This window comes from Eubacteriaceae bacterium ES3, from assembly GCA_030586155.1.
Lineage (GTDB): Bacteria > Bacillota > Clostridia > Eubacteriales > Eubacteriaceae > Acetobacterium.
In genome coordinates this window covers 1497553-1555223 of record CP130741.1, presented here as the reverse complement: position 1 = coordinate 1555223, position 57671 = coordinate 1497553, and the positions used below count along the sequence as shown (strand labels likewise).

The following is a 57671-nucleotide window of genomic DNA, read 5'->3' as shown; positions in this document are numbered from 1 at the left end:
AATGAAGAAATCAAAGAAGTCGTGGATGATACTGTGCCTGAAGCAGTTGATACTTATATTTCGGAACATTACGGCCAATGGGTCTGTGTAGAAGAATATCCTGACGTGATGGAAGACAATACCCTGTATTTAAAATACGTTTCTGAGTGAGGTCCTGATGGGAATACGCTATAACAACCGTGAAATTGAAAGCCTATATGCCAATGTTCATAATATTATTGAAGCCATGATTAATGGGCGGATTGTCTGGCCAGAAGAAGAATATCACTGGCAGCCAAATGCGGATATGATCTGGGCCAGAAGCCAGTGGGAAGCATTGTCAGGCGGTCAAACCGGTTATCTCAGAATGCACTATTCTACAGATCTGATTAGTGACATATTTTTCGATGTAGGAACGGTCGTTACTTCGGATGGTTCTACATATGAGCTTAATTGGGATAATGTACCTGCTGATCATATTTGGGATTATTCAAATAGCCGTCAAAGTGAAGTATATCCCGAGAAAAAAGTTGTCTGGACGATGTTTTTTCCAGCCGAATCATATGTGTATCTTCATGAACTTGAAACCGGTGAAAGTTATTTTTGCTTTGATGGGATTGATTTCGAGTGGACAAGCTTGATATGGACTGATATTGCCTATTTTGATTTGTTAAACGGTGCAACACCGTATTTTGATTCGAGCTTAGATGCATATCCGAGAGGATTTTTTCTTGGTTGTGAAAAACTCCAAGCTATTCCCAAAGAATTTAATTTTAAGCTAAGCGCCTATCGAATAGAAGCTATTTTTTCAGGATGTTATTCATTGATTTCTGTTCCTTATCTAGATTTAGAAAATGCTTATTTGGGAATAGGAATGTTTGATTCCACAAGTAAACTAAGAGAACTCAATTTAGTCAATATAAATGTAGCAATTGATTTGACTCCCTGCCCAAACTTAACAAAAGCCAGTTTAATAAATGTCCTCCATGGATTAATGGATCGAACCGGACAGGAAACACTGCAAATCGGATTTGGAGCAACTAATCTTTTAAAACTTACACAGAGTGATTTGAATATAGCTACAATTAAAAACTGGAAAGTTGTAGAAACTGTTACTGAATGGCCGGAATGGCCGGAATATTAAATGGATAATGGAGGTTGATGAAAATGAAAATATATAAAATCTCAGTCAAAGATAAAGCACTTTTTTATGATGCCATTCGTATCAGTCAGCATGATCATCAGGTTCAGTGTCTCGAGTTTTCGATCCCTTTAGTAAACGATGGACTCAATGTTGAAGACTTTAATATCCATGTCGAGACTCAGATTGGCAGCCATACTGACCGGATTCTGATGCAGCCAGAAATCTCAGATAATGTGATCATTTTTAATTGGCTTTTAACTGCTACGGTTACTCAATTTTCAGGACGCTTGGCATTTGAAATCCAGTTGGAAGGTAAAACAGATCCTGACATTTCAGTCTGGCAAAGTGCAAAGGGCTTGATTCAAATAACACAATCCATTAATGGCGAATCACAAGAACTTATCGGTCCGTCCTTGCTGACCCAATGGGAACAGCAGATGGTAAGCCTTTCTGAAACTGCAGAACAAGCTAGTAAAGAAGCACTCCAAATTGTAGAGCGCGCCGATGCTGGAGAATTTGTGGGTGAAAAGGGCGATGCTGGTCCACGGGGGGTACCTGGTGAGCCTGGTCCTCAAGGGAATCCTGGAATTCAGGGATTAACAGGCGCTACCGGGCCACCAGGAGCTGCTGGTGTACAAGGTCCTAAAGGCGATCAGGGAGAGACCGGTATTCAAGGCTCCATAGGTCCAAAAGGTGACAAAGGTGACAACGGTGATCAAGGAGATCCCGGTATCCAAGGGACTGCGGGTGAAAAAGGTGAACAGGGGATTCAGGGACCACAGGGTCTAACCGGAGAAACTGGTCCGCAAGGTGTACCGGGGATTCAAGGCCCAAAAGGGGATCAAGGCGAGCCTGGTGTTCAAGGTCCTGTTGGTGAAAAAGGTGACCAAGGAATTCAAGGACTAACCGGTGAAACTGGTCCGCAGGGTGAAACAGGCTTACAAGGTCCAAAAGGAGATCAAGGAGATCCGGGTGTTCAAGGTCCTACTGGTGAAAAAGGTGATCAGGGAATTCAAGGCTTAACTGGTGAGACTGGACCACAAGGTGAAACCGGATTACAGGGGCCGAAAGGAGATCAAGGCGATCCTGGGATTCAAGGCCCTGCTGGTGAAAAAGGCGAGCAAGGACTTCAGGGATTGACTGGTGATACAGGTCCGCAAGGTGAAGCTGGCCTTCAGGGGCCGAAAGGAGATCAAGGCGATCCTGGGATTCAAGGCCCTGCCGGTGAACAAGGTGTGCAAGGCGAACAGGGTCTTCAAGGATTAACAGGAGAAGCTGGCCCGCAGGGTGAAACAGGTTTGCAAGGACTGAAAGGAGATCAAGGTGATACCGGACCAGCAGGTTATTCGCCGGTCAAAGGTGTCGACTATTTCACTGAGGAGGACAAGGCTGAATGGTTTGACCCACTTGGCACCAGACTTTCTACAGTTGAATCGGGTCTTGAAACTATGACAAGTCAAATTGGAACACTCAACGACCAACTGGAGGAGGCATTGAATGGCGAGTAATACCTTAAGTCAAAATATTAATCAGGTAATTACTGATCTTTCAAATATTAAAACATCACTAATTGGAAAAGGCCAGTCCATTCCTGTTGGAACACCTGTAAGCAGCTATTCTGGAATCATTGACAGCTTACAGATCGGTACCAATGCCAGCGCTGAATTTAATATGCATTTTGGTGATACTGCGCCGGAAGATCTGACAAAGCTGTGGGTTAAAACTTCTCTTCCACCCAATATTATTATTAATACCGATATCAGTACCGTTTTAAATGAAGCAACACTGGTTAATCCTGTAGCCACAGCAGATAGTGTGATTTGCAGTGGACGGAATTTAAGTGCAGAAAGAATTGATGAAAAAGTCTATCTTTTCGGTGGATATGATGAGAGTCCAGAAATTCTAATCTATGATTTGATTACGTGTCTGACGACTTCAACCGGTGTCAATATGCCAACTGATAGAATTTATCAGCACGCGACTGGGCGAATAGATAATGAAATTTATCTGATCGGTGGCCGGAATTCTTCTGGTGTTACCAATAAAATTTATTGTTTTGATGTGATCGCAAACACTTTAAGCGATATCGGATTAACCGTAACGCTTAATAAAGGATACGGTTACCACGGTTTTGGCTATGCTGCTGTTGGGACAAAAATCTATTTCTTTGGAGGCTATCAGACCACAAGTTCCTCCTCAATAGTTGATACTGCCTTTTGCTTTGATATGGAAACCAGAGTGTTTTCTGATATTACGGACTGGCCATATGGAGACAGCGCCTTAATGTCCTGCGTTGTGATCGGAACAGATATTTTTATCTGTGGCGGCTATGGCACGACTTCTACCAAAATTGTTAAATATGATACATTAACTGGGGCCTATCTGACTGTAGCAACAATGCCTGCAAGCATTATTTATTGTCAGGCGGTCAGTATTGGAACAGATATTTATGTATTTTATGAATATGGCATTTATAAATTTGATTCGGTCACAAGCGAAGTGACAACCATTACGACAGCGAGTGTTCAGCGATATCGACAAGGTTTTATGCTTTCATATGGGTCAGATGTTTTTTCATTTGGCGGAAACTACCTGACCAATCAGGTCCTTAAAATGGCTTGTGATATCGAACTTGAGCAGAACCATCTGCAGATTGCAAGTCTACGCTCTGGTCAAAGGATTGAGTTATTTAATCAAAATGGGATTGAGCTCAAAATGCCAGTATCAGATGTGTTTAAAGGTGATTCGAACAATTTGGCTCAAAAAGTAGAAGCCTACTATTATGATAATGACCAGTGGAATTTAATATAAGAACCTTAGGGTTCTTTTTTAAATATAGAAAATAATTTTAAGGAGAACGAAAATGGAATATTTAGAAAAGATGAAAGTTGTTGTCGTGCTGGCCTTTACTGCCTTATCCGGTTGGCTTGGAATTCTTGCTATCCCGGTTTTGTTGTTGTTTGTCCTCGCATCATTTGATTATGTAACCGGATTGATGGCAGCAAAGTATCGGGGAGACAAGGTTTCTAGTTATAAAGGATTTCGAGGAATCATGAAAAAGGTTTGTTTATTTTATCTGATTGCTGTTGGTGCGATTCTAGATTATACGCTTCTTTATGCCAGTCAGTATATTGGTGTCGATGCACACGTTAATTTTGTCATCGCATCCTTTGTGGCTGTCTGGCTCATTTGCAATGAAATCATCAGCATTCTAGAAAATATGAAAGATATGAATGTCAAATTCCCGGCCTTTCTAGAAAAACTGACCCAGAATATTCGTACTCAGATGGAGAATGAAACTGGTGCCAAAACAATTGATGAAAATGAAGACGGTGAAGATAATACAAAGTAATATCGTTTTAGGAGGTTGTGATAACTAAATCACTGCCTTCTTTTTTTATTGGAGGCTTATGATGACAAATGAACAAAAGGACCAAATTCATGAACTACGTATTCTAGGAATGAGTTATTCAAAGATTGCAAATGATCTTAATCTTTCTGAGAATACTGTTAAATCTTATTGTCGGCGACATAATTTAGGAAAAGAGATGCTCAAAAAGGCTACGGGCGTTCTGGAAGAAAAAGACATCTGCAAACAGTGTGGTAAACCATTCAAACAGGAATCCAAAGGCAGGCATAAAAAGTTTTGCTCTGAAAGCTGTCGACGACTCTGGTGGAAAACCAATGAGTCACAGATCAAGAGCAAATCCTATTATTCTCAGGTTTGTCAAGAATGCGGAAAAACCTTTAAAAGCTATGGAAACACTAAACGTAAATTTTGCAGTCATGACTGTTATATCAAACATCGATTTGGAGAAAGGCCAGGTAATTAATGACAAAGGATCAATTGGCACAAGAAAAGAATTATCACATTTCAATGAGTATTTCAAAAGCATTGTTGTCCCAAGGACTGCTTACCGATGATGAATTCAAACAGATAAAAGAGTTGTTATTAGAAAAATATTGTCCCATCATTTCCAGCTTATAATGGCTTAATAACTTGATTTGTATCAACATTCGAGGTAACATCACAGCTGGGAAGGAGTGGAATAATGCGAAAAATTATTAAAATTGAACCATCGGTGTTAAAGCTGCCAGACAAAAAACGGGTAGCTGCTTATGCCAGAGTCAGTAGCGGAAAAGATGCAATGCTTCATTCATTGTCTGCTCAGATCAGTCACTACAGTGAATTCATACAAAACCATCCAGGCTGGGAGTACGTCGGTGTTTATGCAGATGAAGCCGCAACTGGAACCAAGGATAAGCGAGCAGAATTTCAAAAGCTTTTAGCTGATTGCAGGAATCATAAGATTGACCTGATCATTACCAAGTCAATCTCACGATTCGCCAGAAATACACTGACCCTTTTGGAAGTAGTCCGGGAGCTCACAAGCCTTGGCATTGAAGTTTATTTTGAAAAAGAAAATATTTATAGTTTAAGCGGGGATGGAGAGTTAATGCTCACTATCCTCGCTTCTTTTGCGCAGGCGGAAAGTCTACAGGTTAGCGAGAACTGCAAATGGCGCATCAGAAAGGGCTTTCAAGAAGGCGAATTGGTTAATCTTCGATTCATGTATGGTTACCGGATTAGTAAGAATGGCATTGAGATTAATGAAGAACAGGCTGAAATAGTACGCATGATTTATGATGACTACCTGAGTGGTATGGGCTTCAATCTGATTGCTAAGAAACTCAGAGAAATGGATGTTGAAAAACTTAGAGGTGGAATATGGACACCTGAGAGAGTTGGTGAAATATTAAAAAACGAGAAATTTTCTGGAAACTCGCTTGCCCAGAAAAAATATGTTTCAGACCACTTATCTAAAAAACTCGTCACCAATTGGGGGCAGCTACCAAAGTATTATGCTGAAAATACTCATCCAGCTATTATTGATCAAGAGACATTTGATAAAGCCCAAGAGATCCTTGCAAGCAGAAGAAAGTCTTCTGGGAAAAAGAAACGCCCCGTTTATCCCTTTACTCAAAAGATTATCTGCGATAAATGCGGCAAACATTACAACCGGAAAGTAACGCATGGCTACACCTATTGGAATTGCCGGACTTATTTGCACTTTGGAAAATCAGTATGCCATACCATTCAGATTCCAGAAGAGATTCTCATGGAGGTTTCTGCAGAAGTTTTGGGATTGGAAAATTTCGATGAGGTCGTCTTTAGCGAAAAGATTAAAGAAATACGAGTCCCTGAAGACTTCAAACTACTCTTTGTCTTTCATGATAACCAGATTTTAGAAAAAACCTGGAGTCATAAATCCAGAAAAGAAAGCTGGGATGAGAAGAAAAAACAGGAAGCCAGAGAACGACAAAGACTGATAATGGAAAGGGGGATGGCAAATTGAATGGTACAAGAAATGTAAGATCAGTAACGGTTATTCCGGCAACACCTGAGTTATTCAATCAGATTGAAGAAGTGACTTCCCGAAAAAAGCAGGTGGCTGCATACGCCAGAGTATCAACTAATCTAGAAGAACAACAAAGCAGTTTTGAAGCTCAACTTGATTATTACACGAAGTATATCAAAGGTAAGGAAGAGTGGGAATTTGTAGAAGTCTATACGGATGAGGGTATTTCAGCAACCAGTACCAAAAGACGAGATGGCTTCAACCGCATGATAAAAGATGCGCTGGAAGGAAAGATCGATTTGATTGTTACTAAATCAGTTTCACGGTTTGCCAGAAACACGGTTGACACGCTGACAAATGTTCGATTACTGAAAGAAAAAAACATCGAAATATACTTCGAGAAAGAAAATATTTATACCCTCGACAGCAAAGGGGAGCTATTAATCGCGATCATGTCAAGCTTGGCTCAAGACGAAAGCCGCTCAATTTCAGAAAACGTGACATGGGGGAAACGAAAGAGCTTTTCAGACGGAAATATTTCCCTACCTTACAAGAGTTTCCTAGGATATGTTAAAGGGGAGAATGGACTTCCGCAAATAGTTGAAGAAGAAGCAACGACCATTCGACTTATTTATAAGCTCTTTCTGGAAGGCTACACCCCTTCAGCTATTGCCAAACAGTTGATGGCATTAAAAATCCTTACTCCAACTAGAAGAGAAAAATGGTCAGTTTCAACGGTGATTAGCATTCTTAAAAACGAGAAGTACAAAGGCGATGCAATTTTGCAAAAACGCTACACGACAGACTTCTTGACTAAAAAAACGAAAACAAATGAAGGTGAAGTTCCCCAATATTATGTCGAAAACAGCCACCCTGCGATCATCCCCCCAGAAACATTTGGCCTGGTGCAGGAGGAATTTGACAGAAGAAAATCAAAAGGCGGTTATACGAGCAGCATGAGTTGCTTCTCCACTCGAATTATTTGTGGCGATTGTGGCAGCGCATATGGCAGTAAAGTCTGGCACGCTGGCAGTAAATATCAGCGTATTGTTTGGCAGTGCAATCACAAATTTAAACAAACGGTCAAATGTAGTACACCGCACTTGTACGATGAAACCATTAAAAAAATGTTCGTAGAAGTTATGAATCACCTCATCAAGAATAAAGCCGAGATTTTTGAGAATTACCGCCTTTTGATTGAGAAGCTAACCGATTCTCAGGACTTAAAAGAAGAACTGAAGCAAGTTGATGAAGAATGTAGCTCCATCGAAATGATGGTTGATGCCTTTGTCAACGAAAACACCCGGATTGCGATGGACCAAGATGAGTACCAGCGCCGCTATAACGCTTATGCTGAAAGTTATGATAAACTTCGCAATCGCCATATGGCATTATCCGAGGAAATCAGAAAACGGAAAGCCCGAAAAAGCCAGATTCATGCTTTTCTGGATATCCTAGAAAATCAAGAAGAACTACTCACAGAGTTTGATGAAACCCTCTGGCGACGGACGATTTTAGAGATGGTCGTTCTCTCCAATGAAGAAGTGAACTTCCGGTTTAAAGATGGCACGGAGATAAAATGGCCGATGAAAGGAAAATGCCATGGCTGAAACCCGAGAAGTTAAAACAATTACCAAAAGAAAGGGGATTGCTCATCACCAGCTCAAACGGGTCTGTGCCTATATTCGGGTATCGACCGGTCATGATCTGCAGCTGAATTCATTGGAGAACCAGGAGCAGTATTTCAAACGTCTAATCACTTCACTTCCGGATTACCAGTTTTGTGGTATCTATTCGGATGCTGGGGTATCCGGTGCCAAGAATGATCGACCAGGATTTAATGCCATGATGCAAGCGGCAAGAAATCAGGAAATTGATTTGATCATTACAAAAACTATTTCCCGGTTTGCCAGAAATACCATGTTTTTGCTTGAAACAATCCGTGAATTAAAACAACTTAACGTTGGTGTTGTTTTTGAAGAAAACCATATTAATACCCTTCATGCAGAAGGGGAGCTGATGCTGACTGTTCTCGGATCGCTTGCTGAAGCTGAGCGTAAATCGGTAAGCCAGAATATCAAGTGGTCCATTCAAAAGAACTACCAGGCTGGAAAAACGTTACATAATCCGGACCGTGTTTTTGGCTACACGACCGATAAAAATAGAAATCCAGTTATACAAGAAAATGAAGCTGATATTGTCAGATTGATTTTCAAAAGGTATCTGTCGGGAATTTCAGGTTATCAGATTGCAACAGATTTTAATGAAGAAAAAGTACCGATTGAATATAAACGAGTTTGGACTTCAGAAAGAATCCTTCGAGTGATTTCGAATGAAAAGTATATGGGGGATTGTCTTTTACAAAAATCATTTGTTGACGAAAAAGGCAGACAGCTGCGAAATAAAGGACAGCAAAATAAATATTATGTACATGATTGTTTTCCGCCCATCATCGACCAGGCAGACTGGCTAAAAGCGCAGGAATTAAGAAAAACTCGATCAAAAAAGACCTATCCATTTACAGGTAGGTTCATATGCCCTTATTGTCACCAGACTTTGATACGCGTCACGGGTTATGATAAACAAATCTTTTGGATTTGTAAAACCTATTTACAACAAGGAAAATCCGTATGTAAAGGCGTTCGGCCAAAGGAGAAGATTCTAATAGAACTTTTGGAAGACCAGAATTTATTAAATACTGAAATGCAAATAATTGTAGAGGAGCAGTCTCATGGAAAAAACCATCACCCAAAAACCAAGAAAGATTTTTCGCTTAGACCCATCAACAAAGAGAAATGAAGAAGTTGAATCTTGTGCAGATGGAGAACAAAAGAAGCTTCACGTCGCCGCTTATTGTCGGGTTTCCAGCGGAAGCAATGAACAGGCCACCAGTTATGCAGCTCAGGTTGATTATTATAATCGACTGCTGCAGGAAAATGAGGATTATATCTTTTCAGGGATTTATGCAGATGAAGGCATCTCGGGCACCAGTCTTAAGAAAAGAGAAGCCTTCAACCAAATGATGGCAGATGCCAGGGAGCACAAGTTCGAAATGATTATTACTAAGTCGGTTTCCCGGTTTGGACGAAATACTCTGGACTGTCTTAACAGCATCCGGGAACTGAGTGAGTTGGGGATTGATGTGTATTTTGAAAAAGAAAATATTCACACTAGCCAAAGTGAAGGTGAGGTATTACTGACTTTGATTTTAGCGGTTGCTCAAAATGAAAGCCAGACGCAATCGGACAATGTGAAGTGGGGGATTCATAAGCAGTATGAGCGGGGCAATATTAAAAGTATTCCCAGTGGAAAGTTTCTGGGTTACGACAAAGATGAAGACGGTAATCTGGTCATTAATCAAGAACAGGCGGTCATTGTCTGGCGCATTTATCAGGAATTTCTGGATGGCTATGGCTGTTATCAAATCGCAAAAAGACTAACCGAAGAAAAGGTCCCGATGGCTTATGGTGGAAAGGGCTGGTGTCCCAGTCATGTTAAAAAAGTATTGGTCAATGAGAAGTATAAAGGCGACACTCAGTTTCAAAAAACATACAATACTTGCTGTTTGACCAAGAAACGAGCCAAGAATCAAGGCGAATTACCAAAACCTTACGTTGAAGATACCCATCCAGCGATCATTGAAAAGCCAATCTGGGACCTAGTCCAGCTAGAATTTGTACGGCAGGAACAATACTGCCAGGATCATCATATCACAAATGGTCGATACCACAACGAGAGTGATCGATTTGGAGTGTTATCATAAAAGTGCAGTCCCAAATTGCAAGGAAATGAGGTAAAATAGAAATAAAAAGGACTGACTAATAATGAAAAAAATATATAGTGCTGAAGAACGCTATGAAGCGTTGAAACTGGCAAATGAGATTGGCAACAAAGCGGCAGCAGAGCGATTAGGTATAAAAATCGATACATTATACACATGGATCAGCAAAGCTAAAAGTGGAAAGGTTGGTTTTTGTGATGATCCAGGGAATATCCCTCCAACAGATCCCAATCGTTTAAAGCAGCTCGAAAAAGAGCTACGGGAAGCAAAAGAAGAGATTGAGATTCTTCAGGATGCGCTTGGTTTTTTTGTCAAGCGCCGAAAGAAATAGCAAAACAGCAGCGGATGTCATATATTACCGACCGCCGGGACCGTTGGCCGGTTGCCCTGCTCTGTCGTACGCTTGGTGTCAGCGAATCAGGTTACTATAAATTTCTGCGATCAAATAGTAAACCAGATAAGCATGCGAATCTTTTGGCGCAAATCTATGAATTAATTCAGGAAGACGAAGAAAACGCCAATTATGGTGTTCGACGTATTTATGATTATCTTCGATTAAATCGGGACTATCATGGGAGTTTAAGGACGATCTACCGGATCTGTAAAGAAAATAATCTGATGATCTGCATGAAGCGTAAACCCAATGGGATCACGAAAGCCGATGCCGAAGCGCAAAAGTCTGAAAACCTCATCAAACAGGATTTCACAGCGGAAGCGCCGAATCAAAAATGGCTTACGGATATCACGGAAATCCCCTGTAAAGATGGAAAACTTTATCTGGCACCCATTTTTGATTGTTATGACGGCAGTATCCGGGGCTTCAGGATGGATGACAACATGCGGGCAGACCTTTGTGTTGAAGCGTTTCAGAAGGCCTGCAGAGATGATGGTGCCGAAGGAATGATCCTTCATTCCGATCGAGGCACGCAGTTTAACAGCCAACGCTTTCGAAATGTATTGAAAAAAGCAAATGCCATCCAGAGTATGAGTGGCACCGGGCGTTGTTATGATAATGCCCGGATGGAAAGTTTTTTCGCAACGCTGAAAAAAGAGAAGCTCTATAAAATTAATACCAAAAGTATGCCCATGGTTGAAGTCAAAACGGTTGTTTACCGCTATATCCATTATTATAATCGACGACGAATTTACAGCACAAATAATGGGTATCCACCGCTGGTTTATCGGGGGCTTTTTATCGACAATCAACAGCTCGCTGCATAGCATTTAAAATTGTGAAGGCTGTTCCCGACGATGAGGGCTGGTTATCCCATAGGGACTCGGATAATTCCTTGCAGGTTTTGACTGAACTATTATTGACAATTCCAATTTCCATTTGCCGGCAGAATCATTTGTGGAACCTGCGGCAGTACCTTTATGATACTGACTGATAATGAAGGTAAGAAATACTGGCGGTGTAAAACCTTTCAAGGGAAAAAGGGGACGTTGATTGAAGGTATGGAATACACGCCACCATCACCTAAGCCCCGGGTCAACACTCCTAGAAATATTAGATTAAGGAAAACGCCTGTACCAAGAGAAATGTATTGTACCGATATCAAAGTTAAAGCAGATTTTATCGAGAAGTTGTTCATAAACGCCTGGAATCACCGGGTGGACCATCCAGAAGAAATCAAACCAAGTGATGATGCGTTGAAAGATTATCGGGCAGGGGAGATAAAGCATTTGATGTCGGAGTATGGCAAGATTGATGAAATCAAGACGGAACTCGTCAGACAGACATTGGACCACATCTACGTTGGTAGAAACGGTGAGGTTGATGTGATTTTTTTGTGTGGGGTGAGGGGGTGAAAAATTATTTTGCCGGTATATTCAAGCATTAATACTGGCGCTTTTGTACAATTGTAGTAAAAAAACTATTATAATAGCCATAAAAGCAGATGAAAATATACAGAATAATCTTCTATACAAACTACATTATCTTACTGCAAAGCCCATAGGAGTTTTTATATCCCGAACAGACCGATGCTCCAAAGTTTCTGTATATCGAATGAAATCGTCAACTCTAAGAGTCATCAATTCAGAGTTAGTCAATTCCAGACCATTTTGTTGCATATCAAATAGTCGTCGTTCCTGATATAGCGTAACTTCTTGAAGCAGATTTTCAACAAGACGTCCGTTTGCAAACTGCATTTTCTTGTTTTTTGACAGCTTTTTGAAGATATCTGTAAGAAGAGGGAAACACTGATGTTCAATACAAAGGTTATTTTTTTTAGCTTGCAGTTTGAAAATTTCAACTAGTTCTACTACGGTATAATCTTCAAAATAGAATTTAAATGGAAAGCGTTCTTTCAGTCCCGGATTAGCTTTTTCTAGCATGAAGGTCATTTCTTCTTCATACCCAGCCAAAATTACACAAATGCGTCCAGCATTTACAGTTATCAACCCGGTAAGAGTATCAATGACTTCTAACGAAAAAACATCACCATAATGATTATGATTTAGTTGATGAAAAAGAGAATAGGCCTCGTCAATAAAAAGAACACCTCCAATAGCAGACTTAAATACGGAAGTCGTCTTTTGGGCACTTTGTCCAGTATATTCAGCGACTAAGTCTGAGCGAGTAACACTTACAAGATGTCCTCTGGGCAAAAGTCCCAATTCTTTGAATTTTTTAGCTACTAATTTAGCTGCCGTTGTTTTACCAGTACCAGGATTACCATAAAAAATCATGTTTGGTATTAGAATTTTTTCTCGACCATAAAATTCATTTTTTAGTTTCTGAATACTACAATGAGCTGTGAAATTCTTCATTTGTTCTTTTACAGCCGCTATTCCAATCATCTCATCAATTGATTTCATTCCATTAGGGTACATATCATTTTGTATCTGTAAATATATCTGATTCAGATTAGGTATATCAATTTCATGGATGGCGATAATATCAAACAGTTGTCTTACAGCTTCATCGCCTAAATTATAGATTAACGAACTAAAAAAATCTTTATTAAGCTTAGATAAATGGTCAATTCTAAAAATTTCTTGTTCATTGAGATAAGATATCAAATCATTCGAAAGGTTCAAATCTTCAAGATGAAGCATTACTTCAGATTCTGGTATATCTGTTAAATGTGAAAATTCATTTTGATGTTTTTCGTCATCATCAAAATCGTCCAAAAATGACAAATTGAATGGATCATCCGTATCGTTCAAAATTTCATTATTTATTTTATTACTACTTTTCTTATTCCTCAAACTTTTCGATAGATTAGTTCGATAAGGTAAACAATATTTAACAATTATGATATAGGATTTAAGAATAAGTTTTTTTACAATTTTCATAATGCTTAACCTCCGTTAAAATAAATAAAAAAGACTAGAAATCAATAAAAAACAGACTGCTCCTAGGAGCAAGTTATTTATTAATTCACTAGTCTTAAATTTAAAATAATTATATTTCTTAATATTATCAATGTAGCAGACTTTTGTCAATAGAATTTCATTTTTTTATAAAATGACTGCTAGATTAAAATTTAATACATTCATCTATCAAAAAATTAATAAACGGTCTGCTGTCGCGATTTAGTAGAACTTATAATGAGAAGTCTTTCCTCATCATTAACCAGCTAATTGCATATATTTTTTCGAAATCATTGGGTGCCAAAAATCGTAATGACTGCGAATCACTTTCTTGTTAAAACGATTTAATATATTCAAATATAAGCAGTTAGGCATCAGAGATTTTAAAGCGGTTTAGCCATTCCCGCTTAAGCTAGGAATTTCCCTTTAAGGTAGAATCATTTGCAGTATTCAGCATTACTTTTTACATCTGACTGATGAGAATGTTATGAAATACTCACAGTGTAAAACCTTTCAAGGGAAAATGCAACGTGGGTTCTACATTACCAGAAAATTGATATTCTAATAAACCTGGTGAAAATAATTTAAGAAAACTACCTTTTCTGAGTATTCCGGACGAGATTTCCCACCGGGGATATTTTAGCCAGTATATTCACCTATTCCAAGAGAAATATACTATACGGATATCAAAACAAATAAACATCCGATTCTTTGAAAAATTATTGGGTTGTTGAGCTAAAAAGCTTGTTAAGGAAGTATGAAAAGATTAATGAAATCAGACCAGAATTGGTCAGATAAATATTTAATCATATTTGCAGTGATGAAAATGGTTATGAAGTTGTGTTTTTTTTTAGTGCGGGTGGCGGGCTGAATTCAGATACCACTAACCAATATCAAAATTTTGAATGGAACTTTGGAAAACATGGTTATCAGGATGTTGAAGGAGACCGTGTTTTTCTTCTCGCTCGTACTCTTTTTGAGGATTTTAGTTTATCCAAAGAAATTTATGATTTCACTTTTAGAAAACCTGATGATCCTGACGATTATCCAGTTTACTACCGTCACACTGCTTCTGCAATAATTAAATCAGAATATCACGATCAAAGATATCGTAATACGTTTAAAAAATCTATTTAAAAATTCAAATTTGATGTTTCTATGAGCATTTATAGTTGTTGACTCAACTTTCCCAGCTGAAAAACTAAGCTGGGGAAGTTGAGCTGTTAATATATTTGACACTAATAACATATCGAAAATCAGCTCCCCAAAAACATTACAAATAATGGGTATCCACCGCTGGTTTATCGGGGGCTTTTTATCGACAATCACCCGCTCGCTGCATAGAATTTAAAGTTGTGATGATTGTTCCCGACGATGAGGGCTGGCTATTTTATAGGGGATTGGAAAATTCCTTGCGTGTTTTGACTTAACTATTATTGACAATTCCAATAATAATTCCGGCAAAGTCCACTGTTTCCACAGCCGGCTGTTTTAGTTTTGAATCATACGACTTTCGATTTTCTTTGCCGATCCGCAGTTTCCAGTATCGGAACGCGCTCAAGGCCAGATTATTCTCGTTACACCATTGCCGTTGCGTCAGACCACTTGCCAGCTGTGTCTAGATCCGATCTTCCCAGAGTATCCGATTTTCACTTTTCTCCATAAAAAATACAATCCTTCCTTTTAATTGTTTGAAAAAATTGTATCAGTTTTTATATTTGTTTGGTATGTGGTTTGTAATTGACGCTTACATTTATCCAGTGATGAAGCGGTTAAGGCATATTCTCTTACAATTTCTGTTCATGGTTTTCCATTGAGATACAATTGAACCATCTGGCTCTTGAATTCATCGGTAAAAGTTCGACGTGCTCTTTTAGTCATCTTGGCAGGTCTCCTTTTTTTGTTGTTCTTATTTTACCTGCCCATAATTTTATTGTCCAATTAATTGTAGCCTATCCATAAAGATCCGTAAATTAAACTTTTATTTAATATAATGAAACCATAAAATAACTAAACCTGAATTATTCATCCAGATACAATTAACGGCACATTGTGCCGCATAGATACAGTGTTTTTGATTATTTTTGCTTTTCACTAAATAAGTGAAGCTAAGACAATAGAAAAAGAGCTCCAACTTTGTTAAAATTTAAGTGACCAAACCAAAACCAAACAAAGGAGAAACTCTTCATATGTCTAGTTTAGATGCACTTCAGTTAGAAAGCAATAAAAAAATCAAAATAAATTTCGATGGCGGTGATTTATCCTCTGATTCCGGACTGATTCTGATCAAAGAATTTGCTCATAAATTCAGTTTCCATAAACATGTCAGCAACTTCAAAACTGATGAGAAGACCAGTCGTCAGCATAAGGATGATCAAAACCTGTGCCAAATGGTATATCAGATCATTGCTGGTTACTTTGAAGATGACGATGCTGATGAATTGACAAATGAACCTGTCTTTACAAACATTCTGGGTAAAAAAGCACTGGCTTCTCAACCGACTCTGTCAAGATTCTGGAACCGGATGGATGATAAAACGCTGCCAAAATTTGATGCCATCATTAAAGCAATGCGGACATCTGCTTATAAAATAAAACGTCCAAAACAGGTATTGCTGGATTTGGACTCCACCCTATTGAATACCTATGGAAAACAGGAAGGTGAAGGTTTCAACTATCATTACAGGGTACATGGTTATCATCCATTACTTTGTTACGACGGATTAACCGGTGATCTGCTGAAAGCAGATCTCCGTGATGGAACGGACTACAGTTCCACTGGGGTTGTTGATTTTATGCAACCTCTACTTGATGAATATTTCACGGAGTATCCCGACATAGAGCTGTATTTACGTGGTGACAGCGGGTTTATTTGTACAAGCAATGCGAAACCAATGGTGTGTCTTATGCGATCCGTTTAAAAGCGAACAGTGTTTTAAATGACAAAGCGAAACATCTTGATCATGAAATATTTGAAGCGATGAAAGAAGATATGTCCCAGTATATTGTCCGCTATGATGAGTTTTATTACAAAGCAGGCAAGTGGGAGTACCCGCGCAGGGTAGTTGTTAAAGTGGAGAAACCTTGCAATCAGTTCACCATTCAGCATTCCTTCATTGTAACCAATATGGACTTGAAACCTGAAGAAATCCTAAGATACTATCGTAACCGAGGCACTATGGAGAATTTCATCAAAGAAAGCAAGTCCGGATTTGGCTTCGCTTCTACCGGAAGTAAATCCAAAGTAGTCAATGCCAACCGACTGCAACTGCATGTGTTGGCTTATAATCTGTTTAATTGTTTCAGACGATTGGTTCTGCCGAAGAGCATGAAAAAGATGCAGATCGATACCATTCGTTTAAAGCTGCTAAAAATTGCTTCGAAAATCGTAAAAGCAGCAAGCTATATTTATTTCAAGCTATGTAGCAGTTGTCCCTACAAAGATGAATTTTATAAAACTTTAGAAAATATCAGACAACTTCCGCAGCTGGAATAACAGTAACTGATGATCTTTGGCAACTTAAAATCTTGAAAATAACATCTACGGGATTCGTCTACCCTTTTTGGGTTGAAATTCAACCGTCTGTGTATTTAATCCTTGAAAAAGATGTTGTTTCTCGATTTTAAGATTGCTCATTGCTGGATGAATAATTCAGGCTAAAGGTTGATGAAAATGGATTCTGAGTACAATCTCTTGCGTACATTATAAATCGTTAAACCTATTAGCATTTTTTGTGCCACACTATTTGTCACATATTGAACTATACATAGATTTCTGCTAAAATAACTTCAACTCGTCTGAATAAAAATAAACTATATTAATAGGAGTAGCGATATGTATCTAGAAACTTTGAAAATGACTAAATCTGAAATGCTTAATTAAAATTTATTACTCAACAAGCTAGAAAATTTAAATGGCCTTGATAATTTTAAATGTGAACCTACAGAAGAAACTAAAAGGTAGTTTATCGAGCTAGCTAATGTATTTTTCCAGTCAGATTATTCAAGTTAGTGTGGAAGCGGTCATAACCCTAAAGGTCGATATTTAAATTAAAAAAAATTATATGAATTTTTGAATGCAAAAATTTAGATAAAACAAGATAATTTAAAATTTTGTCTTTTTTATAATTTTTTTAGAAGGAGAAGTCAAAAATGAAAATTATTTTCAAAATTTCTTCCAAAGTTGCCACTAAGAAACTGAAAAAAGCTGCAGTTGAAAAGTTTGTTGCAAACAAAACTGTAAGTAGCTGTCTATGTCGTATGAGTGATTGTAGATTTTTATAGGTTTTTAATTCTTACTACAGGGCTGTGGCAATATGCAAGTCACAGCTTTGTTAATTCAATATTGAAAGAACTATGCCTGTACATCAATAAAAGGCGCTGTGAAAGAACTGATTAAACGTGCTGTTAAGGAATTAAATGAAAGTTAATGTTGAAATTTTTAAGAAACCTAAACCTTTTTGTGAAGGAAATTTAACACTTTGGAGAAATGATTATATTGCATTTGAAGTCCTAAAAAAGCATTTAGATTCAACTATCGATTCAGGAAGTCAAAAGGGAACTACAATTGAAAAATCGGTTAAGTGGCTTCGTCAGAAATTTAATGCAAAACAAACTGTTCTTGATATAGGATGTGGTCCGGGTTTATATGCTATACCTCTGTATATGGATGAAGCGTTATAATTCAGAATGTATTACTTAGCTGTGATTTGATAATATAGATAGATTATATTGTTGTAGATTAGCTAGCTAATCGTTGTAATTATTATTTACGATGCCAAATAACGACAAGGAGGAAAATATGAAAAATTTGGAATTAAACGCAAGAAAAGAGTTGTGCTGTATACAATTGATTAATGACTTACCGGTGCTAAGAGCCCGTATAGGCGCTTCTAAAGAGGATGTCGCTTCACGAAGTGGTATTTCGAGGCAAACATATAATTCTTATGAAACTAAAAGAGAGCAATACCTAGGACTACTTGCATTGCGTTGGTAACGTATTTTTCTTGTGATTCCAAGGCGAGGGAAATGATTTTAAAAAAACACTTATCTACTTGAACTAATACAAGAAACTTTTTAAAATTGAGGTTGATTAAGGAGAAAAGAAATGGAAGCAATCATTTATTTATTGTTAATTGGACTTGCAATATATCTTGCATATTTGTTCATTGTTTACATAGTAATTCCTGTCGGAGGAATAGCGCTAATTGCTATTAGTGGTGTTGCAGTTGTGGTTGGTTTCATCTCAGCGATTACAAATTATGTTTCTGCTGTAAAGAAAAATATTAATTTTATAAGTTGGGATTGGGAAAAAAGTGATGAACCAGCAAAACGTAGTTATTTTTTTGGTCCTGGTTATGCGCAATTAAAAGGAACAATCAAAACGGCTTTTGAATTGAATAGTGTTTCTGGGAAAAAAGTGGAGAAGACTTCTAAAAAATTCAAAGGTGATAGTGATGGTATTTGGGGTGGTATTATGGCAATCGGTGGAGTTGTTTATCTGATTATTGCTGATATCTGCATTTACGTTATTGGAACGATTCTTTGTGCAGTATTTGGATTGATTCACGTAACGGTTACCACGGTATTCATGATATTAACCTATATCATATTCACAATTGTATGGATTATTGACAGACTTTATTTGTTGAAAAACAAAATCAGATCGGATTGCCCAACTTGTCACAGCAGATTTTTAATTCCTACGTTTATGTGTCCTGAATGCGGAGCTATACACAAGAAACTTGTACCTGGTCCTTATGGAATTTGGAAACATAAATGTACCTGTGGGCATAAAATTCCGTCTACATTTCTAAACGGAAGATCGAAACTTGATGCGTATTGTCCTTATTGTGGATCTCTGTTGGTTGCATCTGATGCGAGACAGGTTGTATTTCAGCTTATAGGTGGTAGTAAATCGGGTAAAACAGTGTTTTTGTCCGCATATTTTCATGAATATCTTGAGAAATTGAGAAAAAATCGAAATCTTGAAGTTGAGATTTTCAATCAGTACCAGCCTTTCTTTGATGAATTGAAAGAGTGGTATAACGGTATTGATTGTCCTGCTACTGCACAGCTTAATTCACAAATGTATCCATTGCTGATAAACAGTTCCTTGGGGGTTAAACGCCAGTTTTCCATCTATGATATTGCAGGAGAAATGTTTGATGGATTCACTGCAGAGAGTGAGATTCTTCAACAGCATTTTCACTATTGCAATGGTCTTTTGTTTCTGATTGATCCGTTTAGTAGTGGAAACCTTCGTGATAATAGAATCAATTCTGGTGAAGATATGTCTGACTTTAGTGATATGCCGGTTGAGGACGTAGTTACAAACTTTATCAATTATCTTGTGACTACAGGACATAAGAAGGCAAATACAAGATGTACTATCCCAATGGCTGTTCTTATTGCAAAATCTGATGAGAAAGAAATTAAACGAGAAATTGGACCAGCAAAAATTGCGAGCGTATTTAAGAATGGGCAGTATGGATACACAAGCTATGATGAGGCTCGTGATTGTGAGTGTAGAAAATTCTTAATGGATATTGGCTTATCTGCAACAGTTGAAAACTTAGAAACAGAGTTTTCCAATCTGCATTACTTCCCAGTGAGTGCTATGGGGCATGCACCAGATGGAAGTGTATATGAACCGTGGGGCGTTACAGATGCAATTGATTGGATGTTGCCGTTAGCAGATAGAGAATTAGCAGATCTGATTACTCCACCTAGCGTGGTTAATGGCTAAGAAAGACTAACTATTAAAAGTCAAGTCTAAATTGACATTATTTGAATGAATTGCAGAAATGCAGTTCAGATAAGTTAAGAACTGAAAATGAGTTAACTGAACATTGAAAACTGCATGACAAAAAGAGCATCTTTGCAGGTGCTCAAAAAAGAGATATTTATTAAAAAAATCTAAGCTGATTTAATGTATGTTTGCCCAGATCTTTCCAACTGGTAAATGACTCTTACAAGCTTTTTGGCCGCGTGAGATATTGCGACATTGTAGTGTTTTCCTTCAGAACGTTTCTTTGCAAGATAAGCTGCAAATATTGGATCCCAGTTACAAACAAATTTAGTTGCATTAAATAATGCATAGCGAAGATATCTGGAGCCTCGTTTCTCCATATGGGAATAGGCACCATCAAGTTGTCCTGATTGGTAAGTTGATGGCGACAGACCAGCATAAGCAAGTATTTTGTCAGGAGTATCAAAGCGTTTAAAATCACCGATTTCAGCAATAATCATAGCCCCCATACGATAACTGATTCCAGGAATGCTAAGAATGGGAGAATTTATTTCATCAATTATGATTTTGATTTCAGATTCTATTTCATCAATTTCACAATCAAGTTCCTGAATAAGCTTAATGGTGTGTTTTAGTTCCAGTGATTTAGCCGGCATATTTGAGCCAATAGAAGTTCTAGCGGCTTCTCTGAAACGAACAGCGGTATCTTTGGATATCGACCTTTAGAGGCTGTTTCAATGAGTTTGGAAAGCCGCGTAAGGTGAGCAGACGCAACAGCACTAGCACCCGGGAATTCAGAAAGCAATGCATAAACAGAAGTTAAATGAAGAGTAGGAACAAGTTTTTCCAATTCAGGGAAAAGAATTGTAACAAGTCTGGAAATAGATTGTTTAAGTTTCGAACGTTGCTTTACTTTATCAAAACGATAGCGGGTTAATGACTTCAATTCTTCATTGTGGTAAGATGTGTCTGAGTAGGACTTTAAGTTCACATCAGACATAATCATAGAAGCAATTGTTCGGGCATCTACCTTATCCGTTTTCGTCTGTCTAAGGCTTAGACTTTTTCTGTACAGATTGGTATGTAACGGATTGATAACATAGGTGGCGAGACCTTTATCAACGAGATAACCGAGAAGATTGTAACTGTAATGTCCTGTGGCTTCCAGCCCTACTTTTACTTTAGTTAAATCTTCTGCAACAGAGGAAATCTTCTGAAAAAAATCATCAAAACCATCACGGTTGTTCATAATGGTAAAGGCTTTAAAGAGTATCTCTCCATCTGAGTTAGTAATAAAGCAATCATGCTTATCTTTAGCAACATCAATTCCTGCATAAATCATAACAGTTCTCCTTGAATAAATTTAATACTGTTTGGAACCCACGGGTACTCCCTGCGATTGTAACCTCGTTCTAAATAAACCGTCATGCGGTATCTAACTGATTAACAAATATACAAAGAGCCTGTGGTTGGAGCCTTTCGAAAACCATCTAGTGGTAGGAGATGAGAACCAATCCACAGTATCTCCAAAAAGTATAGCATACAGTCCTTGGAGAGGGACTATAAACACTACTACTATATAATACGAGGAGATAAATATGGCATTAGATAATAAGCTTAAGTCAGAAATGGCAAGTGGTACTACTTATCCAAAACCGAATAGAACAACATCTGTTCCAGACAGCAATGGCACACGACCTGTATTTGAATCTTCTGCTCAAGAAACCCAAACAGAGGAAGCACAAATTGCCCCAAAAGCAGTTCCAGTAGCATGCCCCAGTGCTTGTGATGAAGCACAAAATGCAACGGAGTTGCTTTTGAAATCTATTGAAAAGCAGCTTAAGTCATTAAATCAAAGTGTTGCAGACTTGGAGCAAGAGGTTAGTTCTTGCAAAAATCCAGATTATCGAGTTATGTTTTCTGAAATTGATTCTGCAAGATGTAGTATTGAAAAAATGCTTTCAGGTGTTAATGCAGCTGTGAGTCCTTTAAGTGATAGTGGTCTTGCGGAAAAAATAGCGAAATTGGAAACGTTGATTACTGCAGTGTCTGAGAAACAGGACAGAAATGATAGGCAGCTGGCACAGAGTTTAAGAGAAAATGCCAACTTTCAAATCCAGGTTCGTCAAGGAATGCAGAAAGATATAGATGCATTGAAAGAACAGCAGAGTGGTGAACAGTTTAATCCAATTTTTAAAGAAATTGCTTCAATGTATGTTGAGTACCAAGGTTTACTTGAGGACGAAGGTATTTCTGATTTATCTCGAAAGAACCTAAACGCATTATTTGAACAGATGGAAGATTTGCTCACAGATTATGATGCCGAAATAACGCGTAGCGAAATTGGAGATATACGACAAACAAAAAGCACAAAGATTATTGGAAAGGTTCCTACGGCGGCTCAAGATAAGCACAACACGATTGCGATAAGTAGAAAGCCGGGAGTTCTTAGAGGAAGGAGCGTTCTCTATCCTGAATTCGTGGATGTCTTTGTGTTTGATCCTACGATTGCTCCTAAAGAAATAAATGACACAACTGCAATGTGCGCAGAAAAAACCAGAGAAGCAGCTACGGCGGAGGATGAAATCACAGAAAACATTAGTGGTACAACTTCTTCTGATATTGGTACTGAAAGAGAACCTTTAGAAGTGACCGAAGAAGCAACTTCGGAATGTGCTGAAAATAAAGAAATAACTGTAGAAGATACAGATCAAACGAATGAATAAGGAGAATAGATATGAGTACTTATGGTATTGATTTAGGAACAACTTACTCTTGTATTGCAACTTTAGATCGTAATGGCAATTCTGAAGTTGTTAGAAACCAAGCAGATGCAAGTGACACCCTTGCATCCGCAGTATTTTTTGAGAGTGCAGATAATGTTGTAATCGGTAATAGTGCGAAAGATATGGTTGAAACTGATGGAAAAAGAGTTGTTCAGTTTGTAAAGCGTGAGATTGGTAAGCCTAATGCTCTTACATATGAATTTGATGGTAAAACATACACTCCTGTTGAAATCAGTGTTCTTATTCTTGGCCGTCTGAAACAGATGGTTGAGGAACAGGGAGGTTCGGTAGATGATGTTGTTATTACCTGTCCTGCATATTTTGGCCTTGAAGAACGTAACGCAACTAAGAAGGCCGGAGAACTTGCGGGAATGAATGTTCTGAATTTGATTAATGAACCTACAGCAGCAGCTCTCAGTTATTGTGCACGCCAGTTCCAGGAAGAACGTACTATTTTGGTTTACGACCTTGGTGGTGGTACATTCGATGTTACTATCGTGAAAATGTCGCTGGTAATGAACTCTGATGGCAATGAAGTTCAGAAGGTTACTGTTATCAAAACTGGTGGTAACGATAAACTTGGCGGTAAGGATTGGGATGACAATCTGTTTGATCACATTCTACAGGCATGTTGTGATGAAAATGGTCTTACTCCGGATGAGATTGATATTGAGACCCGTCAGCTTATTAGAAGTCGAGTTGAAACAACCAAGAAAAAGTTGAGCAATGCAGAAACTGCTAAAGTCAAGATTAATGTTAATGGCGCAATGACAACGATTATCATTTCACGTGAAGAGTTTGAGAATCTGACATCGGATAAGGTTGCGCAGACTATGACTTATGTTGAGGACACTCTTCAGAAAGCTGGAAATATTGAGATTGATGCGGTACTGCTTGTTGGTGGCTCAACATTTATGCCAATGATTCGTAATGCGGTCGAAGCAAGATTTCCTGGCAAAGTACAGATTGAAGATCCTGATCGTGCTGTTGCAAAAGGTGCTGCAATTTGTGCAAGTATGATAGTTGAAGAAGCAGAAGGTGACGTACCTGTGTCCGTACCCATGAGTGGCGGTACAACTACCGAAGGTGGAACAGGCTCTGAGCAGACAGAAATAAAAGTTTCCCATGCTGGAAGTGGACTTTCCACATTCTTCGTTGTTGAGGATCAGACCCCTCGTTCTTTTGGACCTGGTGTTTTGAATGAAACAGGAGACTATATTATTGACAATATTATTCAGATGGGCGAAATCATGCCTGCAACGGCTGTAAAGACTTACTATACAGCAGCTGATAACATGGTTGACATCGTGCTCCGTGCGTTTGAAAATATGTCTCAGGATGACAGCCTTACTCCTTGTGTTGACAATATGGGCGAGCCTCAGCAGACTGATCCGACTCATAACGTTAAACTTCTGGGCGAGCTTGAAATGCTGTTGCCTCCTAATACAAAGAAAGGTTCCCCGATTGAAGTGACTTTTCAGGTAGATGCAGTTGGTGTTTATGTGAAAGCAGTCAACCTTTCTACAGGTGAAATTGTTGAAACGTCACTTAGAATGGAATCCGATGTTGATGCAGCTACCAGCGCAGTTAATCAGATGAGTATCTCTGCTGAATAATATAAGTTTCAAAGGGTGTGCCTAACACGAGCACATGGCACACTTTTTTTACAAAGGAGGGTCTTATGGCTATCTATGGAATTGATTTTGGCTACTCGAAAGCCTGTATAGCAACTTTGGACAGCAACGGATATCCAGTAGTAATCCGTAATCTGAGAGATGGCAGCGATGAACTTGCTACTGCATTATTTTTTGAAAGTGCTGACAATGTTGTTATTGGTAGTTGTGCTAAAGAAATGATAGAAACTGATGGTGAACGTGTTATCCAGTTCGTAAAGCGTGATCTTGGCCAATCTAACACCCGCACGTATGAATTCGATGGAAAGACCTATACTCCTGAAGAAATAAGTGCTTTCATACTTTTAAGATTAAAGCAGATGGTTGAGGAACAGGGAGAATCGGTAAAAGATGTGGTTGTAGCAGTACCTTCCTACTTCGGACTAGAGAAAAAAGTTGCACTCAAAAACGCTACGGAACTTGCTGGATTTAATTTAATTGGCGTAATCGCAGAGCCAACAGCTGCTGGCCTTGCCTACCTGTGCAACCACGACCAAACTAATCAAATTATTCTTGTATTTGATCTTGGAAGTGTTTCGCTTGATATTTCTATCCTGCAAAATGTCAACAAAACTGAAAACAGTAGCTGGACTCCATCACTCCAGATTCTTTGTATCGATGGCAGTGATAGATTAGGTGGTGAAAGCTGGTCAGATAGATTATTTGATTTCATTCTCCAGGCTTGTTGTGATGAAAACGGACTCACTTCAGACGAGATTGATGTCGAGACTCGTCAGATGATCAGAAGCCGTGTTGAGACAATAAAGAAAAAGTTAAATATTGCAGAATTCGCAAGGGCTAGGATTAATGTAAATGGTACAATGACTACTATTGATATTTCAAGAGAGGAATTTGAAAATCTTACTTCAGATAAAGTTGCCCAGACAATGACTTGTGTTGAAAATGTGCTCCAGAAAGCTAGCAACATTGAAATTGACACAGTCCTTTTAGTGGGAGGAGCTACCAGAATGCCCATGATTCATGATTTAATGGAAAAACGTTTCCCAGGAAAGGTTCGGTCATTTGAGCCTGAACATTCTGTGGCAATTGGTGCTGCAATATATGGACAAATGATAAACGATAACTAATACAACCCCTACCGTGACCATGAAAAGACAGCACTTACTCACCTAACCTGATTGCTAATATGGTTTGGTATTCGATTGATCATTTTCATGACGATGTTGCGAAGAACTCATTGCCGAAGTTGACTGGAAACGACTTACACCTGAAAATCTATTTAGCTTCTTTGTCAGAATAAGAAATCTTTTTATAGAATAAGATGGGGAGGGCACGAAATGGATAATGAGTGCAATATACAATGTATCGAAAAAAAACTAAGAGCCGCTATTATTGCAATGGATGCTCTTACACCCACAGCTTCAGAATTCCTATTGAGAGAAATACCTTGGGAGAGTCTTACAACAGATGAAATTCTAAAGCTAATCAAAATTATGCGAACTCAACCTAGAGGAGTTCCCAACAAAGTGATTTCTATGGAGGTAAAATAATGGGAATTAAAGTAGGAATTGATTTGGGTACCACGTTCTCAGCTGTTGCTATGATGGATGAGAAAAATGGTCAGCCAATCATAATCCCTAATACGCTAGGGGAAAGAATTACGCCTTCTGTTATTCAATTTACAGAAGATGATGAAATAATAGTCGGCTCTGATGCACTAGAGGCTTTCGAGACCGGTGAATCGGGCTGTGCTTCAGTATTTAAAAGAAGTATGGGTAATCCGGATACATATTGTTCATTTAATGGAACGAAGTACACGGCTGAAGATCTTTCGACCATTTTACTTAGATATTTGAAAGAAGAGGTTGAAGCAGTTACTCATCAGAAGGTAGATGAAGCGGTAGTAACTGTTCCAGCATATTTCTACCATAAAGAGCGCCAGGCGACCATGAAGGCTGCAAAAAAGGCGGGCTTGAAAGTTCGACAGATTATTAATGAGCCTACAGCTGCAGCTATGAATTATGGTGTTAAACATTGGCGAGAAAACGCACGTGTGCTAGTTTATGACCTTGGTGGAGGTACATTTGATGTAACGCTTGTTCAAATGAAAAAGAACAATCAGATGGAATCTCTGCAGACTACAGGAGATCATACTCTCGGTGGTAAGGATTGGGACGCTCGTATTTGTGCATTAGTAGAGAGTAAAATCGGGAGTGAGACGGGGTATTATGTCTCTGAATATCCTGAAATTCATCAGATAGTTACACAGAATGCGGAGAATATTAAAAAACAGTTGACCTCAAGAAACGTTGCTAATGTTCGTTTAAACCTTCCTGAATATGGGTGGTACTCAACAACCATGTCACTTGAGGAATTCGAACAGAACACGGCGGATTTGATTGAACGAACGGGAACCTTGTGTGAAAGTTTACTTCGTGGTTCAGGCATAGGATGGCGAGACATTACGGATATTCTGCTTGTAGGTGGTTCAACCAGAATGAGACAGGTTTCTGCTTACTTAAAACGCATCAGTGGGCATACGCTTGCGCAGGTTAATCCGGATGAGGCTGTTGCTTTAGGCGCTGCAATTCAGGTGCATTTACCATTACCGGAATATAGCGTTATTTCAATGGCTCCTCCTGCAGAAAATAATGCAGACAGCGGAAGCTTCTTTAAATTTAAAAAAGCGATCCAAAAGACATCACCAGCTTCTCCTAAGTATTCTTTGCCGGACATGGTAGGTAAAGAAACTGCGTTAAATAATGCGTTATGTATGAGTCATGTGGACGTAGTTGCACATGCAATGGGAGTCATTGCAGTTAGTGCAGATGGTATACATTATATTAATAAGACGATTGTTCCGGCAAACCAGAGAATTCCGGTAAAATGTGCTGAAGCATTTCATTATTACACATCCGCTCGTGGTGATAATGAAATGGAGATCTATGTATTACAGGGCGTTAAGGCTCCTTTGGAATGTGAAATAATTGGAAAATATGTAGTTTCTGGCATTAACCATGATAGAAACGATAACCCTACAACAATAAAAATTCAGTACAGCTACGATATTAATGGAATGGTGCATGTACAGGTTCGTCAAGGAAATGGAACAGTGGATCTTCCGATTAGAGAGGAACCTGTTCTGGCAGATATGAGCAAATTTGGCCGTCCAATTGATTCGGAAGAAATGCGACCTTCTGCAGAGGCATTGTCTGTTGTTATGGCAGTTGATGTATCTGGAAGTATGTCTGGAAAGCCAATTGATGATGCAAGAAATGCAATGTGCCATTTTGTTGACAATTTCGAAGACTATCCCGGTGATGTTGAAATTGGTGTTATTGCTGTGTCAGATAAATCTCAGATTGTACAGCCTCTTACATCGAATTTAAGTGAGTGTAAAGCGTCTATTCGTTCTATTACAGAGTGTATGACTGGAGTATGTAATGCTGGACATCCATTTAATGATTTCCAGTCTATGCTTGGACGAGTCAAAGGAAAGCTTCTTGGAATTGTCCTAGCAGATGGTATGTGGGAAAATCAGTCTCTTGCAGTCAGCGAAGCACGTAAATGCCACAGAATGGATATAGACATCACCGGTATCGGATTTGGCTCTGCAGATGAACAGTTCTTAAGAGATATCAGTTCTGGATATATTGACTCCATGCTTGTTGACCAGAGCGAATTAATACAAAGTTTTGGGAAAATTGCTCAGGAAATTGGTGGAGGAAGTAATACAGGAAAGCGGAGCCGTACTGGTGCAGAAACAGCAGTTGCTACATGGCTTGCAATAAATGAGTAAATAGGCGAGGTACAATAGCCAATGGACAGACGGAATTATTTTGAAGTTCTTGGTCTCGACTTTGATCCGCCTGAAAAAAATCAGCGACGTATTGACAAAGCAATTGCGGAGTGGAAGAAGCGTACAGAGGATATGCTTGCAAACGAAACAATTGCCGAACGTAGAGCTGTCCTTTCAGATGAGTTGTCTCTTCATGACAATATGGTTGAGACTTTGCACGAGAACAAGACAAGAAATGTAGAGGCACGTACCCTTAAAGAAGTTCGTACACAACAGTTGGAACAACTGGTAGACATCATGCTTGTAGGCCAATCAGGAACACCTGAGGTGACGAACGCACAGATAAGGAATGTGCATCTTAAATTAAAGTTATCTCCTAAAACGATAGAAGATACTTATGTAAAAAAAGGATTTGTGGTTCAACGGGTAACCAAGGCAGTTAATCTTAATGATGCATTTTTAACGACTGTCGTAGCTGGCAATATCAGCAGTAAAATCTCACAATTGCAGGCAATGGCAATACATAAGTATCCGTGGACATCAAAAGTAACAGATTTATATGATTTGGCGTGCTATTTTTGTGGTGGAAGCGATAGTGACACTGGATCCTATCATAAGAAAAGAACGACCGAGCTCTATAGCATCATGGAATCTTGGGCAGCTCAGTTTGCTAGCGACATGAGTGCGCAGGGCCATTTGTTGGCTGACTTGTTTACTGCTGGAACAACACAGGTTTTCAATACAGAAGTAAATCGTAAGAAATATGACCAGTCTTTAGAAAGAGAGAAGCTGAAAGCTTTCTTTTCTCTATTAAAGTCAGCACCGGAGGACTTTAAAAAGGATCGCTATTTTGCTGATAGTTGCATAAGGACAATCCAGAAAAGTTTTCCAGACTACAACTTATCCTTAGCATTATATAACCAAGAGGCTGGCCTAATGCAGGATTCTTATGAGCCATTGGAAGCTTTAATTCATCTGACGTGTGGCTCATGTAAAACACCTGCAGAGTTTAGAACTAGAGAAGATGCAGAAAAGGGGAAATGTACTGTCTGTGGCGCACCTCTTTATATTGAATGTCCGAAATGCCACAAAAGTGCACCTGCAATAGCAGATCGTTGTTCTTGCGGATTCTTGGTTTCTGAAATGCAATTCTTTGATGAGTATATTAAAGCGGCAGAATTCGCACTTAAGGAAATGGATTTTGGCGAGGCAAGTAAGCAGTATGCCAATGCAGAGAATGCTTTTCCCAGACATCAAAAACTTTCAGAATTATCACAAAGAATAAAAGCTGAGCGTGATAAGTATGATCGACCACTAAATGAACTAAAGGCGTTAATAGCTGCCCGAATGTTCTGTAAAGCACAGACTTTATTGGGAACATTAAGTGCATCAATGCCTCAATTGAAGCTGGATAGTCAGAAGAAAGTGATTGATGAAAAGATGGCGGAAGTTAAGCGACGAATGCCTGCTGGATCGTTATCTTCTGTAGACAAAGCAAATAGATGTGTTGAAATTCTTCAAATTGTTGAAGACTATCAGCCAGCAATAGATGTGCTGATTTCTTCAATACCAAGGAAACCATTGAACTTAAATGCAGCAGTAATGGGAACAGCTTCATTGACCTGCACACTTTCTTGGAATGCAACTGGTGACAAGGGCATTAAATATCAAGTTGTAAGAAAGAAAAATGACATCCCCCAGAGACAGGCAGATGGTGAAGTTTTGGCTACAGATATTGGAGAACTTAGTTATAAGGATACTTCTTTGCAACCAGGTATTAGTTATGGATATGCAGTTTTCGCTTGCAGACTGAATGTTTTTTCTGATCCTTCTATATGTGAAATTGTAAACTTCAGTGAACTGGCTACAAAATATTTTCGAACCTCTGCTGAAAATGCTGTTTGTCGTTTTAGCTGGGTTTTACCTCCGAATTGTATCGGTGTTCGAATTCTTAGAAGTACGAATGCAATTCCAGCAGAGAGTCCTTCTTCTGGAAGTATAGTTGTGGCAGCCAAAGCTTCAGCAAACTTTGATGATGCTGGGGTTTCGAATAACAATACATATGGATATCGTCTCCAGTGCGTATATCCTTACGAAAGCAGTTTTAGGTATAGTCGCGGTGTTACAGTAATGCTGAAACCTGAACCACCTCCAATAGCATTGAGAAACATTACATCACGAATTGAAGGACGATTAGTCACTATTCGATGGAATTCTCCGGATAACGCTCAACAGAGTGTTCTTATTCGAGAGGTTTTATCAAATGAAGCTAATAGTCTTATTGGACAGGTCATTTCTGCAACGGATATTAATTTAATGATTGGAAACGTACGAAATTATGCAAATACAATGAGTACTTCAATGCAGGCTCAGTTTGAGATTCCATCAAACATGTCATGTTCTTTGGCAGTAATTTGTGTTGCAGGTTCTAAGGGAATCATTTCGGATATTGTTCGTGTTTCAAGTGTTGAAAAATGTGAAATCGACAAATGCCAAACAAGGATTGAGGGAAACCGATTAAGAATTGTATTGGCAAATAGACCGAAAAATCTTGAAAGAATACATTATATTGTTGCGAAGAAGACGGGGGCTACTGTTCCGTGGGCTACGATTGAAGATGCAAAGAAAAAGTCTTTATCGATTGTTTCTTTGCATGAATACGAACGAGATGGGATGATTCTTGTTGAAACGATTCCCAAAACAGATCTTTATATTTCGGTGATTGGTCAGTACAAAATGTCGGATGAAAGCATCATTTATTCCGAACCATCGAAGTTGCGATTAAGCAATAAACCAAAAGAAAAGATATCGTATCGATTTACTTGGGGTACGAGCGGTTTCTTTGGTCGAACGAAGGCAAAAAACTGTAAATTGACTGTATCTTCAAATGCAGAAGAAATACCAGAAATATACGTAGTATATAAATCAGATGGACATATTCCGATGAAATTACTGGATCCGAAAACTGTTATAATTCATACAGTTCCAGAATCGGATATTGGATTTAAAAATGGAGAATACGTCTGTTCGTTTCAGGATAGCACTTGGAATGCAATTTCATCTGCTACACCGTTGAGACTTTTTATTCAAGAGGATTATATGTCAGCTTTCGAAATAACACCAAGCGATATCGAAAGCTGCAAAGTACCATAAGGGAGGAAAAATATGGCTTTATTACATTCAGATGTTCTTTGTCCATACTGTCTTCAGGAACTTCGTAGCAAAGATCTGAAGATGGTATGCAACATTTGTGGAACACCAGCAACACCATCTAAAACAGAAATTTTGCTAAAGAAAACCCCTAAGTGCAAGCAGTCTGGTTGCAGAGGATTTGCCAGCGCAAGACAGTGTTCTTCTTGTGACAGCAAATTGCCGTCAGATATTCTAGATTATAAAAAATATCTGCGCTTCAGTATTCTCGGAATTACAGGCTCTGGTAAAACCAATTTTCTGACAACCATGCTCCATGAATTGCGACATACAGCAGGGGCCCCGTGGGTCTTATCTTCAATGGATTCGATCACAACTGCTATTTTCCAGGAAAATGACAGAGCAATTTATAATATGCGACAGCCAGTAGCTGCAACTGCAGCAGGTACAACACCTCCTCCACAGTTGTGGAAAATAAAAGATAAGAACAGAATGACAAATACAGTTATCCCTTCATATTCTTTGACCATTTTTGATGGAGCAGGAGAAGATTGTGAGCACATTGATTCGGTTATTAGCAGATATATTGAGGGATCTAAAGCTCTGGTTATTTTGATTGATCCTCTTGCATTGCATGGAGTTGCATCTAGCATTCCGCAAAATATCCTCAATTGGTCTACTTCTGCTTCTCACGATGCGGATGCATCTGCTGATATGGTTGATGGATTAGCAAATTATATTAGACAGAACTGTGGAATAGCACCTGGGAAACTGATTAATAGAGATGTTGCAGTTGTATTTACAAAAATTGATGCTGTAAAAAACACCTTTGGATCAGCGACAGTTATGCAGCCTAGCCCACACCTGGCACGTAAAGGTTTTGTTAAAGCAGATGCAGATGCAGTTGATGCTGAGATTAGAGATTGGCTGGAAAGTCAAGGCGAAATTACATTTTTAGATGCTATTAACACAAATTTCAAAAAAGGAAGTGTTAGATTCTTTGGTGTATCGAGCTTTGGACAGCCTCCTACAGGTAGCTATCAGTTAGGAAAGGTAATGCCTCATAGAGTTCTCGATCCTTTAATTTGGATGCTTTCAAAGGAAGGTATTGTTCCTGCTCTTTGAGCACAATGTTTTTTGAAGAAAGGAAGGCGATATAATGCTTAACCAACTTATCTATACACGATGCATGCCTCATCGTGAGTTAAAAAACAAAGGTCAAGTGGTTCGTGCAGATGGATTTGGCGTTTTTTCGATGAGCCAAGAGCTGGTTATTAATCCACCTGTATCAAACTATGATTTTCTTCAAACTCGTTTAGCTGTACAAAATGGGGCAAAAGAAACTTCCGTGACGGGTTTATTTAACTCATATGAATATACAGCATTATCCACTGATATTTATGCTATGTCTTTTGAAGTTGCTAGACCACATTGTAAGGAATCTAGAAAGAATGGGCAGAGTCATAGAACAGGTACATATATCAAGCAATGTCTAGTTGGAATGCCGGGGGATTACCCTTTTAAGTGGTTTGGGGCATCTGCATGGGATGCATATTTGAAATCTGAAAATGATTACTATTTGGATGAAAATCCTAGTGCAGAACCCGCTTGGCTTAATACTGTACAGGAAATTCCAAATGGATCTTATATTACTATCGAAAGAATTAAACAATTTGTAAACGCTGGACGTGCAGAAGCTGTTAAAGCTGGAATTTGGTTTTTAGTTCACGAGTATGAAAAACCAGAAAATGAAAGAAAAGTTCTCTTGATTAAGGACGTTCCAGAGAATGTTGAGCTTTGGATTGCAGCTATCGAGTACGCCTTTAGTGCGGAAATGGCTAAAAAGATTACTTTCGCAACGAATAAAACAAAACTCGGCACACAGAACGATAATAGTATGTTCTTCTATACAGATGAAACAGGCAAATATTATCCGATGCGTAACAACAGTATGGCACTGAGTAGACACCCGTACAATATGATAGTGGGATATCATCCTAAGGATAATTTTTGCGCTGCTGTCAAACAGATGCCGACAAGTAATTTCGTAATGATTGATGGTACTTCTAACACAGCAACTTTTGCAACTGATGATAGCATACAATCAGCTTATTATTCTGCAACTGTTCAGTATGAAGCAGACATTATTGATTTTACAAGTATCGTTTTGCCTAGTTTTCCAGTAACAACTATAACCGATAAAATTCCAGAATTGTACAATGCATATAAGTATCTTTTGGATTCTAATCACCGAGTTGAAAAGTGGAATTACAGAGAAGCTAGTGCAGAATTACAGGTAATAACTCAGTATGGAGTTCCGCAAAATGATGTATTGAATATGTATATTCTTGATGAGGGTATGCGTGGCTATCAGCGTTTTGCCGCAGAAGATGAAAGAAATAATTTCGAATTCCTTAAGGTGCTTTGGAATATAGCAAAATTAACAAAACGAACTGGAGAGGTCACCGGATGTTTAGCAGATCAGCTGAGTAATGGATTGACGAATTTGAAAGTGTCTGGAACCGCTTTGGCTTGTACATGGAGTGCTATTAAATCTGGTGGAGTTCAGGATATTGTTCGCCCTGCATTGCAAGATCTGTTTAATGATGGCGATTTAACGAGTTACAGTAACCAATTTGAAAACATAACTTCTTCTACAATCGGTACAATTATGGAAATGTATTACGATATGCTTTCTCTTGAGAGAAATGGTATTAAATCTATTCTGGAAAGCAATGAGAAATATCGATTCGTGTGCAGAAGTTTGATTGCTCTGATTGACGATAGGAATGCTTTACGCGTAGCGTTGGATGGAATAAGTGGATCTGATGATGTAATTAATGCAGTTGCACTATCAGTTTCTCAGTATTTCGAACAGCACATGCCTGCAAAAAACGAGATGTTGTGGGATTCCATTATTGATCTTAGTGGAGGAAATGTTATAGAATTATGTAGGACGCTTTGCAGGAGTTCTGAAACAAATATTGATATAATTGAGCATTTGTTGACAAATGCAGTTCTGAAGGCTGGAAAATGTGAGAGCGAACTTTATCATGCGTTTGAGGATTCTGTAAAACTGCTTGGAAAGAGCAAAAATACAGGCATTGCATTTTTTGACGCATGTATTAAGGTTGAGAATCCGTCTCATCTCGACAGCCTTATTCGAAGCATTAGGGGGAATAGGCTGTTTCCTTCAGCAGAGAAAGAGCTGTTCAGGCGTGTGGATGCCGTTATTCCATATGAATCAACTTCTGGAATGATTTCAAATACATTCAGAGAAATGAAGGAATGGGCAAATGAGATAGGGAAGACTTCGGTGGGTATTGCATTTTATGATTTGCGTAAAAATATGGAGCGTGAACGTAAACCCGAAAAGGTGGTAGATGCAATGAACGAGTTCGCTCACTTGAAGTTAGCATTACCATATGGTTTTACAAGTGGTCAATATTTTGCCAACTTGGCACAAACTGCTGCTGAATTCTGTGATTCTGAAGTTCACATAGCCTTTTTAAGCCTTTTTGATATTGCTGATTCCAGAATGAAACAGGATTATATTAAGTGTTATGTTGATGAAGTATTATCTGGTGCAAAAGGCAAAAAGTTTGTTAATTCTATGATTACCTTATGCGAAGCATTCTACTATGAATTTAAGATTCCAGGTATGAAAGCTGCACAAGTAAAAGATACTGCTAATATGTTGAAATCATGCTTTGTCAAAGCATTGCCGGATTACTATAAGTCAAATCTTGCGGAACAGGTATCAAAGGCTAATTGCGGTGAACCTCCGGTAAAGAAGATGCTTATATCATTGCTCCAGGATGCAGCTAAGAAGGCACCTAAGAGTGGTATAGGTGACATTATTGGTGGCATTTTCGGAAGAAGAAAATAAAAAAGAAATGGGAGTACAGGGAAATAATTTCTATCTTAGGACCTGTGTTCCCAGAAATAAGGATGAAGCATTGCAGAACCAAAGAAACTAACGCAAAAAGAGTACGACTCAATCCGTTCAGATTATGAAAAGCGTTATGGTTATGATTCTCGAAGCGATGAAGAGATGCTGTTAGAATATAAATAGTACAAGTCAAAATGAGAAAGTCCAAAATATAAAAACATGATACAATAAATCTATCAGTAAACGGAGGATCTCATTATGGCAAAACACTTTGATAAACAGTTTAAACTCGATGCAGTTCATTACTATCAGGATCACAAGGATCTTGGACTGCAGGGATGTGCATCGAATCTTGGCATCAGTCAGCAGACACTTTCCAGATGGAAAAAAGAGCTGAAGGATACTGGCGACATTGAATGTTGGGGGTCTGGCAATTATGCTTCTGATGAAGAAAAAGAAATTGCCAGATTAAAACGTGAATTACGTGATACCCAGGATGCGCTTGATGTATTAAAAAAAGCCATCGGCATTCTGGGAGAATAACAGAAGCCATCTATCTGGAGGTTTCTGAAAAGGCAGAAATTACCCATAAGGAAGACCGCCGAGTTTCTGTCTCTGGAGTGCTGAAAATTTTAGGCGTTTCCTGGTCCGGGTATCGGGCATGGCTTAAACATGTGCCTTCTGATTCACAGAAACGCAAGTAAGCCGTAAAATTCAAAATTAAAGAAATCTATAATGACTCCCACCAGAATTATGGAGCGCCTAAAATCAGGAAAGAACTGCAAAAGAGCGGTGAAATCGTTTCAGAACGTACCGTCGGTAAATATATGAAAGAAATGGGCATCAGAGCTCAATGGATCAAACCATGGACAACGACAACCAGAGATTCAGATTTCAGTCATAAACTTCAGAATATCCTTGATGAACGCTTCAATCCCGAACGCCCAAACGCCGTCTGGTGCAGCGACATCACCTATATTGGGACAACCAATGGTTTTGTCTATCTGACAAGCATTATGATCTTTACTCCCGAAAAATCATCGCCTGGACGCTTTCAAAAACGATGAAAGTATCTTGTGTAATTGATACGATTAATAAAGCAAAAGCACGGCGTTGTACTGAACTTCCATTGATTCTGCATTCAGATCGCGGCAGCCAATTTGTTTCAAAAGAATATCGAAAGGCAACGGCTAAAATGCAGCGAAGCTACTCTAAAAAGGCATTTCCCTGGGACAATGCATGTATTGAATCTTTTCATTCCCTGCTTAAACGGGAACGGATAAAGCGCTTTAAAATCCGTGATTTCAACCATGCCTATCGACTGGTATTTGAATATATTGAATCCTTTAATACAAAACGGATTCACAGCCATTGCGATTTTATGTCGCCCGATGATTTTGAAAAACTATTTGCAAAAATGAGCAAATCGGATTTGCAATTAGCTGATTAAGATGAAGATAAAGTTCTCATTTTAATTTGTACTAAATCTTGACAGAAGACCAAGAAAGCTGCATTTGATAAGAAGTTCGATGAGCATTATCAGGTGGATAAGAAGAGTGATACGGATGATGATAGCACCGAACAAAATGAAGAAATCGAGAATGATCGTGAACATGAGCGTGGCGGGCGCGGTTTTCGAGAAATAGATGATGATGACGGCAGATAATAGTGTCAATAGACAAGGAGAAGTGTGATATGGCAGGACCTAAAAAAGTAACTCAGGAAGAATATGATGAGCTTCGTTCAAAAATGGAAGAGAAGTATGACTACGATGAAATGTCAGATGAAGAGAAAGAACGTTTTGACGCTACAATGGATCAGGTTGCTGTTGTTGGTGATAAAACCGATGAAACAGATGAAAGCGATGCTACTGATGACGAAGAAGTAGAAAAGGGCGAATTCGAAGATGGTTATCCTCAGGAACATGAATTTGATGATGACAAAGAAATAAGATAAGTCATAAGGGGTAGTCGCATATTATGGAGAAAATGAAGTTATCACGCGAAGAGTATGATGCTGTAATAGAAAAATATCGAGAATAAAACGGATATGATGCTATGTCCGATGAGCAAAAGCAGCATTTGATGAAAAGTTGGATGAAGTTGTAGGTGCAGAGAACAGTAGTGAAGAAGATCCAGGCGAAAATGAAATCGGAACAAAAGTGTTGGAACGAAGTAAATAATTGGAGAGACTAACTATTAAAAGTCAAGTCTAAATTGACATTATTTGAATGAATTGCAGAAATGCAGTTCAGATAAGTTAAGAACTGAAAATGAGTTAACTGAACATTGAAAACTGCATGACAAAAAGAGCATCTTTGCAGGTGCTCAAAAAAGAGATATTTATTAAAAAAATCTAAGCTGATTTAATGTATGTTTGCCCAGATCTTTCCAACTGGTAAATGACTCTTACAAGCTTTTTGGCCGCGTGAGATATTGCGACATTGTAGTGTTTTCCTTCAGAACGTTTCTTTGCAAGATAAGCTGCAAATATTGGATCCCAGTTACAAACAAATTTAGTTGCATTAAATAATGCATAGCGAAGATATCTGGAGCCTCGTTTCTCCATATGGGAATAGGCACCATCAAGTTGTCCTGATTGGTAAGTTGATGGCGACAGACCAGCATAAGCAAGTATTTTGTCAGGAGTATCAAAGCGTTTAAAATCACCGATTTCAGCAATAATCATAGCCCCCATACGATAACTGATTCCAGGAATGCTAAGAATGGGAGAATTTATTTCATCAATTATGATTTTGATTTCAGATTCTATTTCATCAATTTCACAATCAAGTTCCTGAATAAGCTTAATGGTGTGTTTTAGTTCCAGTGATTTAGCCGGCATATTTGAGCCAATAGAAGTTCTAGCGGCTTCTCTGAAACGAACAGCGGTATCTTTGGAATATCGACCTTTAGAGGCTGTTTCAATGAGTTTGGAAAGCCGCGTAAGGTGAGCAGACGCAACAGCACTAGCACCCGGGAATTCAGAAAGCAATGCATAAACAGAAGTTAAATGAAGAGTAGGAACAAGTTTTTCCAATTCAGGGAAAAGAATTGTAACAAGTCTGGAAATAGATTGTTTAAGTTTCGAACGTTGCTTTACTTTATCAAAACGATAGCGGGTTAATGACTTCAATTCTTCATTGTGGTAAGATGTGTCTGAGTAGGACTTTAAGTTCACATCAGACATAATCATAGAAGCAATTGTTCGGGCATCTACCTTATCCGTTTTCGTCTGTCTAAGGCTTAGACTTTTTCTGTACAGATTGGTATGTAACGGATTGATAACATAGGTGGCGAGACCTTTATCAACGAGATAACCGAGAAGATTGTAACTGTAATGTCCTGTGGCTTCCAGCCCTACTTTTACTTTAGTTAAATCTTCTGCAACAGAGGAAATCTTCTGAAAAAAATCATCAAAACCATCACGGTTGTTCATAATGGTAAAGGCTTTAAAGAGTATCTCTCCATCTGAGTTAGGGCGTGTCTGAAAACAAAATCTTTACAATCACCACAATGCGTTTTAAAATAAAACCAAAACGTTGGGAGCACGATAATGCCATCAAAACGCTATGAAATTACAGACGAACAATGGGAACAGATTAAAGCTTTATTTCCCAAAGCGAAAACTGGTCGACCGCCAAAAGATAATCGGTTAATCTTCAACGCAATTTTATGGATTGCGCGAAGTGGTGCTGCGTGGCGAGATCTTCCCGAACGTTTTGGTTCGTGGAAAACGGTCTACAGCCGTTTCTGTAAATGGCGTGATGACGAAACACTGGCAAATATTTTTCATGCCTTAAATACCGATGCTGACTTTGAAAATCTCAGCATTGATTCAACCATTGTAAAAGCGCATCAGCACAGTGCTGGTGCTAAAAAGGGGCTGTAAATGCAGAAGTGAATCAATACATCGGTAAAAGCCGGGGCGGTAACACGACTAAAATTCACGCAGTCGTCGACGCTCTGGGTAATCCGATTCACTTTGAACTTTCAGGCGGCCAGATTAGCGATAATACCGCTGCAATTGGTCTACTGGCAAACATTGAAATCAAAAATGCCAACATTTTGGGTGATAAAGCTTATGGAACTAAAGAGATCCGGACTTATATCACTTCACAGGGTGCAACCTATACAATTCCGCCAAAGTCAAACACCAAAGAACCCTGGGACTGTGACTGGTGGCTTTATAAAGAACGCCATCTGGTTGAATGCTTTTTCAATAAAATCAAACATTTTCGTAGAGTTGCGACTCGTTATGACAAGCTGGCATCTTCGTTTTGTAGCTTTGTTTACATTGCTGGCATCTGGCTTTTGTCAAAATAATTGGTGTTTTGACTTTTCAGACACACCCTAGTAATAAAGCAATCATGCTTATCTTTAGCAACATCAATTCCTGCATAAATCATAACAGTTCTCCTTGAATAAATTTAATACTGTTTGGAACCCACGGGTACTCCCTGCGATTGTAACCTCGTTCTAAATAAACCGTCATGCGGTATCTAACTGATTAACAAATATACAAAGAGCCTGTGGTTGGAGCCTTTCGAAAACCATCTAGTGGTAGGAGATGAGAACCAATCCACAGTATCTCCAAAAAGTATAGCATACAGTCCTTGGAGAGGGACTATAAACACTACTACTATATAATACGAGGAGATGAATTTCTATGCCTTCATATACAGGAACTGATAGTTCTTCGCGATCAGCAAAAAGACCAACGGGGACATCAGGGAGTAGTTTGCCAACTCCTAAATCAACTGGAGGATCTCCGATGCCTATTGGCAATTCGGACGGGACAAAACAAAGACAGGTCAAAAAGATGCTGATGGATGTAACACAGCTATCATTGTTACAGAATAATCTTCGCGTTGCTAGCTTATATGTGAATAGTCGGCATTTAGAAATGTTGTCTCCGGCAACATCAGAAAGTTTATATACGAGTGAGGCGTGTAAGTTTAATATCATACAAAGTGGTCTATCGGGTATTGCAGTATATCAGATTACAAAGCTTATGTATAACAAGGATGAGAATTCTTTTGAGAAGCTTGTTAGCGTGTATTCTGCGTTAAATAGTTTTGGAGGGATTGTTTCGCTGATTCTTCAGAGCGACGGTAATACTACAAAACTGTATTTGTGCACCAATACTAGTGGTAATGGAAAAGTTGCTGGTGGATTACTGGCGAATAATCTTAGAGGTCAGTTTCCGGGATGTGAAATTGATGAGTTAAGTGATGGTGAAAAAAACAAACTCTTAGCTTCTTGCGGAATGGTTGGGACCATATCTACAAGTCGAACAGTACGTTCGTTAAGTATGATCCCTAGCAGACGTGAAGACGAGCGCCAGCATGATAAGGAATATAGCGCTCAAGGATATGAGAAGTTTGTTGATGCGATGAATGGTCATCGCTATACACTGGTTGTTTTATCACAGCGGGTGTCTCCTGATGCAATGGAGGAGTGTCTGGAAGGTTTAGAGGCACTCTATACTTCCCTATCTCCATATGCAAAAGAAACAGCTTCATATGGTGAAAGTGATTCGGATTCCGTAAATTACTCAATTTCAAGCAACATTAATAGTTCTATTAGTAGATCGGTTTCTAAATCGTTTGGTACTTCGCATACAAATAGTGTTTCCGAGGGTAGAAGTTCGAATAGTGGTCATGGATACGAATTATTTGATATTCACTTTAATTCTGGATCGGGACGTTCTACAGGAACATCAACTGCAAATGGAACGTCAACTGGAACTAGCTCTAGCACATCTTCATCTGACAGTTATGGAAGCGGAGATGGGCAGAGTTCCGGAACTACAACCGGAACAAATCGTTCAATCACCTTAAACAGAGACAATAAAGCTGTTCAGAATTTACTAACGAAAATCGAAGAGCATATTAAGCGTATGAATTTGAGTCAGACATTTGGTATGTGGAATAGTGCATGTTATGTGATTGCGGATGATGTTGCCACAGCAACCATGGGAACCAGTACACTGGCTGCACTGTTTTCCGGTGATTCTCAGGCTGCACCTAGAGCATATTACAATCAGTGGGATGTAACGAATCCAACAGAGCGAGAACGCGTTTTAGAATACATTTCTAATCTTCAGCATCCAGTGATTAATCTCACCATGCTTCAGCAGATTACAGATGGGACTGGTAAAACAACTACAACACCATATCAGACTGAAAAGATCACCCCTGCTATGATGATTAGCGGAAAAGAAATCCCGACACTTATGGGATTGCCTAGAAAATCTGTTCCGGGAATCGTTGCTGATAGCATGGCCGAGTTCGGACGAAATATTCCAGAAAAGTGGAAAAGAAGAGTAAAACGTTCGGTTTTATTCGGAAATATTTACCACATGGGGCTGGAAGAGAAAACGAAAACATTCCTGGATCTGGATACATTTGCATCACATATGTTTATTTGTGGTGCTTCTGGATCTGGTAAAAGTAATACAACGTATAATATTCTTCAAAAATTGATTGATAATAAGGTACCATTCCTTGTTATTGAACCTGCCAAAGGTGAATATAAGATTGAATTTGCGGATTTACCGGGCATTAATATATTTACTGCAGATGAAACTCCTTATAGACTCTTGCAGATTAATCCATTCGAGTTTAGTGCAGGTATTCATATACGTGAGCATCTTGATAATATTGTTCAGGTTGTTAGTGCTTGCTGGCCTTTATACGGCGCTATGCCGGGCCTCTTAAAAAAGGCATTTGAACAAGTGTATCTTGATCATGGCTGGGATCTTGAGCATTCAGAGAGAATTATTAACAGAGGTAGCAAATTCCCTGTCTTTTCTGATCTAGTTAAAGTTCTCGAAAGAATTATTAATGAATCTCCTTATTCCGCACAGACGAAGGGTGATTATAAGGGAGCATTATTAAATCGAGTATCTTCTCTTTGCAATGGTTATGAGGGGAAGATTTTTGGTAGAAGCATTGGCATTCCGGATGTAACATTATTTAACAAGAATACAATCATTGATTTGAGCAGCATTGGTTCTGATGAGACTCGATCTTTGATAATGGGAATCCTGATTATTAAGTTAAAGAACTATCGTAAGACGGTAACAACTGGACCAAACAGCAGTCTGGTTCATGTTACAGTGCTCGAAGAAGCACATAACATTCTTAAGAGATGTTCGAAAGAAACAAGCGTTGATTCTGGTAATGTTCAAGGGGCTGCGGTTGGTAGTCTGTGCAGATGTATTGCAGAAATGAGAAGTGCAGGTGAAGGATTTATGATAATTGATCAGTCCCCTGGAGCTGTTGATGAAGCTGCTATCAAAAACACTGCAATTAAGGTTTGTATGAGACTGCCATCCAAAAATGACTGCGAAGAGATAGGTGCTGCGTTAAGTTTAAATGACAATCAGATCAGAGAGTTAAGTAGACTCGATATCGGAGTTGCGGCTATTTTCCATGCAGGATGGACGGATACCCTTTTGGCTAGAATGGGAGATATCTGGGATAAGAGATATCGTGCAAAGAGCAGTCCTATTTTGGATTATGGTACTTACACGAGGATTCAGGGTGCTATTGTTCAGTTGATGTATCAAAATATCCAGGATGGAAATATATTTAGCATTTACGATGATATTCAGGAATTACTAGATCTTCTGTGTAAAGGACCAGGTGCGATTAAACCCGTTTTACCAGAGTCTAAACAACAGGAGCTTCTGGATGAGGTACAAGTCTTCTTGGAGAATAATGACGAATACATTAAAGCTAAGAGGTTAAAAGATCTTAGAAGAGAATTCTTCGATTTCGTCTTCGATTTTGTGTGTTTAGAAAGTGTTATGAGAATCTTCTCACTTAATGGTGTGAATACGACGATGACATTGGATCCGTTGACTACAAAGGAAATACGTGCTGTTTTAAAGTGGGAGAAGGATGTTCGAAGCGGTATAGCTAGATATTTGTATATGCCGGAAGAATGTGATCCAGCAAGAGCATACAGGTGGCCGTTGGATGCTTCCAGAGCTGAGTATTTCTGGGAAATATATGATGGTATCCTTTTGCGTTATGGAATTCGCTTCGGATCTGATAAACGTTATGCTAATACTCACAATTATCTGAAATCCATTAAGCACTTTAGCTCAAGCACAGGTGGAAGGAAGTGATGTGAATGATAAAGCATAATCCAGAAGAAGATATTTTAGGAGATTCTGAAGAACTGATAGAAGCGGAATCAGGAAGAAAGCAACTTGAAAAGGAACACTTTGCTTCTACATATACTCTGAGGCCAGACGAAAACTATGATGCCAATGGTTATAGTTATGAAACGGACAAACTTGGACGAATTACCAGATGTGAAGGTTATCTGAGGCTTGAAGATGGAAAAAGAAATACCGCACATCAGGTACGCGCTGGAGGGGAATATCGTCTGGAAAATGATGAAGGTGGGCATTTGATAGGACGTCGTTTTGGAGGATCCGAAAAGGTCGATAATCTGGTTCCTATGGATAGTCATGTTAATCGCGTTGAATATAAAGAGTTGGAAGACGACTGGGCAGCTGAAATTGACAAAGGTAGTACAGTGGATGTGAAAATCCTATGTAGATACTCTGGAGATTCTACTCGCCCTACTGATTTTATCGTAAAATATCAAATAACAGATAAAGATGGTTTTACCAGAAATGAAACTAAGCGAATTCACAATCAGGAAGAAGGAAAATGATATGTCAAATATTCGAGAAAACGAGCAAGAATTAAATCAATTAATGCAGAGAATCGGAAATTCAATCCTGCCTGTATTGGATAAAAGCTGGGTAAAAGCTGTGGTTGGATACTTTATTGAGACATCTGGAGTTACACATCTTCAGGTTTTTGCACTGAATGCAGGATCAGATGACTATTCTGATTTAGTTAAACTGTCGTGGGATGATGACAAATATGACGATGCCATTATTGATATAGTAGATTTGTGTAAAGAATTGCATAGTTTATGTGAGGCGGTAAATGATCCATGGACATCAATTAGCTATGTACTTGAAAGTGATGGCTCATATAATGCTGATTACGGATACGAAGCAATTAATAATTATGATTCACGTTTCATAATGAACTGGCAGAGCAAGTATTTGGATTGAAAGGTGAAAAGAAATGGGAATTATTACTTCTCCTGAAGATACTTTGATAAATGCTATGACCTCAAAACAGGGACAGGTTAGATTGCAGCATTGCGTTGGCTCACTAGATAGTGTGTTTAAAAACGTTCTTAAGAAAGATCCTCGTCTACTTGCTTTCCTATCTGGATACCAGTATTCATACACAAAAAAATGTCTTGTGCAAATAATGTATGATTATGATGTTACTATCACATACCAGGATGAATGTCCAGATTCTTTAGATGATATTCTTGTAGATTCTGGTGATTGGGATGTATCGACCATTCTGGAAAAAGGAAATCCTAAGCAGATTTTACTTGTAACTGCAGATCCAAATGTTATAGGAACAAAGTTATCCGATCAAATAGGTAAACTTCTTAGTTCCTACGAGGGAATAAATGGCTGGAATACACAAACTAGTTCATTTGATAAGATATCGGAAATGACGCTCTGTAGGATAGGATACAATTACGTGGTTCATTTGCCAGAACTTCGACAACTTCAAGGTAAAGCTATATTTTCTGCGAAAAACATATGGAAAAAGATTTTAGGTAGGGCAAAAGTTCCTCAGTTCGTAAAACCATTTTTGGCATTAAGCTATCTTACACAAGAATGCTGCTATGATCAAAGAGCTTTTGATGAGGTTGAAAGTAATCCGGGGAAAGCACCTTCAGATCCGATTCCACATCTTGCATACGGACCGCTTATTGAACTTCGTGGGATATGTGGCGGATTAGCATGGGCCTTTAAAACTCTAATGGACGAGGCAAATGTCGAATGTATGTGTATCAGTGGTTTCCTAAAAGAAGATTTAAAAACCGGGCATATGTGGAATCTTGTTAAGTTGGATGGACAGTATTATCATGTTGATCCGACATGGGGGATTAAAGATGACGGTGTATTTATTAGTGGGATGTTGCAACCAGATAGTATGATGAAAACAACACATATTTGGGAGGCATCTTATTATCCACAAGCACGAGGAATGCGAATTGATTATGATTATATTGAAGATTTTCTTGTGGAGAACGGAAACGATTATCTTGATGATGGTGCAAACGAGAAATACTTCTTCCCAGATGAGATTGTAGATTGATAGAAGGAATGTGAGTATTGGTGAGCTTAGTCGGCAAAATAATCTGGTTTCTTACTGGGGCTATCTTGGTATGTGGCTGGACTGCTATGGATGCTTACGATTGTTGGAATACCAGTGGAAAAAAAATGCTTTAAAATAGGTAATCTTTGTTTATTCCCATTCGGAAAATACGTTTTAAGCTCTTCCAGCAGGTCGGAAAATTTTTTGTTGAATCTACTGTGGATTTGTATTACAGGTTTACCTTTGGCAATTACCAATGTGGTTATCGGTGTTAGTTTGTGCTGTACAATTGTTGGCATTCCTTTTGGAAAACAGCACTTTAAGATTGCTAGATTATCGTTGACTCCTTTTGGAGCTATGGTTATGTAAAGAATGGATTGGTGAAGAACAAAGTTACAATTATTGTTATGGCGATAATAAGTTTTATGCTTATGCCAACTGCTGAATATTATGAAGTGACAGAGTTCTTCCGCAAAAATCCATCTATTAAGCGATTTATTAAACCAAAAGTGATATAATAAAAGCAACAAATAGATTGAAAGGGTGGTAAAAATGGATTCACCGAATACTCTGTTTTTGGATCATTACTTCCCATCCGATGTTTTAAAGATCACGGAAGTAATTGAGACTGATAAAATCATTATTCATATGAAAGCTGTTTCTAAAACTTATGTTTGTCCCAGGTGTCATCAAACACTTGAACATTATTATGGCACTTATATAAGAACAGTACAGGATCTTCCGATACTGGGGAAAATGTTCAGCTCATGATTAAAGTCCATGAATACAGCTGTAAAAATGAAGACTATCCAGTTCAAACTGTCGCCGAAACATTTAATGGTTTTCTCAACGCCAACCGAAGAACGACTTAGCGCAGCGAAGATTTCATCTGTATGCTGGCAATGGAAACGAGCTGTGAAGGATATGCACGAATCTGTCAGGCGATGAACCTGCATATCAGTGGGGACAGTGTGATCTGCTTGCTGACAGTACGTTATGAAGCACAGCCAGATCCAGTTTGTGGTGAGACAATCGGTATCGATGATTTTGCTTTCAAAAAAGAAGTCGATATGGGACAGTAATTGTTGATGAAACTACACACAAACCGGTTGCCGTTCTTAATGGTCGCGACAGCAACAAGCTCAAGTTCTGGTTGCGACAGAACAAACAGGTTAAGCGCATCACTCGAGACCGGGCCGGGGCCTATGCTTCTGCTATTGGAGAAATTCTTCCTGATGCCATGCAGATTGCAGACCGGTTTCATCTTCATTAGAATCTGCTGGAGGCTGTTCAGAATGCACTCAAAACAGTTGTTCCAGCGGATATAAAAATACCGATTAACCAGAGGTATTATCAATGTCATCAAGAAGAAAAAGTTGAGAACAACGAGTCTAAAAAAATGATGTTCCGGTAAAACCGGAAAGTTATAATGACAACCGGGTTCAACGCTTCAATGCAATTAAAGAACACATCAATGCCAAATTCAGTGCCCGACAAATTGCAAAAATTTTACATTGCAACATAAATACGGTTCGCAAATATATGAACGGAGATTTTGATGCATTATGTGGCTGGGAACTGAGAAGCGGGGCTGACCAATATTATGATTACATTATAAAATCATTGACATCCGGAAAGATCCGCAAAGACATCTTTCGCGAAATAAAAAAGCAGGGCTACTCTCGAACACTGTCAGCAGCATATGACTATATGAACAAACGTAAGCGTCAATTACAGACCACATACCAACCAAATAAAAAAACTGATACAATTCTTTCAAACTATTAAAGGAAGGATTGTATTTTTTATGGAGAAAAGTGAAAATCGGATACTCTGGGAAGAGCGGATCAAAGCACAATTGGCAAGTGGACTGACGCAGCGGCAGTGGTGCGAAAAGAATAATCTTGCTTTGAGTGCATTCCGATACTGGAAACTGAGAATCAGCAAAGCAAACCGGGATCTAAATGATCTGGAACCCCAGGAGTTTGCCGAAGAAACAGTCAACTTTGCCGGAATTGTTATTGCGCCGGAAATATCATTTAAAAAACCTTTATCTGGAACCCCAAAAGTAATAGAAATCCGGATTTCAGATGTGGTTGTTATGATACCGCCTGAATTTTCAGAGAATCATCTTACAAATATAATTAGCGCAATCAGAAAGGCCTGATCCATGTTGACAGGCCTCAACTCCGGAAATGTGCATATAGCTCTGGGAGCCACCGATCTCAGAAAAAGTATCGATGGACTGTCCCTGATTGTCAGGGAAGTTCTGAAAGAAGATCCCTTTTCCATGCACCTGTTTGCATTCTGCAATAAACGCAGGAATCTGATTAAAATCCTGGTATGGGATCAGACCGGCTTCTGGATTCATTATAAACGTCTGGAAAACGGCTGTTTCCAGTGGCCGGAAAAAAGTGGTGCCCCTTCCATTGTTGTGACTGAAAGAAGTTTCCGGTGGTTGCTGGATGGACTGACCCTTGATGAAAAACAGGCGCATCCGCCAGTGAAACAGCGGATTTTAATCTGAAAAATAAGGTTGAAAAAGCTTTTTTTGTCAGCTGATCTATGGTATAATAGCATCATAAAACGGCGATATTATGCCAATCATAAGTAATTGGAGTGGATAATGACAGGAAAGCGGTATAAGCATCAGATGGGTAAAGAAAACAGTTTAACAGAAACAGAAACACAAGATCCGGCACTGGATTTTTTATCTGTCATCACTGAACTTCAGAGTGAAAACACTCGGCTGAATTCAGAACTTGAAGAAGCGCAGGCAAAAATTAAATGGTACGAAGAACAGTTGCGTCTGAATGCCCAGAAGCGCTTCGGCAAATCCGCTGACACTGTCATAATTGAAAACCAGATCTCTTTTTTTAATGAGCCGGAGGTGACGAAACGCCCTGAGCAGGAAGAACCATCCATCGAAGTGGCTACCCACCGCCGTAAAAAGCGGGGACTGAACCGGGATTCTTTTGATGATCTGCCGGTTGAACGCATTGTTTATGATCTTAATGAAGATGAGAAAGTATGCCCTGTGTGTGACCATTCACTGCATCAGATGAAGGAGGAAGTGCGCCAGGAGCTCAAAGTGATTCCCGCCAAAGTGGTGCGGGTGGAACATGTCAGAAAAGTGTATGCCTGCCGACACTGTCAGGATCATGAGATCAAAACGCCGATTATTACAGCTAAAGCGCCCAATCCGGTTATTTCGGGCAGCTTTGTTTCGCCAAGTCTGCTTGCTTATATTCTATACCAGAAATTTGCGGCAGCCCTGCCTCTTTACCGGCAGGAGCAGACCTTTAAACACTTTGGCATTGAACTGTCCCGCGCGACGATGTCCAACTGGATCATCAAAGGCAGTGAGCGTTACCTTGAACCCCTCTACCGGCTGATGAAAAAACATCTGGAAAAAGAAAGCTTTCTGATGGCTGATGAGACATCACTGAAAGTTCTGACTAAAGATGGGGAAGCCTGTACCAGCAAGGCCTATATGTGGCTGTATCGTCCCGGGAAATACGGAAAACCCATGGCGTTGTTTGAATATCAGCCGTCCCGGAGTGGCAAACACCCCAAAAATTTCCTTGAAAATTTCAAAGGAATCCTTCAAACGGACGGTTATGACGGCTATAACAGCGTAACCGATATTACCCGGGTCTGCTGCTTTGCCCATGCCAGACGTCAATACACTGATGCGCTAAAAGCATTGCCAAAAGGGACTATAAAAACCGAAACCGAAGCCTGGCAGGCCGTTCAGATGATAGGTGAAATGTTTGTCTTTGAGAAAGCGCTGTTAAAAGAAGACCTGACCCCGAAAGAGCGTAAGGAGCGACGGGAAAAAGAGCTTAAACCGCTGATGACAGCTTATTTCGCATGGGTAAAATTAATGTCGCAGAATACCCTTCCCAAAAGCGCCTTTGGAAAAGCGCTCAACTACAGTCTCAAACACCAGACTGTACTGGAAAACATTTTGCTTGACGGCCAATGTGAACTTTCCACCAACATTGCCGAACAACAGATCAAGCCTTTTGTTGTGGCCAGAAAAAACTTTCTTTTCTGTAAAACAGCCAATGGTGCCAAAGCTTCCGCCACTGCCTTCAGCCTGATCCAGAGTGCCAAACTTAATGAGCTCAACCCTTATGAATATCTCAAATTTCTCTTTGAACGTCTGCCGGATATAAACTGCGATGACGAGGTCGCACTGGAACCTTTTCTTCCCTGGTCCGATCAGCTGCCCGAGATCTGCCGCCAGTCCTTGGCCCAAACTAATCAGCATCAATAAACCAATAAAGAAGTTCGACTTGCGAGATGATTTTTATCATTATCTCATATGTCGAGCTTCTTTTCTATGTGGTTTGTATTTGACGCTTACCTTATATTTAGGCTGTTTCAGAGGTTTTTTCATGGTGAATCAGACCAGTTTATGGTATAATAAGATCATAAAAAATCGATGAAAGGGTTCAGGTTCAATGGTTGAAAAAACAACTGACAATACAGTCCTGCTTGATGTGATCAGGCGGCAGAATGAAACAATTGCAGCGCTGAATAATACCATTGAACAGATGAATGCCGACTCAAAAGCACTTCGGGAACAGCTGGATTTTTTAACCCGCAAGCTGTTTGGGAAAAAGAGTGAAAAAACATCGGTGATATCGGGACAGATTGTTATGGAAGAGTTGGCTTTTGGTCAGTTTGATGAAGCAGAAATCGAAGCCTGCGCAGATGAGCCTGAACCTGTCATTACACAAAAGAAAACCCGTGCCGGTTACTCCCGTGAAAAAGCGCTGGCCAATCTGCCTGAAGAAGACCGGATTTATTCACTACCGGAAGACCGTCAAATATGTCCTGCCGACGGAGCTGAACTCAATTATGCCGGGAAAAAATATTTGCGGACAGAGATCGAACATCTTCCGGCAACCTTAAAACTGGTTCACATCTATCAGGAGACCTGGGAGTGTCGGACCTGCCGTAAAGAAGGTCGGCCTTACCACATTCAGGCGCCAGCGAACGAACCGTTGCTCCAGCATTCCATGGCCAGTCCATCCAGTGTCGCCTGGATCATGTATCAGAAATATGTCAACCATGTGCCGCTATACCGGCAGGAAAAAGACTTTAAAAATCTGGGGATGGAACTTTCACGAAGCACCCTGTCCAACTGGATTGTAAAAATATCCGATGAATGGCTTGGCGCCATGGTATCCCGGTTTCACGAAAAGCTTCTGCTGCAAACGCATCTGCATGCCGACGAAACACCGATCCAGGTCATGAAGGAGGAAGGGCGCCCCAATAGCGCTAAATCTTATATGTGGGTATTCACCTCCGGTTCACGGACTGATCAGTCGATTCGAATTTTTAAGTATCGGACCGGACGGGCCGGAAAGAATGCCACAGAATTTTTAAGTGGCTATCAAGGATATCTGCATACCGATGCTTACTCAGGATATGGCGTTGTTAAAAATGTTAAAAGGTGCCTTTGCTGGAGTCATGCACGACGTTACTTTGTCGATGCCATGCCTAAAACGACTAAAAGCACAGACGCTATCCTGCCGCAACAGGGTATTGCCTACTGCAACAAACTTTTTGAAATTGAAGAAACCCTGAAAAATTTAACGTCTGAAGAACGGCGAGTTCAGCGTCTAAAACAGGAAATCCCTGTTTTGGAGGCCTTTTGGGCGTGGGTTGATACCAATCTTGAAGTGGTGTTATTACGGTCTAAAATTGGTAAAGCTTTGCAGTATGTAAAAAATCAGAAAACTTTACTGATGACATATCTGGACGACGGGGATTGCGAGATTTCTAATAATCTTGCTGAAAACAGCATCCGCCCCTTCACGGTAGGAAGAAATTATGTACTCAACTAGGTTATGTGCTGAAACTGGGCAAAAATTGATTCGTCAGACGTTTTTTCTATCGGTCCAGCACATAACCTAATTATCATAATGAGTTTAAGAATTGCAAAATATCATCGGTAGCATGATATCGATTGTTTGACTGATTCACGTTGGGTTCATTAAGTTTGTCTAGCGCTTTTTCTTTTAACGTTATATCAGCAACCATATATTTGTGAGTCGTCTCTATACTTTCATGTCCAAGCCATATTGCAATTGTGGAAAGGTCAACGCCTGCCTGGAGCAGACTCATTGCTGTTGAATGGCGAAATACATGTGGCGTTATGTTTTTGGTTTTTAATTTCGAATTTTTTTCTGATGCGACTTTAACAATACAGTCAATTCGATAACGAACGCCCGAACGGGTCAAATGATTAACATTTCTGCCAGACAGCAGATAGTCATGATCCGAAATTTTATTGAACTGCAAATATTCAATGAGGTATTTTGTAGTTGATTGCCACAAAGGAACGATTCGTTCTTTTCTACCTTTTCCCATAATCCTTAAATGACTGCGGTCATTATCAGAAATAATAATGTCTTTCCCCTGGATAGTGATCATTTCAGATACTCTTATCCCGGAATTATAAAGTAGTAACACCATCAGATAGTCACGTTTACCCTCTGAATTTTTGATATTACAGGCATTGAGCAAACAATCTATTTCATCTTTTGTAAGATAAGAAATATCTTTTTTATCGATGTTGCGAAAAGGAATGGCTTTGATTCTACGAACTAATTCCAAAGATTCTGGAAATTGATAGGAAACATAATCCATAAATGCTTTTATAGCTGCAAGACGGTTATTAATAGTTTTTCCCTGATTTTTTCTGACTTTTTCCAGATAATTCAGGAATTCAACAACAGTATCAGCATTGAGATCTTCCATTTGTATTTTATCTGATTTTATATGCTGCACATCATGCATATACTTCAAGAATATTCGAAATGTATCACGATAGGATTCGATGGTACAAGGGGAAACCCTTTGCTGATTAATCAGTCTTTCCACGAAATAGCGTTGGAGCAGGCTCTGAAAATCTTTACTTTTCATCATGCTTACCGACGTTTCCATAAAAGAAACATTCAAAAGAATAAGAAGCAAAGTCCATCAACTCTGGGGTACCCGTCAAATACCAGTAAGTATCGGCTACCTTAACATGACCAAGATAAGTGCTAAGATAAAGTATTTTGGCATTTACATCAATTCCGCTTTTTAACCATTTTAACAAAGTATGGCATGCAAATGAATGGCGGATATCATAAAGTCTGGGTGGTCGATGCACCCAATTCTGGGTTTCTGATAAAAGCACTGTTCTGATCAGTTGCATTGCATACTCAAGATTACGTAACTTCAATTGCTGACCACCAGTCATAATCAGAAAATGTTCATCCGAAAAATATTTTCGAAGTTGATCTCTGTTTGTTACATATGTTTTAAGTGCAGCAATGGTTGTTTCATCTAAAGGAAGAAGCCGTTTTTTAAAAAACTTTGTTTCCCTTATAAGAATTTGACCATTTACCAAATCAACATCGCTATTTATTAGCTGACAGATTTCATTCGGCCGCATCCCAGTAACCCATAAAAGACCAATTGCGGTTGCTATGGTTAGTCGTCTCAGCCCATCAGGGGAATATAACTTTGTTGCTTCTTTCATCAAGGTGCAAATTTCTTCGGTAGAAAAAATATAAGGAGTTGTTCTGCCATGACATTTCCCGAACATACCTTTGGGAATCATTTGTGCATCTGGATCAAAAACACAAATATATTTTGCAAATGTCCGGACTGTCTCCATCCTTCTTGCCATGTACCAGCGTGAATATTCGGGTTTAAGCATCGCCCACTGAAAAGCAAGTTCAACAGTTAATGAACCTTCGTAGCCAATGGATTGAGTGTACGCAGCAAAGCGTCTTAATTCACCCGATTCTACTTTGATCTGATAGCCCAGACCTTTTTTGTAAGCAATATAGTCTTCTACTTGCCTGGTAATGAGATGAGCGTTCATTTTATTACCTCAGGCCATATACCAGCCACTTCCTGTAACTGAACAATGTCGACTTTTGTATAAATGCTGGTCGTTTCAATGGATTCATGCCCAAGAATATCTGCAATTGTCTTCAAACTGGTACCATTATTAATCATTTTTTTCGCTGTTGTGTGTCTTAACATATGAGTACCCGTAAAATTTTCAAGCCCAGCTTTGGTTGCTGCTTTTCTTACAGTTTGACGGATCTGCGATACTCCCATTGGAAAACCAGTTTCATTTTTAAACCTTACAAATAGAGTTCGCTCTTCGGTTACGGGGCGAACCTTTAACAAATATGCTTCAAGTGCCTGACCAGTCATTGCCGGTAATGGAAGCAATCTTTCAGAATGAGATTTGGTGTTTTTTATTCGCATTGTTCCCTGAGGCCAGTTAATATCATCTAACGTTAACCCTGCAACTTCTGAACAACGCAAACCCAAATCTTTTAAACTGCGAAGAATTGCATAATTGCGGATATCTGTCGGCTCTGTTTGATCATAGACACTATAAAGACGGTTCAACTCGTCATCGGTTAAAATTTTGGGCAACCCTGAACGACGCCAGACTGGAGATGTCATCGGCAATTTTAATATTTCATCTGCTCTGAATCCGTCGCTAAATTCAAGAAAACGTATGTAACTCCTTATTCTGGTAATGATTGTTTTCTTCGATGATGGCAAAACATGGCCAAGCGTATGGGTGAAATGAATACGAACAAGATCAGCCGTTATTTTCTCAGGTGAAAATTCTGTTTTCTGAAAATTGCTATAAAGAAATATTTTGATGGTGTTACATTGAGAAATGATTGTATTGTTACTGAGACCGGCAACTTCTTTTAAGTACCTTTGAAATCGTTCAATTTCAGTTTCAATCAACGGATTAAAATTAAAATCCTTACTATTGAGGCGTCTGTTAAACTGTTCACCACTAATAAAATAGTAGAAAAGATGAAGCGCAGCCTGAATCATAGATTTTTGACTATTCAATGGCTGATTTTTCAGATAATCTGAAAAATTAGATTTAAGTTCAACAGTATCTTTTGATGAAGACCAGAATAGTTCATTGGTTTTTAAAAATGTCCGAACTGTTCGTATATACATCGGAATAACATTTTTAGAATAACCATTTTCCTTTAAATAGACCTCAAAGTTTATTAACGAATCATTACATTTCATTTCACAGTCCATAAGCATTGTCTCCTTTTTGCTTATAATAGCAAGATATGCTTATGTTGTTATGTGCTGATGTTTCGAAAAATTTAATTTCCAGAAATATTTTATTTCATATTCAGCACATAACCTAGTTGAGTACATAATTTCTTTTATGTGCTTAAGCACATAAAAGAAAGAACTGGCTTTTCGCAGGCAGTCCTGACGGCGCGAGTGCCAGTGCGATTGTTTACTCGATTGTTGAAACTGCCAAAGCGAATCAATTGAATCCCTATAAATATCTGGAATTTTTATTGACAAAGCTTCCAGCGATTCCATTCCATGAAGACAAAACTCTGCTGGATCAGCTGCTTCCCTGGAATGCTGATGTTCAGACTATGTGTAAAGTTTAATAGTGTAAATAGAAAATGGCGGCTTTTAGGCCGCCATACTTATTTTTTGTACATGCTTTTATTGGACGCTTACAAATAAACAATTTAGCGTAATAGTCCATTACGCTAAATTGTATTATTTTTTGCGTGCTTAGACAAATAAGAACTCAAAAATTGATACAATTTAAACCACCTTGTGATGACGTGGTTTTTTGTATTGCGATAGAAAGGCTTTGTAAAGGAGTTAGAAGTAATATATGGTTGATAGACAAGATTCAACTTTATCACAGCGGAAGAAGCGGAGCTTGAAAGAGAGAAAGAAATGAAAAAATCTATCCTCAACATTAAGAAAAAATTCGGTAAGAACGCAATCCTCAAGGGCATGAATCTGGAAGAAGGGGCCACCACAAGGGATCGAAATGATCAGATTGGAGGACATAAAGTATAATGGGTTCATATGATGATATTATCCACCTGCCTCATCATGTTTCAACTTCCCGCACCCCGATGCCGATTACCGAACGCGCGGCTCAGTTTTCGCCCTTTGCCGCGCTTACCCGATATGGGGCCGCGATCGTGGAAACAGAACGGCTAACTCAGAAGCGCAAAGACCTGGCTGAGGATGCTAAAGCAGAGATTGAGCGGCGGTTGAATCTGCTGGCCATGCAGATTGCCAGCCAGCCCCAAGTATCCATCACCTACTTTCAGCCGGACGAAATGAAGGACGGTGGCAGCTATATCATCGTTGCTTGTGCAGTCAAAAAGATTGATGTTTACAATCATATCGTTATGATGCTGGACAAAAGCAAAATTCCTGCAGAGAATATATTTGAAACAAATGGGGAGATGTTCACCAATGCTTGAGACATAGTGAAGCGACGATATAGCTATAATCAATCTGTGAAAGAATAAAATACTACACACAAAAAAATGGTTAAAAACAGTCATCTTTATATATATTTAAAGAGTCTTCCTTATGATCGAAAGAAGGATATAAAAAGGGATTTATTTCAAAAATGGTTTCTAGACAGCGAATAATCATAGTGTTATAATGAATAAAAAATCATACTTGTTTTCATCACCGGGTGAAAACAGTGAAAGCATCCTCATTGAACTGTAGGTACGGTGTAGAGATACATCATAAGGTTCAATGACGGATGCCTTTTTTTAGCAGTATGAAAAGGAGCAATAATACAAGCCACTTTATACATCCCGATGGTCATTATTATTCTATCTAATGTTATGTATCATAATCTGGTGAAAATTACACCGCCCCAGGTGAATGCCTATTTAAGTCTTTATGTGGCCTATGCTGTGGCAATGATCATGACCTTTGGTATCTAGCTCTTCAGTGATCACAAATTAGGAGAAGATTTTTTAAGTCTTAATTCATGTAGTTATTTACTGGGCTTTGCAATTGTCGGTATTGAGTTAGGCTATATTTTTTTGTATCGCAATGGTTTTAAAATCAGCAGCAGTTCATTGATTGCCAATATTGCGGTGGCCGTTTTGCTGATCATTGTTGGCGTCTTTTTCTATAAAGAACAGCTTTCTGCAAAGCAGGTTTTTGGAATTTTGCTTTGTTTGGGTGGATTTCTTTTTATTAAAGGATAAAGTTTTGAAATCGTGATTTAAAACTGTAAACTATATAAAATAAGTCACTGATGCTGAGTTTTCGCTCGGCTGTTGTTGAACCAGTCGATTGTTGCTTGTCGGACTTCTTAAGGCAGTTTTTTTTTGACCTGTTGATGAAGCCAACCCAGTGTTTTTTGTTGTAAATATTGACGTATTCGGTCTTCAGCCTCCAGCATGACAACCTAGATCAGACAGGGGCATTTTGTATAGGTATCAGGAAGATTTTCTTTATCGAAAAGAATTTCATTTTGGCGGATCTCTGCTAACTGAAATAAGGTCGATGCAATACTGCAAAATCGTACGTAATAATTAATACATTTAATAAATGCCACCTCGTTATGAGGCGGTTTTTTGTATGGTGCCGATAACGGCTTTGTAATGAAGTTTGATGACTGATAAAAAATGTTCAGACCACTTGTTCGGGCAGCTTTGTTCAAAACACAATATCAAAATAAAATATACAAAGAGAACGATCCAGCTCTCAAAGTGTGAATCATTCTCTTAGAAGATGATGCTTGAAGAAAATTTTATTTATAATATTGTCGGCTTAATCGGTAAATCGTTTCGTGAAAAGTTGGATCTGCAAAGTAAACAATGAAGGCCGTTCGGCAATCCTTATAAGTTTCAAAAAAAGTTTCTGCGGTTTTGATAATTTCTTCTTTTGGCGTGCCTGGGAGGAAAACTGGAGCCTCTACCTGAAAAACTATTTTATCGCCGAATTGTTCAATCAGTTTTTTTGTATCATTCATCTGTTGACCGGTCCAG

General features: G+C 39.0%; 51 protein-coding genes and 10 pseudogenes (2 of these 61 only partly in view). 52 read left to right on the top strand and 9 right to left on the bottom strand.

Annotated elements, in window-relative coordinates; translation table 11 throughout:
• The 14 genes and pseudogenes from Q5O24_07045 to Q5O24_06980 form a co-directional block, all read left to right on the top strand.
• Window positions 1–150: the end of a phage tail spike protein gene (locus tag Q5O24_07045; GenBank protein ID WKY49058.1), read on the top strand. It extends 987 nt beyond the left edge of the window; only the last 150 of its 1137 coding nucleotides appear in the window; the start codon falls outside the window, past its left edge; the stop codon is at window positions 148–150.
• Between the two features lie 7 nt (window positions 151–157).
• Complete coding sequence (locus tag Q5O24_07040; GenBank protein WKY49057.1) at window positions 158–1123, top strand: hypothetical protein; 966 nt, start codon at window positions 158–160, stop codon at window positions 1121–1123.
• 23 nt (window positions 1124–1146) lie between these two features.
• The gene (locus tag Q5O24_07035) at window positions 1147–2631 is read left to right on the top strand and encodes a hypothetical protein (protein WKY49056.1); all 1485 of its coding nucleotides are present in this window, start codon (window positions 1147–1149) and stop codon (window positions 2629–2631) included.
• The gene (locus Q5O24_07030; GenBank protein WKY49055.1) at window positions 2621–3934 is read left to right on the top strand and encodes a kelch repeat-containing protein; all 1314 of its coding nucleotides are present in this window, start codon (window positions 2621–2623) and stop codon (window positions 3932–3934) included. Before Q5O24_07035 ends, Q5O24_07030 begins: the two co-directional genes overlap by 11 nt.
• Window positions 3935–3986: 52 nt before the next feature.
• Window positions 3987–4475 (top strand): phage holin family protein, encoded by a 489-nt coding sequence (locus tag Q5O24_07025; protein ID WKY49054.1) that lies wholly within the window; start codon window positions 3987–3989, stop codon window positions 4473–4475.
• Window positions 4476–4536: 61 nt separating this feature from the next.
• Window positions 4537–4956, top strand: coding sequence for an RNA polymerase subunit sigma-70 (locus Q5O24_07020; protein WKY49053.1), 420 nt, complete (start codon window positions 4537–4539; stop codon window positions 4954–4956).
• On the top strand, window positions 4956–5111 hold the full coding sequence (locus Q5O24_07015) for a hypothetical protein (GenBank protein WKY49052.1): 156 nt from the start codon (window positions 4956–4958) through the stop codon (window positions 5109–5111). The genes Q5O24_07020 and Q5O24_07015 overlap by 1 nt, the downstream gene beginning before the upstream one ends.
• A gap of 64 nt (window positions 5112–5175) precedes the next feature.
• Window positions 5176–6480 carry a recombinase family protein gene (locus Q5O24_07010; protein WKY49051.1) on the top strand — a complete coding sequence of 435 codons (1305 nt, stop codon included), beginning with the start codon at window positions 5176–5178 and terminating at the stop codon, window positions 6478–6480.
• Window positions 6477–8093 (top strand): recombinase family protein, encoded by a 1617-nt coding sequence (locus tag Q5O24_07005; GenBank protein ID WKY49050.1) that lies wholly within the window; start codon window positions 6477–6479, stop codon window positions 8091–8093. The genes Q5O24_07010 and Q5O24_07005 overlap by 4 nt, the downstream gene beginning before the upstream one ends.
• Window positions 8086–9282 (top strand): recombinase family protein, encoded by a 1197-nt coding sequence (locus Q5O24_07000; protein WKY49049.1) that lies wholly within the window; start codon window positions 8086–8088, stop codon window positions 9280–9282. Before Q5O24_07005 ends, Q5O24_07000 begins: the two co-directional genes overlap by 8 nt.
• Window positions 9215–10246, top strand: coding sequence for a recombinase family protein (locus Q5O24_06995; GenBank protein WKY49048.1), 1032 nt, complete (start codon window positions 9215–9217; stop codon window positions 10244–10246). The genes Q5O24_07000 and Q5O24_06995 overlap by 68 nt, the downstream gene beginning before the upstream one ends.
• 61 nt (window positions 10247–10307) lie before the next feature.
• Complete coding sequence (locus Q5O24_06990) at window positions 10308–10595, top strand: transposase (protein WKY49047.1); 288 nt, start codon at window positions 10308–10310, stop codon at window positions 10593–10595.
• Window positions 10592–11485, top strand: a complete 894-nt coding sequence (locus Q5O24_06985; GenBank protein ID WKY49224.1) for an IS3 family transposase — start codon at window positions 10592–10594, stop codon at window positions 11483–11485. Before Q5O24_06990 ends, Q5O24_06985 begins: the two co-directional genes overlap by 4 nt.
• 120 nt (window positions 11486–11605) lie before the next feature.
• Window positions 11606–12073: pseudogene (locus Q5O24_06980) on the top strand (hypothetical protein).
• Between the two features lie 126 nt (window positions 12074–12199).
• On the opposite strand, the gene Q5O24_06975 reads toward Q5O24_06980, so the two are convergent.
• Window positions 12200–13564, bottom strand: a complete 1365-nt coding sequence (locus Q5O24_06975; protein WKY49046.1) for an AAA family ATPase — start codon at window positions 13562–13564, stop codon at window positions 12200–12202.
• A gap of 858 nt (window positions 13565–14422) precedes the next feature.
• Here Q5O24_06975 and Q5O24_06970 point away from each other — a divergent pair.
• A complete protein-coding gene (locus Q5O24_06970; GenBank protein ID WKY49045.1) occupies window positions 14423–14719 on the top strand; it encodes a hypothetical protein in 297 nt (98 codons plus the stop codon).
• Between the two features lie 591 nt (window positions 14720–15310).
• Here Q5O24_06970 and Q5O24_06965 read toward each other — a convergent pair.
• Window positions 15311–15463: pseudogene (locus Q5O24_06965) on the bottom strand (transposase).
• 308 nt (window positions 15464–15771) lie between these two features.
• On the opposite strand from Q5O24_06965, the pseudogene Q5O24_06960 reads away from it, so the two are divergent.
• The 5 genes and pseudogenes from Q5O24_06960 to Q5O24_06940 all read left to right on the top strand — a co-directional run bounded on the left by Q5O24_06960 (window position 15772) and on the right by Q5O24_06940 (window position 20330).
• A pseudogene (locus tag Q5O24_06960) lies at window positions 15772–17078 on the top strand (IS1380 family transposase).
• A gap of 656 nt (window positions 17079–17734) precedes the next feature.
• Complete coding sequence (locus Q5O24_06955; protein ID WKY49044.1) at window positions 17735–17866, top strand: hypothetical protein; 132 nt, start codon at window positions 17735–17737, stop codon at window positions 17864–17866.
• Window positions 17867–18001: 135 nt separating this feature from the next.
• Window positions 18002–18265 (top strand): hypothetical protein, encoded by a 264-nt coding sequence (locus tag Q5O24_06950; protein ID WKY49043.1) that lies wholly within the window; start codon window positions 18002–18004, stop codon window positions 18263–18265.
• Between the two features lie 118 nt (window positions 18266–18383).
• Window positions 18384–18578, top strand: coding sequence for a hypothetical protein (locus Q5O24_06945; protein ID WKY49042.1), 195 nt, complete (start codon window positions 18384–18386; stop codon window positions 18576–18578).
• Between the two features lie 111 nt (window positions 18579–18689).
• Window positions 18690–20330, top strand: coding sequence for a hypothetical protein (locus Q5O24_06940; protein ID WKY49041.1), 1641 nt, complete (start codon window positions 18690–18692; stop codon window positions 20328–20330).
• Window positions 20331–20500: 170 nt separating this feature from the next.
• On the opposite strand, the pseudogene Q5O24_06935 reads toward Q5O24_06940, so the two are convergent.
• Window positions 20501–21675 (bottom strand): annotated as a pseudogene (locus Q5O24_06935) (IS110 family transposase).
• Window positions 21676–21931: 256 nt separating this feature from the next.
• Here Q5O24_06935 and Q5O24_06930 point away from each other — a divergent pair.
• The 13 genes from Q5O24_06930 (at window position 21932) to Q5O24_06870 (ending at window position 37550) form a co-directional block, all read left to right on the top strand.
• Window positions 21932–23059 (top strand): hypothetical protein, encoded by a 1128-nt coding sequence (locus tag Q5O24_06930; protein ID WKY49040.1) that lies wholly within the window; start codon window positions 21932–21934, stop codon window positions 23057–23059.
• Window positions 23060–23070: 11 nt separating this feature from the next.
• Window positions 23071–24735 carry an Hsp70 family protein gene (locus tag Q5O24_06925; protein WKY49039.1) on the top strand — a complete coding sequence of 555 codons (1665 nt, stop codon included), beginning with the start codon at window positions 23071–23073 and terminating at the stop codon, window positions 24733–24735.
• Window positions 24736–24800: 65 nt separating this feature from the next.
• Complete coding sequence (locus Q5O24_06920; protein WKY49038.1) at window positions 24801–25880, top strand: Hsp70 family protein; 1080 nt, start codon at window positions 24801–24803, stop codon at window positions 25878–25880.
• Window positions 25881–26090: 210 nt separating this feature from the next.
• The gene (locus Q5O24_06915) at window positions 26091–26303 is read left to right on the top strand and encodes a hypothetical protein (GenBank protein WKY49037.1); all 213 of its coding nucleotides are present in this window, start codon (window positions 26091–26093) and stop codon (window positions 26301–26303) included.
• Entirely contained in the window at window positions 26303–28552 is a 2250-nt protein-coding gene (locus tag Q5O24_06910) for an Hsp70 family protein (GenBank protein WKY49036.1), read from the top strand. Before Q5O24_06915 ends, Q5O24_06910 begins: the two co-directional genes overlap by 1 nt.
• 21 nt (window positions 28553–28573) lie before the next feature.
• Window positions 28574–31705 (top strand): fibronectin type III domain-containing protein, encoded by a 3132-nt coding sequence (locus Q5O24_06905; protein ID WKY49035.1) that lies wholly within the window; start codon window positions 28574–28576, stop codon window positions 31703–31705.
• A gap of 12 nt (window positions 31706–31717) precedes the next feature.
• Window positions 31718–32827 (top strand): hypothetical protein, encoded by a 1110-nt coding sequence (locus Q5O24_06900; GenBank protein ID WKY49034.1) that lies wholly within the window; start codon window positions 31718–31720, stop codon window positions 32825–32827.
• Window positions 32828–32861: 34 nt separating this feature from the next.
• Window positions 32862–35591 carry a hypothetical protein gene (locus Q5O24_06895; GenBank protein ID WKY49033.1) on the top strand — a complete coding sequence of 910 codons (2730 nt, stop codon included), beginning with the start codon at window positions 32862–32864 and terminating at the stop codon, window positions 35589–35591.
• A 261-nt stretch (window positions 35592–35852) separates the two neighbouring features.
• A complete protein-coding gene (locus Q5O24_06890) occupies window positions 35853–36137 on the top strand; it encodes a transposase (protein WKY49032.1) in 285 nt (94 codons plus the stop codon).
• Window positions 36138–36421: 284 nt separating this feature from the next.
• Window positions 36422–36661, top strand: coding sequence for a hypothetical protein (locus tag Q5O24_06885; protein WKY49031.1), 240 nt, complete (start codon window positions 36422–36424; stop codon window positions 36659–36661).
• Window positions 36658–37044 carry an integrase core domain-containing protein gene (locus tag Q5O24_06880; GenBank protein ID WKY49030.1) on the top strand — a complete coding sequence of 129 codons (387 nt, stop codon included), beginning with the start codon at window positions 36658–36660 and terminating at the stop codon, window positions 37042–37044. The genes Q5O24_06885 and Q5O24_06880 overlap by 4 nt, the downstream gene beginning before the upstream one ends.
• Before the next feature lie 93 nt (window positions 37045–37137).
• Window positions 37138–37260, top strand: coding sequence for a hypothetical protein (locus tag Q5O24_06875; protein ID WKY49029.1), 123 nt, complete (start codon window positions 37138–37140; stop codon window positions 37258–37260).
• Between the two features lie 29 nt (window positions 37261–37289).
• Window positions 37290–37550 carry a hypothetical protein gene (locus Q5O24_06870; GenBank protein ID WKY49028.1) on the top strand — a complete coding sequence of 87 codons (261 nt, stop codon included), beginning with the start codon at window positions 37290–37292 and terminating at the stop codon, window positions 37548–37550.
• 399 nt (window positions 37551–37949) lie between these two features.
• Here the strand turns inward: Q5O24_06870 and Q5O24_06865 are convergent.
• Window positions 37950–39089, bottom strand: a pseudogene (locus tag Q5O24_06865) (IS110 family transposase).
• A 57-nt stretch (window positions 39090–39146) separates the two neighbouring features.
• Here Q5O24_06865 and Q5O24_06860 point away from each other — a divergent pair.
• From Q5O24_06860 to Q5O24_06795, 14 genes and pseudogenes are all read left to right on the top strand, one after another.
• Window positions 39147–39919, top strand: a pseudogene (locus tag Q5O24_06860) (IS5 family transposase).
• Window positions 39920–40649: 730 nt separating this feature from the next.
• Complete coding sequence (locus Q5O24_06855; protein WKY49027.1) at window positions 40650–43733, top strand: ATP-binding protein; 3084 nt, start codon at window positions 40650–40652, stop codon at window positions 43731–43733.
• Between the two features lie 5 nt (window positions 43734–43738).
• Window positions 43739–44290: a DNA/RNA non-specific endonuclease gene (locus tag Q5O24_06850; GenBank protein WKY49026.1), complete on the top strand. Its 552-nt coding sequence runs from the start codon at window positions 43739–43741 to the stop codon at window positions 44288–44290.
• 1 nt (window position 44291) lies between these two features.
• Complete coding sequence (locus Q5O24_06845; GenBank protein ID WKY49025.1) at window positions 44292–44702, top strand: DUF600 family protein; 411 nt, start codon at window positions 44292–44294, stop codon at window positions 44700–44702.
• A gap of 13 nt (window positions 44703–44715) precedes the next feature.
• Window positions 44716–45816: a hypothetical protein gene (locus Q5O24_06840; protein ID WKY49024.1), complete on the top strand. Its 1101-nt coding sequence runs from the start codon at window positions 44716–44718 to the stop codon at window positions 45814–45816.
• A gap of 90 nt (window positions 45817–45906) precedes the next feature.
• Window positions 45907–46185, top strand: a complete 279-nt coding sequence (locus Q5O24_06835) for a YccF domain-containing protein (protein WKY49023.1) — start codon at window positions 45907–45909, stop codon at window positions 46183–46185.
• Window positions 46186–46368: 183 nt separating this feature from the next.
• On the top strand, window positions 46369–46587 hold the full coding sequence (locus Q5O24_06830) for a hypothetical protein (protein WKY49022.1): 219 nt from the start codon (window positions 46369–46371) through the stop codon (window positions 46585–46587).
• A 122-nt stretch (window positions 46588–46709) separates the two neighbouring features.
• Window positions 46710–46898, top strand: coding sequence for a hypothetical protein (locus Q5O24_06825; GenBank protein WKY49021.1), 189 nt, complete (start codon window positions 46710–46712; stop codon window positions 46896–46898).
• Entirely contained in the window at window positions 46898–47089 is a 192-nt protein-coding gene (locus Q5O24_06820; protein WKY49223.1) for a transposase, read from the top strand. The genes Q5O24_06825 and Q5O24_06820 overlap by 1 nt, the downstream gene beginning before the upstream one ends.
• Before the next feature lie 269 nt (window positions 47090–47358).
• Window positions 47359–47604 (top strand): hypothetical protein, encoded by a 246-nt coding sequence (locus Q5O24_06815; protein WKY49020.1) that lies wholly within the window; start codon window positions 47359–47361, stop codon window positions 47602–47604.
• A 19-nt stretch (window positions 47605–47623) separates the two neighbouring features.
• Entirely contained in the window at window positions 47624–47983 is a 360-nt protein-coding gene (locus Q5O24_06810; protein ID WKY49019.1) for a hypothetical protein, read from the top strand.
• A gap of 3 nt (window positions 47984–47986) precedes the next feature.
• Window positions 47987–48343, top strand: coding sequence for an IS66 family insertion sequence element accessory protein TnpB (tnpB, locus tag Q5O24_06805; GenBank protein ID WKY49018.1), 357 nt, complete (start codon window positions 47987–47989; stop codon window positions 48341–48343).
• Window positions 48344–48442: 99 nt separating this feature from the next.
• Window positions 48443–50098: an IS66 family transposase gene (locus Q5O24_06800; protein ID WKY49017.1), complete on the top strand. Its 1656-nt coding sequence runs from the start codon at window positions 48443–48445 to the stop codon at window positions 50096–50098.
• A gap of 187 nt (window positions 50099–50285) precedes the next feature.
• A complete protein-coding gene (locus Q5O24_06795; GenBank protein WKY49016.1) occupies window positions 50286–51677 on the top strand; it encodes an IS66 family transposase in 1392 nt (463 codons plus the stop codon).
• Between the two features lie 73 nt (window positions 51678–51750).
• Here Q5O24_06795 and Q5O24_06790 read toward each other — a convergent pair whose 3' ends face one another.
• The 3 genes from Q5O24_06790 to Q5O24_06780 are packed head-to-tail and all read right to left on the bottom strand — an operon-like array spanning window position 51751 to window position 54918.
• A complete protein-coding gene (locus Q5O24_06790) occupies window positions 51751–52761 on the bottom strand; it encodes a tyrosine-type recombinase/integrase (protein ID WKY49015.1) in 1011 nt (336 codons plus the stop codon).
• A complete protein-coding gene (locus Q5O24_06785) occupies window positions 52748–53710 on the bottom strand; it encodes a tyrosine-type recombinase/integrase (GenBank protein ID WKY49014.1) in 963 nt (320 codons plus the stop codon). The genes Q5O24_06790 and Q5O24_06785 overlap by 14 nt, the downstream gene beginning before the upstream one ends.
• Window positions 53707–54918 carry a site-specific integrase gene (locus Q5O24_06780; protein WKY49013.1) on the bottom strand — a complete coding sequence of 404 codons (1212 nt, stop codon included), beginning with the start codon at window positions 54916–54918 and terminating at the stop codon, window positions 53707–53709. The genes Q5O24_06785 and Q5O24_06780 overlap by 4 nt, the downstream gene beginning before the upstream one ends.
• A 155-nt stretch (window positions 54919–55073) precedes the next feature.
• On the opposite strand from Q5O24_06780, the pseudogene Q5O24_06775 reads away from it, so the two are divergent.
• The 5 genes and pseudogenes from Q5O24_06775 to Q5O24_06755 all read left to right on the top strand — a co-directional run bounded on the left by Q5O24_06775 (window position 55074) and on the right by Q5O24_06755 (window position 56885).
• A pseudogene (locus Q5O24_06775) lies at window positions 55074–55292 on the top strand (transposase domain-containing protein).
• Between the two features lie 268 nt (window positions 55293–55560).
• Window positions 55561–55719 (top strand): annotated as a pseudogene (locus tag Q5O24_06770) (DNA methylase).
• A complete protein-coding gene (locus tag Q5O24_06765; GenBank protein ID WKY49012.1) occupies window positions 55719–56135 on the top strand; it encodes a hypothetical protein in 417 nt (138 codons plus the stop codon). Before Q5O24_06770 ends, Q5O24_06765 begins: the two are co-directional and overlap by 1 nt.
• Before the next feature lie 351 nt (window positions 56136–56486).
• Window positions 56487–56615 (top strand): hypothetical protein, encoded by a 129-nt coding sequence (locus tag Q5O24_06760; protein ID WKY49011.1) that lies wholly within the window; start codon window positions 56487–56489, stop codon window positions 56613–56615.
• An 18-nt stretch (window positions 56616–56633) separates the two neighbouring features.
• A pseudogene (locus Q5O24_06755) lies at window positions 56634–56885 on the top strand (hypothetical protein).
• Between the two features lie 107 nt (window positions 56886–56992).
• Here Q5O24_06755 and Q5O24_06750 read toward each other — a convergent pair.
• Both Q5O24_06750 and Q5O24_06745 read right to left on the bottom strand, forming a co-directional pair.
• Window positions 56993–57190 (bottom strand): annotated as a pseudogene (locus Q5O24_06750) (Rrf2 family transcriptional regulator).
• A 243-nt stretch (window positions 57191–57433) separates the two neighbouring features.
• Window positions 57434–57671: the 3' portion of a uroporphyrinogen decarboxylase family protein gene (locus Q5O24_06745; protein ID WKY49010.1), read on the bottom strand. Its footprint extends 335 nt past the window's final position; only the last 238 of its 573 coding nucleotides appear in the window; the start codon falls outside the window, past its right edge — the gene reads right to left on this strand; its stop codon occupies window positions 57434–57436.

Bases quoted from the DNA above. Each gene is read 5' to 3' on its own strand.
- Q5O24_06830 (WKY49022.1), top strand. From the start codon at position 46,369: ATGGATTCACCGAATACTCTGTTTTTGGATCATTACTTCCCATCCGAT.
- Q5O24_06760 (WKY49011.1), top strand. From the start codon at position 56,487: ATGGTCATTATTATTCTATCTAATGTTATGTATCATAATCTGGTGAAA.
- Q5O24_06840 (WKY49024.1), top strand. From the start codon at position 44,716: ATGGGAATTATTACTTCTCCTGAAGATACTTTGATAAATGCTATGACC.
- Q5O24_06955 (WKY49044.1), top strand. From the start codon at position 17,735: ATGAAAATTATTTTCAAAATTTCTTCCAAAGTTGCCACTAAGAAACTG.
- Q5O24_06895 (WKY49033.1), top strand. From the start codon at position 32,862: ATGCTTAACCAACTTATCTATACACGATGCATGCCTCATCGTGAGTTA.
- Q5O24_07015 (WKY49052.1), top strand. From the start codon at position 4,956: ATGACAAAGGATCAATTGGCACAAGAAAAGAATTATCACATTTCAATG.
- Q5O24_06945 (WKY49042.1), top strand. From the start codon at position 18,384: ATGAAAAATTTGGAATTAAACGCAAGAAAAGAGTTGTGCTGTATACAA.
- Q5O24_06900 (WKY49034.1), top strand. From the start codon at position 31,718: ATGGCTTTATTACATTCAGATGTTCTTTGTCCATACTGTCTTCAGGAA.
- Q5O24_06810 (WKY49019.1), top strand. From the start codon at position 47,624: ATGGAGAAAAGTGAAAATCGGATACTCTGGGAAGAGCGGATCAAAGCA.
- tnpB (WKY49018.1), top strand. From the start codon at position 47,987: ATGTTGACAGGCCTCAACTCCGGAAATGTGCATATAGCTCTGGGAGCC.
- Q5O24_06785 (WKY49014.1), bottom strand. From the start codon at position 53,710: ATGAACGCTCATCTCATTACCAGGCAAGTAGAAGACTATATTGCTTAC.
- Q5O24_07000 (WKY49049.1), top strand. From the start codon at position 8,086: ATGGCTGAAACCCGAGAAGTTAAAACAATTACCAAAAGAAAGGGGATT.
- Q5O24_06925 (WKY49039.1), top strand. From the start codon at position 23,071: ATGAGTACTTATGGTATTGATTTAGGAACAACTTACTCTTGTATTGCA.
- Q5O24_07025 (WKY49054.1), top strand. From the start codon at position 3,987: ATGGAATATTTAGAAAAGATGAAAGTTGTTGTCGTGCTGGCCTTTACT.
- Q5O24_06930 (WKY49040.1), top strand. From the start codon at position 21,932: ATGGCATTAGATAATAAGCTTAAGTCAGAAATGGCAAGTGGTACTACT.
- Q5O24_06975 (WKY49046.1), bottom strand. From the start codon at position 13,564: ATGAAAATTGTAAAAAAACTTATTCTTAAATCCTATATCATAATTGTT.
- Q5O24_06890 (WKY49032.1), top strand. From the start codon at position 35,853: ATGGCAAAACACTTTGATAAACAGTTTAAACTCGATGCAGTTCATTAC.
- Q5O24_07040 (WKY49057.1), top strand. From the start codon at position 158: ATGGGAATACGCTATAACAACCGTGAAATTGAAAGCCTATATGCCAAT.
- Q5O24_06825 (WKY49021.1), top strand. From the start codon at position 46,710: ATGCTGGCAATGGAAACGAGCTGTGAAGGATATGCACGAATCTGTCAG.
- Q5O24_06995 (WKY49048.1), top strand. From the start codon at position 9,215: ATGGAAAAAACCATCACCCAAAAACCAAGAAAGATTTTTCGCTTAGAC.
- Q5O24_06780 (WKY49013.1), bottom strand. From the start codon at position 54,918: ATGGACTGTGAAATGAAATGTAATGATTCGTTAATAAACTTTGAGGTC.
- Q5O24_06905 (WKY49035.1), top strand. From the start codon at position 28,574: ATGGACAGACGGAATTATTTTGAAGTTCTTGGTCTCGACTTTGATCCG.
- Q5O24_06800 (WKY49017.1), top strand. From the start codon at position 48,443: ATGACAGGAAAGCGGTATAAGCATCAGATGGGTAAAGAAAACAGTTTA.
- Q5O24_06990 (WKY49047.1), top strand. From the start codon at position 10,308: ATGAAAAAAATATATAGTGCTGAAGAACGCTATGAAGCGTTGAAACTG.
- Q5O24_07010 (WKY49051.1), top strand. From the start codon at position 5,176: ATGCGAAAAATTATTAAAATTGAACCATCGGTGTTAAAGCTGCCAGAC.
- Q5O24_06885 (WKY49031.1), top strand. From the start codon at position 36,422: ATGAAAGAAATGGGCATCAGAGCTCAATGGATCAAACCATGGACAACG.
- Q5O24_06870 (WKY49028.1), top strand. From the start codon at position 37,290: ATGGCAGGACCTAAAAAAGTAACTCAGGAAGAATATGATGAGCTTCGT.
- Q5O24_06950 (WKY49043.1), top strand. From the start codon at position 18,002: ATGAAAGTTAATGTTGAAATTTTTAAGAAACCTAAACCTTTTTGTGAA.
- Q5O24_06850 (WKY49026.1), top strand. From the start codon at position 43,739: ATGATAAAGCATAATCCAGAAGAAGATATTTTAGGAGATTCTGAAGAA.
- Q5O24_06815 (WKY49020.1), top strand. From the start codon at position 47,359: ATGAACGGAGATTTTGATGCATTATGTGGCTGGGAACTGAGAAGCGGG.
- Q5O24_06795 (WKY49016.1), top strand. From the start codon at position 50,286: ATGGTTGAAAAAACAACTGACAATACAGTCCTGCTTGATGTGATCAGG.
- Q5O24_06790 (WKY49015.1), bottom strand. From the start codon at position 52,761: ATGATGAAAAGTAAAGATTTTCAGAGCCTGCTCCAACGCTATTTCGTG.
- Q5O24_06910 (WKY49036.1), top strand. From the start codon at position 26,303: ATGGGAATTAAAGTAGGAATTGATTTGGGTACCACGTTCTCAGCTGTT.
- Q5O24_06880 (WKY49030.1), top strand. From the start codon at position 36,658: ATGAAAGTATCTTGTGTAATTGATACGATTAATAAAGCAAAAGCACGG.
- Q5O24_06940 (WKY49041.1), top strand. From the start codon at position 18,690: ATGGAAGCAATCATTTATTTATTGTTAATTGGACTTGCAATATATCTT.
- Q5O24_06835 (WKY49023.1), top strand. From the start codon at position 45,907: ATGCTTACGATTGTTGGAATACCAGTGGAAAAAAAATGCTTTAAAATA.
- Q5O24_06845 (WKY49025.1), top strand. From the start codon at position 44,292: ATGTCAAATATTCGAGAAAACGAGCAAGAATTAAATCAATTAATGCAG.
- Q5O24_06915 (WKY49037.1), top strand. From the start codon at position 26,091: ATGGATAATGAGTGCAATATACAATGTATCGAAAAAAAACTAAGAGCC.
- Q5O24_06920 (WKY49038.1), top strand. From the start codon at position 24,801: ATGGCTATCTATGGAATTGATTTTGGCTACTCGAAAGCCTGTATAGCA.
- Q5O24_07035 (WKY49056.1), top strand. From the start codon at position 1,147: ATGAAAATATATAAAATCTCAGTCAAAGATAAAGCACTTTTTTATGAT.
- Q5O24_07020 (WKY49053.1), top strand. From the start codon at position 4,537: ATGACAAATGAACAAAAGGACCAAATTCATGAACTACGTATTCTAGGA.
- Q5O24_07030 (WKY49055.1), top strand. From the start codon at position 2,621: ATGGCGAGTAATACCTTAAGTCAAAATATTAATCAGGTAATTACTGAT.
- Q5O24_06765 (WKY49012.1), top strand. From the start codon at position 55,719: ATGGGTTCATATGATGATATTATCCACCTGCCTCATCATGTTTCAACT.